Below are 55,370 nucleotides of genomic sequence, written 5' to 3'. Positions count from 1 at the left end.
CGCGAAGCAGTGGGGGTTCGCTCACGCCGGCCGGTTCTCCGCCGCCTACGCCGAACAGCACGGTGAGTATCCGCGCGACACCCTCCGCCGCGCCTGACAGAACGACGCACGATGAACGAGCACACCCCGAACGCCGACAGCAACGCGGACACGATCGTCCGTTCCCGACTCGTCACACGCACCCGCGAGGCCGCGGTCGCGCGGCACGCGCTTCTGCGCACCTCGCACGTTCGCGGCCTCGACGTCACCGGCAGCGCCGACTTCTCCTTCGAGGAAACCCTCACCGGCACCCCGCTCCTGGCGCTGGAGTCCACCAGTTCCACTGGCACGATCCGCGGCGAAGTCGATGCGAGCTCTGCGGTGATCATCGTGTGGCTGAAAGCCGGCCACGCGGTCGTCGGCGGCCAGCAGCTCCCCATCGGCCGCCCCGTGCTGTACGCCGGTCAGCAGCAGGTGCAGTGGGACCGGTTCCAGAAAGACGTCATGCGCATCGACCAAGCCATAGTCGAAGCGGTCGCGGCCGAGCGAGGCGGGTGGGAGCCCGGACCGCTGGAGTTCAAACCGAACCACGTTCCCGAGGGCGCGCCCCTCGCCGCGTGGTGGCTGATGGTCCGCACCATCGCGTCCGAGATCCTCACCATCACCGGAGAGGTCTCCCTCGACCGGGAACGAGAACTCGCTGCGATGGCCGCCGAGGGGCTCCTCACGGCAATCCCGCACTGGCCCGTCGGACGCCGATCCGAGCAGCCGCCCGAGTCGAACGTCGGGAAAGCCGAAGCGTTCATGCTCGACCACATCGCTACCCCGATCACGGTGGGCGATATCGCTAACGCGGCCGGGATGAGCGTCCGCGGACTACAGAGCGCGTTCCAACGCGTGCACCAGACCAGCCCGCTGGGCTACCTCCGTGCTGTCCGACTCCTGATGGCGCGGCAACAACTCGAGTCCGGGCACGCAGCCTCCGTCACCGCCGTCGCCCACGCCGTCGGCATTGTCCACCTCGGCCGATTCTCTGCCGCCTACCGCGAAGCGTTCGGGGAACTCCCCGGCGAGACGCTGCGCGCCGCGAAGGACACAAACTCCTAGCCGGCGGTGGTGCGAGGGCGCCCGCTGGTCCGTTGGGCAGGGAGCACGCTCTCGCTCCGACGCCGTCGGGTTCGACGCGTACGGTCAGTTAGTCCGAGAACGGAGCTCGGGATCCCGCGGCTCGGGTCCGCGGAGCAGCCCGGTCGACATGACGCACCACAACGTCCGACCTCACAGGATGAAAATTCGGGGTCCATCCCGTCTCGGATCGTGTCCGATTGCCAAGATCGGCTACCGGACGGCGCACCTGAGTTAGTCACGGTGTTGGCGTTCGTGGGGTGAGTGCGTGGCTGAGCGCGAGAATTCCGTCACGGACACGGGTGCCGGCGGTGCCACTGCTGATGCCCAGCTGCTGCGCTACTTCGGGGATGGTGCGTTCTCCGAGGTAGCGCAGGAGCACGGCTTCGCGTTGCTTGTCGGTGAGCCCTGCCAGTGCTGCGCTGAGCCGCGCACGGATGAAGAGTGCATCTCGATCATCGGACTCGGGTTGAGTTGACCGGAGCGCGGCTGCGGTCGGGCCCGGGTTGGCCTCGCTACAGATCGCCGCGTGCACCGCCGCGATGGTCTGTGGCCCGGGTGACTGCATGAGGACCAGCACGCGGCTGGAGGTGCCGCCGGATCGTGGGTCGAAGTTCGGGACGAACCGTCGCGAGCCGTCGGGTGCGGTGTGCCATGTCTCCGCGAGGGCGTTCAGGGATCGAATGTCCGCGAGTTCGTCGGTAGCGTTTACGCCGGCTGTGGTGGTGCGAGGAGTGTGCCGCGGATGACGGAGCCGTGGAAGGTGCGGACGGCGACGGTGATCCACGCGGCGACCAGGCCCGCGTAGTAGACGACTGCGATGACGGCGACGACGGTGAGTCCGGAGTGCAGGGCCAGGCCGTTCAGGCCGGTGACGCAGGTGCCGACGGGGAACGTGAACGACCACCAGGTCAGGCTGAACGGCAGATGCTCACGGGCGGTCCGGATGGTGATGGCGAGGGCGATGACGGTCCACAGCAGTGCGAACCCGAGCATCGCGAACCCGTACACCAGCGCCACGACGAGGAGCGCGTGGGCGGTCGACGCATCGACGACGGTGGGGGCGTTCGATGCGAGGAGGTTCACCGCGGTGATCGACTGCCCGACCGGTCCGAGGACGATCCACAAGGTCGGGACCATGCCGGCGGCTCCGACGTTGTGCTGCGCGAGTCGGTTCCAGATCAGCGTGATCACGACCAGGGACGTGATGAGGCTGAGGCCGAAGAGGCCGTAGCAGGACCACAGCAGCGTCTCCCGTGCCTGCCCGGCGGGGGCGTACGGCAGGAGGAGTGCGCCGGTGGAGGCGGACACCATCGGTGGGACGATCGGCATCAGCCAACCGCCGAACGCGGAGTCGGGTGTGTTCTCGTGGCGGGTGAACGCCAGGTACGGCACCAGGACCGCTGTGAGGAGCCCGCCGATGGTGCCGACGGTCCAAAGGACCCAGTCGACGGTGACGGCGGCGGGGAGGCCGATCCAGTCCTTCCCGAGCAGGATGGTTCCGGCGCCGACGGTGAGGAACGCCATCGGCGGTGCCCCGTAGAAGTGCGAGATCACCGGGTGGAGGTGGTGCCTCGCCGCGGTGCTCCGGTACCGCCTCCAGTGCAGGACCGTCGCGATGGTGAGGGCGACGAGCAGGACCGCGGCGATCGCCCACACCACCGTCGCCGCGAGCCGGAGTCCCGGGAACTGTAGCGGCAGTGCTGCTGCTGCGACGGCGACGATCCCGGTGCCCATGATCGACGCGAACCAGTTCGGGGTCAGGTTCGACACGATCAGACCGGGCCGCTCCAGCTCTCGGAACAGCCGCCGGTCGCGCGCATCGTGCTCGGACGTCGCGGGCGCGTGGGCGAGGTGAGCGGACATGAACCCATCGTGCGTGTGTTCCCCGTGGTTCGGGAACGGCGAACTCGTTGGCAGGGCACAATGGCTGCTTGTGGCACTACGGCGGCTGACGGACCGGACTCTGGACCTCGACACCCTCGAGGTCCTCGTCCGCATCGCGGAGACCGGATCGTTGACGCGCGCGGCCGAGGAGTTGGGGGTGACGCAGCAGGCGGTGTCTGCGCGTCTGCGTGCCGCGGAGCAGGCGATCGGTCAGCCGCTGGCGCACCGGACGGCATCCGGGACCGCGCTGACCGACGCCGGCCGGGTGGTGCTCGGTCTGGCCGTCCCGGTGTTTGAGGCATCCCGGCGGCTCGAAGCAGGAATCGCCGCGCTTCGAGAACCCGCGGGATCCCTCGTGGTCGCAGCGTCGCAGACGATCGCCGAACTCTTGCTGCCTGGATGGCTGCTCGCCCATCGGGCTGCTGCGCCGGATGCGGCGGTGCGCTTGATCGCGGGGAACTCGGCCGCTGTGATCGACCTCGTTCGCTCCGGCGCTGCCGACGTCGGGTTCACGGAGACTCCTGCTGCGCCAGCTGACCTCTCGTCGCTGGTGGTCGACGAGGACGAACTGGTGGTCGTCGTCGCGCCGCATCATCCGTGGGCAAGCGCTTCGGTCGTCACCGCGGATGACCTCGCGGAGACGCCGCTGCTGCTCCGTGAGGAAGGGTCCGGCACCCGTGCCACGGTCGAGGCGTGGCTCGACGATGCTGGGCTCCGCTTCGTGGCGCCAGCGGCGGTGCTGGAGACAACGGGCATCATCCGCGCCAACGCGCGGGCGGGCATCGCGCCCGCGGTCATGAGTCTCCGCACCGTCGGCAGCGACCTCGAAGACGGTGCCCTCGTCCGGGTGCCGCTGCTCGGCACGCCCCTGATCCGATCGCTGCGTGCGATCTGGACCGGCCACCCAAAGCCGGCCGCCGAGCTATTTCTCGACAGAGTTCAGCAGTCTCGATAGCCGATCGTCTATCGAGACGGCCCCGCACTCGTATCGTGCGCCCTGTGGGGAACGACGTTCGCCGGCTCGAACTCCGACATCAACGAAACCCAGCAGGCACAGTTCGACCAGGCCTTCGTACTGAAGCTCAACAACTTCCGTCTCTCGTAGGATCCCCCGGTCTCCGACTGCCGCGCATAGTAGAAGCATGCGTGACAGTCGGGGGCCCTACCGCCAGCCACGAACGCGGATCCTCACCGCAGTCGCTGCGGTTCTGCTCACTGTCGCTGTGGTGTTCGGTGGCTACCGCCTGTTGAACCCGCGAGGCGAGTTCGGGACCTGCTTCGTGCTGTCGGACACATGTCGCCACGTACCAATGACGACCATCGAACGCTACAGCGGACTGCAGTTCCCACAGGGGACTAGACAGCTGTCTTCCGCTTCGGACCCGGGCGGGTCGCTCGGGTACAAACCCTCATACGTGTCCGCAACACTCAAACTCTCCCAGCACGGGACGGTGAAGGTGGCAAGCCCCGGCTTGGGCGCCGACGCCAGCGCACCGGCAGACCCCGCTCAATTCAAGGCCGCGCTACGCGACGCCGGGGCGACGCACATCCGCATACTCACCAACGACGGGAGCACAATTGTGCTGACTGGGCAGCGAGGAACGGCTCGGTTGATGCTGGTCTACGTGGTCTTCCGAAACAACTGACTCGTATCGACCCTTCGCCCGATGCATGGTCATCACGCTCAAGCACAGAGTGGAGCGTGCCCTCCTGTAAATCGTCGCGCCTGCTGAGCTGGCCAGCCCACCCTCGGACTCCTTGCACTCGCGACGATGATGCGCTTGTTCGGGTGCGTCCGGTGCACGCTGGCGACGGTAGTGAAGATGGGCTGCCCTGACATCTCGACATCGAGGATGAGCGCGTCGGTGTCGGTGTGGTTGACCGCTTCGGCGCGTCCCGGTAGCCGATGGGCTACCGGACAGTAGGAGCTGACCACACGGCTCGATATCGCCAGAACAGTGAGCGTCGCATCCTGATCCCTGGCAGCACGCGGCTCGCGACCGTTTGAATCTCTCCGAACGTGAGCAGCGGCATGGTGGTCGGCGCCGTCATGCTTTCTGGCGGCGCCACTGCGCGGCGCGGGTGAAGGAGCACGCCGACGCCGGCGTTCAAGAGAACCGAGGCTATTGACCATGGGAGATCTCTCGGCGTTTCTCGGGCCAGGCCGACGATGACGAGCCGTCCGCCAGGCCGCAGCACCGAGCGTGCCGCTTCGAGGGCTGGCGTGAGCGGAAGATGGTGCAGCGACGCCACGAATGTCACGAGGTCGTAGCGCGGCTCTTCCTGAGCTGTGAGGTCGAAGGGTTCCTCTCGTACCGTAACGTTCGGGAGGCCGTTGACTCTTATACGTGCGTTCGCCGCGGTGCTGGCGTCTGGTTCGAGGCCGACGATCACTCTCCCGGACCGGGCAAGGCACCTGAGGAGCGTGCCGGTCCCGCACCCGACGTCGAGAACCGCGGCCTCTCTACCCATCCGCCGTGCATGCCAGAGCACGAACGGCGCGTAGGCGTCGTTGTGTGACCAGGGATGCTCGTCGCTGAACCGCCCCAACCTCGACAGCAAACGTGTCGCCGTCTTGCTCATGGTTCGCAGCGTATCCGCGACGGAGACCGCCAGGGCAGATGCGGCTGAGCCGGATGCTCCCCGCAGCCCGCCCGGCCACCGACCATCCGGGCAGGTCCTGCTCGTCGCGACGGGCAGCTAGCTTCGAGAGATGGCAACCGCTGGGAAGTACGACGTTCTGTGGGATGAAGCGCGCCGCTGCCTGCGCGAGGGCGACCTCCGCGTTGATCACACTCCCGTCGACGGCGACCCGCGCTGGGGTCTCAGCCTCGTCCTCCTCCCGCCGGCGCACGTCGCTGTATCGGTCAGCGCAGCCGCCGCTGCACTCGGCAGCCTCTACCGCGGAAGGCACCACGTCTACGGCGCCGCCGATCTGCACCTCACGGTCACGAGCCTGGAGCCCTATCGCGACCAGATCCCCAGGCGACGATCGAGCACTACGTCGACGCGGTCGAGCGTCATCGCGATCTGCTGCACGGGAACGTTCGGCTGGTCGGGCTTGGCGGATCGCCATCCGGCGTGTTCGTGCAGGGTTTCGACGACGACACGCTGGTCCCGATCCGGCGGAAGATGCGGGAAACCGCGGCGCACCTGCACGACGGCATCGCGCCGCCGATGGCGTTCGTCCGGGACACTGCCCACATCTCCATCAGCGTCCACCGACAAGCAGCCCCCGAACCCTCCGCGGCTGACTACGTGCAGCAACACAGGCACACTCAGTTCGGCGACATGGCGAAAGCCACAATCGCACTCGCGCGCTATCGGGCATCGAACAACTCGTTGAGTGTCGAAGTCCTTCACACCATCCGGTAGCCCATCTGCTACTGGATGGGACGAGGCGCTCAACTTCCGTGAGAGCATCGCTGGATGCACGACGATGTTGCGATAGATGTGCGGAGCGAACCGTTTCGTGCTGGTGAGTCCGTAGTACTCCGCAGTCTGCACACGTTCTGGTCCCGCGGTCGGGCGGTTTCGTTCGCGGTTGCCGGGCGAGTCCTCGTCGACAACGACGACGTCGCCGTGGTCGCAAGCCCGCTCGGTGCCGCGGTCCGCCGTCGAGCGGGTGTCGGGAGCGGACCGAACTCGAGGCTTGTGCTCCCCGTCGACTGGGATGGTTCCTACATCGAGGACAGCTGGTCGGGTGTGCCCGTGGTTCGCGTGCACCCGAAGGGGGCAGCGTGGTCGGTGTGGCGTTGGCACGACGGGACGCGGTGGCTCCCGGACTGGTACATCAACCTCGAGCTGCCATGGGTACGAACCCCGATGGGCTTCGACAGTCAGGACTGGACACTCGATGTCATCGCACGCCGGGACGCTGAGGGTCGCTGGTCGGTCCGCTACAAGGACGAAGACGAACTCGCCTTCTACGCTGACAAGGGCCTGGTCTCCGAAGCTCACCGCGCGATGATCCAACGCACCGGCGAGCAAGCCACCACCGCCGTGCACGACGGCTCGTTCCCATTCAATGCAGATTGGTCCGAGTGGACACCGCAACCGAACTGGTTGGCTCCGCAGATGCCTGCAGATTGGGATGCAGCCTGATAGAGCTCCTTAAGCGGTCGCTGTCCGATTCATCATGGAGGCGTGGTTGACGGGGCGTTAGCGTGGCCGGATGAGCGTGTTCACGTCGACTGCCGAGTTCTACGGGGCGTACCGCTCTGACGTTCCACCAGTGGTCGCGCAGCGTCTGGCAGAAGTGGCGCCACCGGCCGGACCCGACGGGGTGCGGCGGCTGCTGGATGTAGGGACCGGCACCGGCTTCGTCATCACCGCGCTGGACCCGTATTTCGATGATCTCATCGGCGTTGACCCGGACCGGGACCTGCTTTCCGTCGCATCGCAGTCGCTCACCGCGCAGATCGCGCAGCGCCGCGTAGCGCTCATCCACGCGACCGCTGAAGACTTCACGGTGCCGCCCGGGTGGCGGCCGCAGCTCGTGACGGTATGTCGCGCGTTCCACTGGTTAGATCGACAACGGTTCCTCGCACGCGCACGAGACGTCCTCGCCCCGGACGGCGTGCTCGCGATCTTTGGAGACCGCAGCGTATGGGCGGCGAACGCACCATGGAAGACCGTGACCCTCGACGTCATTCGCGCCTTCCTCGGAGAGGAACGTCGCGCGGGTACCAGCACATACCGGGCACCAACCCACGACTACGCCGACGACCTCGTCGACGCCGGCTACTTCGGGGTGCAGCGCGAATCAATTCCGGTGCGGCGAACCCGCACGGTGGAGAGCGTCATCGGGTATCTGCACTCGACCTCGTTCGCATCCCTAACTGTCCTTGGCGACCGCCGAAGTGCGTTCGACAGCGAACTCGCCGAACGGCTCGCACCGCTCGTCGACGCCGACGGACTCCTCGTCGACGACAACGAATTCACCATCCTCACCGCACACCGCTGACCGGATGACGGACCGGCGTTCGACGTATCAGTAGCCGATGAGCCTCCGGACGATTGCGTGCGCTCTGCGTCAGTCCACGGGGAACGGACGACGAGCGATCCACGCAATGAAACCGACGATGAGGAGCGCGGCGACAGCAAGGTAGCCCCATCCGTTTGCGGAGCGGGCTTCGAGCAATCCGACTCCGAGGACGACGGTCACTGCCGCGAACGGCAACGCGACAACGGGCAGGATCGGGCTCGGACCAGGTTGAGCGTGAAGAGCGAGCTGCGCGTCGTGAACCCATCGCTTGTTCCGAGCGCACCACACGATTCCTGCGGCGGTAGGCACGAGGACGGGCCGCCAATCACGAGACCGACGCGGCCAAAAACCCGATGGCGGCCATCAAAGCCCCACGGGCACAGCGCGGCTGCGCGACCTCAACCACATCGCGAGTGCCGTGGTTGCGAGCCCAGCCGCCGCGGCGACCAGCCAGGCCAGTTCGTATCCACGAACGCTTTGACCTGTGGTCGCCAAGGCGGTCACGAGCACCGCCACCCCGAGGCTCGAGCCGACCTGGCGGGCCGTGTTCAGTACGCCGGTTCCGGCACCGGACTGCGTCTGTGGCACCATCGACGCGCCTGTGGCGAGGAGGTTCCCCATCGCCAGTCCGACCCCGATCCCGCCGACGACCAGCTGCGGGAAGAGCACGGCGAAGTACGCGGGGTGGCCCGTTCGCATGAGGACGCCCCACAGCATGCCGGCCGCGAACACGGCACCACCCCAGGCCACCCAGGTGACCGGCCGGATGCGTGTGCCGACACGGCGCAGGACCGCGGTGGTGATCGGCACCATCAGCGGCCCGGGTGCCATGGCCATGCCGGTCAGCACCGGACCGTAGTGCCAGACGTCCTGCAACCACAGCGAGTTCGAGAGCAGCATGATGCCGAACGCGGCGGAGAACGCGAGCATCGCGACGTTCGCCAGCGGGAAGCCCTTCCGGGTCACGACGGACGGGTCGATAAGGGGGTTCCGGTGCACGCGTGACCGCCACACGAACGCTGCTGTCGCCAGTACGACGATCGCGCCGACGACGATCGTCGCAGCGGTCCACCCGACCGACGGGACCTCCACGATGAGACCGATGAGCGCGGCCACCGCGGCCGAGAGGAGCAGCGCGCTCAGCAGGTCCGGGTGCGGCGCTCCTTGCTGACCGGGCAGTCGTGGCACGCGTCGCGCGGTAATGAGGATCGCGGCGATGCCGATCGGCAGATTGATCAGGAACACCCAACGCCAGTCGAGCGTGACGAGGAGGCCACCGATGGTGGGTCCGGTTGCGGCGGCGAGCGCGCCGACCGCTGCCCAGTTGCGGACAGCGTGCGGTCGGCGGTCGGGTGCGGTCGTCCCAAGTAGGAGGCTCAGCGATGCGGTCGTGATCATCGCTCCGCCGACGCCCTGCGCCACACGCGCCGCGATCAGTATCGCGAGATCTGGTGCCGCCGCGCACAGCACGGATGCCGCGGTGAAGACGATGAGCCCCGCTTGGAAGATGCGGCGGACGCCGTAGCGGTCCGCGGAACGCCCGGAGACGATGAGGAGCGCTGCGATCGCGATGGCGTAGCCGTTGATCACCCAGGACAGCCCGTCGAGGGTGCTCCCGGGCAGGTCCTTACCGATCGCGGTCACCGCTACGTTGACGACCCAGAGGTCGAGGTTGCACATGAAGTTAGCGATGAGGACGACCGCGGTGGTCGCCGTCGCCTGGCGCTGCTCCTGGAGGGCGGTGTCACCCCTGCGAAGCATTGTGGACCCGGAGGCGGACGGTGGCGGCGGTGAGCAGGGGGGTCGCGACGCCGAGGTCGCCGGCGAGGCCGATGAGGTCGCCCAGGATCGGCTCGACCTCGGTTCCGCGTCCGGCAACGAAGTCCCGGTACATGGACGTCGTGAACGGGGAGCCCGGTGTCGTCAGCGTGGTGCGGGTCGACGCCACGGCGGTGTCGCGCGCGGGGTGCCCGGCTGCTTCGAACACCGCGATGCCCTCGGCGAGCACGTCCTGTACGGTCCTGGCTCCGTCCGGGACGGCCACGATGGCGCCGACCGGACCGCCGAGCAGGACCGTCGCGGCGCCGCCCGCGGCCATGAACAGCCACTTGTCCCACATGTCCTGCTCGATGTCGTCCGACACGGCGCTCGCGAAGTCCGCGCGGGCGAATGCGGCGGCGATCGCGTCTACCTGTTCGTCCAGGCCCTCGTGCAGTGGGCCGAAGGTGATGCTCCCGCCCGGCATAAGTTGGCGGATGGTCCCGTCGTCGTCTTGGGTGGTCGCGACGACGGCGACACCACCGAGCACCTGGTGGCCGAAGTGCTCCCGGAGCCGGGCGATGTGGTCGATGCCGTTGAGCAGTGGGAGGACCAGCGTGTGGTCGCCGACCGCCGGGCTGATGTCCGCGATCGCGGCGTCGAGGGCGGTGCCCTTGACTGCGAGCAGGACGAGGTCCCATGATCCGCTGAGCGTGTCGGCCGTGACGGCTCGGACTGCGAGCTCCTGCACCGGTCCACCTGCCCGCTGGACGCGGAGCCCGTGTTCGATGAGCCGCTCCCGACGTGCCGGCCGGACCAGGAACGACACCTCGGCGTCCGTCTCGGCCAGCAGCGCTCCGAAGTAGCCGCCGACGGCGCCTGCTCCGACGATGAGTACCCGCATGATGATCACCCTTCTCGATCCTGCGTCGAGTGTGACAGCGTTTACTATCTCGAAGCAAGCCAGAGGGGGCAACCTCCCTGTTCGTTCGGTCAGGTCAGGTCAGGTCAGGTCAGGTCAGGTCGTGCTGGCCACCTCCACCTGCAGCGCGTCGCCGAGTTCGACCTGCTGGCCGTCACGTGAACCGGCCCAGGTCCACCGCGTGTTCTGCGCATCGAGGACGGCGCTGCAGGAACGACAGGTGTCCGCGCTCTGCGCTCGCGCTCCACACGTCCGGCAGTTGATCCCCAACCGTCCGAGTCCGGCATTCGGGGCGTGCTGCTCCGCCCAGAGCGCGTAGGCGTGCAGGACCGGGACCGCGTCGGCCCCGGCCTGCGTGAGGCGGTACTCAGCGCGGGGCCGGACCCCGTCACCAATCGGGACGCGCTCGAGGAGCCCGTCGCCGATCATCGACTTGAGGCGCGCACTCAGCGCCTTGTCGGTGATGCCCGTCCACTCGGCGAACTGATCGAAGCGGGTGGCGCCACCGAGCGCCTCACGGAGGATGAGCAGCACCCACGGGTCACCGAGGACATTGATCCCCCTCGCGATGGTGCAGGGCCGGTCGGACCAATCAGAACGCAGCGGCATGGCGAACTCCTCTCCAGGTACCAGGCGACTGTACTCGGGCAAGTGGGAGGGTCAACCGGATGTCAGCCGGCGCTGCTGTCCGACGCGCTCCGCTTCCCGAAGCCGCCGAATCCGGTCCCCTCCGTGACCGCGCGGGCGGTGATCGAACCGGAACCGCCCCCGGTGCCGAGGACCGTCACGTACTCCCCCTTCGACAGTGCGCTCAGCGAGCTCTGCTGCGTGGTGCTCACCCGTGCGGTGGGCGGCACGATCACCTTCTCGGTGGAACCGGACGCCGTCGTCAGCGTCAGGGTGTCGCCGGAGACGCCCGTGATCGTGCCGACCATGGCATTGCCGGAGCGCGCGCCGCCGACCCCGGCGCGACCTCCCGACTGGGCCCCGTACTGGCGCGACGTGGCCGGTCCGGACGCCGTGACGTCCGACTGGTGCCGAGCGATCAGGACGCCGCTGATGAGGCCGACACCGAGTGCGACGAGGACCGCGAGTCCGGGGAGCAGGAGTGTCCAGAATCGGCGGAGAGGGCGGGGGCTGCGAATGGTGGCCATGGGGGTTCCTTCCTGGGGTTCAGACGCTCCGGAGCGCCTGAATGGGTCGCATGGTGGCCGCACGGAGCGCGGGGTACACGCCGAAGAACACGCCGATGGCGAGGGAGACGCCCAGCGCGAGGGGGATGCTCACGAGCACGAGGACGGGTCGTGTTCCGTCGATCGGGAATTGGGCTCCGATGACGGCGACGAACACGCCGAAGACGCCGCCGACGAGGGTCAGGGTCCCGGACTCCACGAGGAACTGCGCGGCGATGGACCGTCGCGTGGCGCCGATGGCCTTCCGGATCCCGATCTCCCGGGTCCGTTCCGTCACCGTCACCAGCATGACGTTCGTCACTCCGATGCCGCCGACCAGCAGGCTGATCGCCGCGACGGCTCCGAGGAGCACCGTGAAGCTCTCGGCGCTCTCCTGCCGCGTCTGCAGCAGCGATGCGGGGCTGGTGACGGTGAAGGGGCTGTCGGCCGCGCTGGCACCGACCAGTTGATCGAGCTCGACCTGCACCTCCCCCTCGGCGGCGGGGACGTCCGCGGCCGACCGGGCGGAGACCAGCAGACCCGACACGGCTCCGTAGCCCGTGAAGGACCGCTGGACGGTGGTGATCGGCAGCACCACCTCACTGTTCGGGTCGGCGAACCCGGTCGCGGTCTGTTCGGCGAGCACGCCGGTCACCGTGAACGGCACACCACCCACGGTGAGCTGTTGCCCCACAGCGCTGCGTCGGCCGAACAGCTCGGTGGCCAGGGTCGGTCCGACGACCGCGCCCTGCGTCGCCGACGCGCTCGAACCGAACGCCTGACCGGAGGAGATCCCCACTGAACCGACCGAGAACCACGCCGTGGTGGTCCCGATCACGTCGATCCCGGTCTCCGACGCCGAGTCGGCCGTGACGGTCTGCGTCGTCGTCACCTCCGGCACGACGCGTCCCACGTGGCCGAGGCCGGCGTCCTGCAGGGCCGTCGCGGTCGCGGTGGTGACCGGTTGTGTCGCCGACACCGCGGCGGCGTGGCCGCCACCGGAACCGGTCGCGCCGGTGCGGACCGTGAGCGTGTTCGTGCCGAGGGAGTCGATTGAATTGGACACCTGCTGCGCAGAGCCGTTGCCGACGGCGAGCAACAGGATGACCGCTGCGACCCCGATCATCACCCCGAGCAGGGTGAGCACGGAACGGAGCTTGTTTGCTGTGACGCCGCGGAGTGCAGCGAGCACTAGTTCGCCAGCCCTCACCGCCGCGCTCCCCGACTCGGTCGGTCATCGACCACGAGTCCGTCGGCGACGACGAGCACCCGCCCGGCGCGTTCGGCGACGTCCTGTTCGTGCGTGATCACGACGATGGTCCGGTGTTCCGCGGCGAGTGAGTCGAACACCGAGAGCACGTCCTCGGTCGACGCGCTGTCGAGGTTGCCGGTCGGTTCGTCCGCGAGGACGAGCGTCGGTTCCATGACCAGGGCGCGTGCGACCGCCACCCGCTGCTGCTGCCCGCCGGAGAGCTCGGCGGGGAGGTGGTCCGCCCGAGCCTCGAGCCCGACGCGCCGCAACGCAGCGGTGGCCCGCTCGCGCTGTTCCGGACGTCCGACCCCCGCGTAGGCCATCGGGAGCGCCACGTTCGCGAGCGCGGTCATCCGCGGGATCAGGTTGAACGACTGGAACACGAACCCCAGCGCGCGCCCCCTGATCCGAGCCAGCTCGTCCTCGGTCCGCGCCCCGACGTCCTGCCCGGCGAGGCGGTACACGCCCCGTTCAGGCACGTCGAGGCAACCGAGGATGTTCATGAGCGTCGACTTGCCCGACCCGGACGGCCCCATGATCGCGACGTACTCGCCGCGTTCGATCCGCAGGTCCACCCCGCGGAGCGCGTGCACCCGGTTCTCCCCCGACCCGTACCCCTGGTGCACGTCGACGAATTCGATCGCGGGCGCCGAACCGGTCTCCGGGCCGACCTCCGTCGGCTCGCGGTGCCGGGTCATCGTGTGCCACCCCCACCGGCACCACCGGTCCCGATGCCGCCTGCCGAGCCGCGGCCCGATCCGTACCCACCCGAGTCGTACCCACCTGAGCCGTACCCGCCCGTGTACCCGCCCGTACCGCGGCCGGTCCCGGCAGTGCCGGTCCCCGAACCGCCGGTCGACTGGGTGGTGGCGCTGATCGTGCCGATCGACACGGCGTCCCCGGCGTGCAGGTCCGGACTCGACACCTGTGTGCCGTCATCACCGACGATGCCGGTGGTCACCTGGACCGTCGTCGTGCGGCCGTCCTTCCCAACCACCGTCACCGTCGACTTGCCGTCCACGGTGTGCACGGCGGCGGACGGTACGGACAGGGCGTCTGCAGCGCTCGACTTCGTCGTCACGGCGACGTCAGCAGTCTCCCCGTAGCGGACGCCCTTCGGCACGGCGGTGAGCGTGAGGACGACGGGGAACTCGACGAGTGCGTCCGTGGTCGTGCCGGCGGGAGCGATCGACGTCACCTTCGCTGTCGCCGTCACCGACGGTGCGGCGGGGAAGGTCACGGTGGCCGTCTGGCCCGCCGTCAGGCTGGCGATGTCCGCTTCCGGGACGTCAGCGGTGACGGTGTCGGAGCCGGTCGCCGCGATCGTGACGAACCCCTGGTTTGCTGCGGAGCCTCCCGTCCCGACACTGGACGTGGCACTCCCTGCGTCACTGCCGGACCCGGTCGTCGCCCCCGACCCGCTGCCACTTCCCGTCGACGTGACCGTCCCGCCGGCCGAGACCTGCTGCCCGACCGAACCGGACACTTGGAGGACCTCGCCGGCGACCGGGGCGGTCAGGGTCGCGTCGCTCAGCGCAGTCTGCGCGGCGGTCAGCGCCGTCTCGTCGCTCGTCACCTTCGACTCGTCTGCGAGCAGTGCGGTCTGCGCCTGCGTCGAGGACGAACCGCCCGCCGAGCTCGCCGTCGTGGTGTCGGCGGCGGTGCGCTCGTCCCCCTCGGCGTCCTCGTCGTCGGTCAGGGCTGCCTGCGCGTTCATGACCGCCGCGCTCAGCGATCCGGTCTCGAGTGTCGCGAGAGTCGCTCCCGCCTGCACCACCTGGCCGGGGGCGACGTCGACCGCTGCCACCGTGCCTCCGACGGCGAAGTCGACCTGCGTCTCCTGCGCGGGCGCGAGCGTTCCGTCCGCCGTGACGGTACTGCTCACCGCGCCCCGCTTGACCGATGCCGTCAGTTGCGTCGCATCGGCTCCGTGCGCGGGCGCGAGCACCGCGACGACCCCACCGGCGACGACGAGCACGGCGACTCCGAGCGCTGTCGTCATCCACACGCGCTGTTTCTTCTCCATGGCGGGATCGTCGAGCGGCGGCATCGCAGCAATCTCGCAACCACTTGTCGAACTCCTGGCTGGCGCTGAGGGACGATCAAGGTGCGACCGCTAGCCCTCAGCTTGGTCGCGGCCTCCGGGCCGTTCGGCTGAGACCATCGACAACGACCACTTACGCCTCGGGCTTGGCGGCTGTCAGGAGCGTCGACGAGAACGGTACGGAGACCTCGCGCGCGCCGTCGTCTGTCAACCGCTCGACGATGCCGGACGCGACGAGGTCCGCGGTCGCAGGAGCACCGGCAGCGAGTGCGGCACCGAACGGCAGCGCCGTGAAGTGATCGCGTGCGAATGCCCGCAGATCCGGGAAGTGAACCGTCCGGATCAGCACGGATCCGGCGGCCTCCGCGAGTCCCGCTGCGGTCGCCGCCGCGACGAACGCCGACACCGTCAACGAGAACGCGGCCGCCGGACCGACAGGGCGGTCCGGAAACACGTCGGCGACGGCTTCGGCCTGCGCCTGGAGGTACGGGTTCGACGGACGATCGGTCCAGACGGTGGCGATGAGTCGGCCGCCCGGACGGAGGACACGCGCGATCTCGGACAGCGCGGCGTCCAAGTTCGGGAAGAACTGCAGACCCTGCTGGCTGAGCACGACGTCGAACGAACCGTCGGCGAAGGGCAGCGACGAAGCGTCAGCCTGCACCGTTGTGTACCGATCCCCTGCCCGCTGACGAGCGACGGCGAGCATGGCGGCGTTCACGTCGCTGGCGACGACATGCGCCCCGCTACCACGCCGTCGGGCAACGGCTTCCGCGACGTACCCCGTCCCACAGGCGAGGTCGAGGACCGCACCCTGATCCCCGGCCTCCGCCGCGAGGACGTCGACGAACGGCGACATGATCAGCTCCGACGTGACGTCGTAGCGGCGGGCGGTCTCTTGGTCAACCTGAAACTGCAGCATGCGTCGATCGTCGCTTCCGCTAGCCGGAAGCGAGCTGCGGAGGCGGCATCGCAGCGGAACGTCCGCGCAGGATGCTGAGCCGCGCGGTTACTGCAGAGCGCGCCGACGTGACACGGTCTCGCGGATCCGGTCGCCCTGGGCCACCACGGCGACGCCGACGATGACGATCAGCCCGCCGAGCAGCTCCTGGACGTTCGGGACCTCAGCCAGCCACACCCACGCAATCACGACGGCGACCGGCGGCACGAGGTACAGCAACGATGTCGACGCCGCAACCGGCATCCGCGCCACCGCGTACGCCCACAGCACGAAACCGAGCGCCGACGGCAGCACGCCGAGGTAGACGGCCGCGGCCCACACACCGGGAGTCGCCTCCGCGAAGGAACCCGCATCGACAGGCACGAACGGGACCGTCATGACAACCCCAGCGACCATGCAGTAGGTCGCGACCTCGAAACTCGAGTACCGCTTCAGGAGCGGCTTCTGCAACGGATGGTAGATACCCTGCACCACCATCGCGGCGACGACGATCCACACCGCACCACTCATGCTCACACCGCTCCGAGCGAGGCAGACGAAGACCACCCCACCGAGGGCGATCACCGACCCGACACCGACCAGGGGCGAGACCCGCTCTGCGAACAGCACGCGTGCGACTCCCACGGACACCAGGGGCGCCGCCGCGACGATGATGCTCGCGGTCCCGGCGGGAACGTGCAACTCACCCCAGTTCAGCAGCAGCTGGTACGAGGCCATTCCCGTGAACCCGCACGCAACGATCCATCCGACGTCACGGAGCCTCGGCAGGCGGATGCGGAGGACGACCCCTCCGATGAGCAGGACGAGTGCCGCGACCGCCAGGCGGACGAAGCTGAGGCCGACCGCACCGAGCCCCGGAGCGGCGACACGGATCGCCGGGAAGGCGCTGGCCCACAGCACCACGACTACGACTCCGGCGATGACAGCGGTTCGACGTTCGGACATGATCCGATCCTGGCTCCCCAGAAACGACAGCACCAGTTAGTGTTGTTGCACCATCACATCACTCACAGTGAGGTCACGATGATCGATCCCCGGCGCCTGCAGCTGCTCGCGCACCTCGAGCGACTCGGCACGATCGCGGCGGTCGCCGAGGAACTGCACCTGACTCCGTCGGGCGTCAGCATGCAACTCACAGCCCTCGAGCGAGAAGCCGGCGTAACCGTCACCGAACGTGCGGGGCGACGCCTCCGCCTGACACCGGCGGGGACCCTGCTCGCCCGGCATGGCCGGGAACTGGCGACCACGCTCACGATGGCCGAACTCGAGCTCGAGGGCATCCGCTCCGGTTCATCGGGACGCTACCGGATCGCGGCGTTCCCCACGGCGACGCAGGCGCTCGTCGCGCCCCTGGCACGTGCGATGGGCGGCCTGCCCGACCTCGAGCTCGACATCGACGTCCTCGAGCCCGACGACGCTGTCGCCGCACTCCTCGCCGGCAGTGCGGACCTGGCACTCGTGCACGGCTACTCCAACCTCCCCACGCGTCAGGCACCACGTCTGCATGCCGTGACACTCGGGTCGGAACCAGTCCTCCTCGCCACGAGCGAAGCCGGCACGGGAGCACTCGTCGACGTCGCCGACCACCCATTCATCACCGCACCCGAAGGCCTTGCGTGCGAGCGGATGGTCACGACCGCCTGTCGCAGCTCCGGGTTCGAGCCACGTGTGACCGTGCGCGCGGTCGACTACGCCGTACAACTCGCACTCGTCGCCGCTGGCGTCGGCGTCGCACTCGTGCCACGGATGGCGACGGCGGCGATGCCGGTCGGCGTCCAGACGGCGCCTGCCGAGCCCCAGATCCGACGCACGGTGTCCGTCGTGATCCGCAGGGGCCGAGAGGACGATGCCGGCCTGCGCGCCGTCATCGAGCGCCTCCTCGCCCTCGCACCCGCCGTCCTCGACAGTGATGTGAACGTCGACGCAGACAGGGCCGCGTCCGCCGTGAAGACCCTCTGAACCGCGCGCTTCGAACCCATCAGCAGAGCCGGCTACCCCTCCACTAGCCCGAAGAAAGAGCCTCCCCGCCGGATCTGAGCGCCGTCGCAGGCGCCGCGGGCTGGTCGTACGGTTCCCGCATGGTCGAACGAACTGTGCACCTCCGCCCCGAGATCGCCGCGATGGTCGGCTACGACGCCGGCCCACAGGACGCTCCCGGTGCGTTCCGCCTCGCCGGCAACGAGAACCCGTTCCCACCACTTCCCGGTGTCATCGAGGCCACGCTCGCGGCCGATCCTTCCCGCTACCCGGATGCGACGAGCAGCGCTCTCCGACGAGCCCTTGCCCGACGGCACGGCGTCGAGGAGTCGGCCGTGCACACGTCCGGCGGGAGCGTCGCGGTGATCTACCAGTTCCTCTCGGCCCTGACCGGCCCAGGAGACGAGGTCGTCCTCGCGGAGACGACGTTCGAGGCCTACCCGAAGGCGATCACGGTCGCCGGGTCGACCGCGGTGCGCGTCCCAAACCTGCCCGGCGGGTCACACGACCTCGACGGCATGATCGCCGCGATCGGCCCGGCCACCAGGGCGATCCTGGTGTGCTCACCGAACAACCCGACCAGCAACGCCATCCCGGCTTCGACGTTCGCGTCGTTCATCGACCAGGTCCCGAGCCACGTCCCCGTCCTCCTCGACGAAGCGTACGTCGAGTTCGTGACCGACGACGACCCGCTCGACGGCCCCGCGCTGCTCGCGGATCACACGAACCTGTTCGTCCTCCGCACGTTCTCGAAGGCGTACGGCCTCGCCGGCGTTCGCGTCGGGTACGCGCTCGGCGACCCCGGGGTCCTCGCCGCGATCCGCCGCGTCGCCGTGCCGTTCCTCGTCTCCTCCGCCGCCGAGGCCGCGGCGATCGCGAGCCTCGAACACGGGCGCGAACTCGCCGACCGTGTCCGGGCGGTCACCGACGCGCGCGACCGGATCAGCGGTGCGCTCCGCGCGCAGGGGTGGGATCTGCCCGACAGCGGCGGCAACTTCGTCTGGCTGCCGACCGGACCGGCGACGACGGACGTAGCAGCCGTGTTCCGTCGCCACGGGCTGCTCGTCCGCGCCTTCCCCGACGCCGGAATCCGTGTCACGATCGGGGAGGTCGAATCCCACGGCCTCGTCGTCGATGCTGCCGCGTCCGCGCGAGCGCTGGTCGCGCGGTGACCGGATCAGGGGAAGCCGCCGCGCTCAGGGACGCATTCCGTGCGGGGCGGAACGACGCCGTCCGCTCGGCGGCCGAGGCGATGCTCGAGCGCTCGAGACGCACCGGTGACGTCGCGATGGCGCACACGGCCCGCGCGGCACTCACCCGCCTCGCAATCCGGGAGGGAGACCTGGCCGGAGCGCTCGAGCACGTCGACGAGGCCCTCGCAGCAGCCCGTGGTGAGCCTGCCCGACAGGAGCTGCTCCACATCCGTGCCGCCTGCCTGCGACTGCTCGACCGGCTGGAGGAGGCTGCGAGGGCCTACCGTGACTGCATCGCGCTCGACCGGCAACTGCGCGATCCGCGTATGGCACTCGTCGACCAGCACAACCTCGCGTTCGTCGAGCTCCGCCTCGGCAACACCGCGGCGGCGGAGCGACTTTTTCGGGAGGTGCACGCCGCGGCGGATGGGACAGACGTACTCGGAGCAACCCCCGCGCTCGCCCGTGCCGCGGTTGCCCTGGCGCTCGGGGATCGCCACTCTGCGGCCGCTTGGCTCGCGGACTTCGAGCATCAGCACGCGATGCTATCCACAGTGCCGGACCCGGACGATGCTCGGGAGCTCGAACTGGTGCGAGCGAACCTGGCATCTGGAACCTGAGCGGCTGCCTGGTAGATCATTTGGTCGGCGGGGCGTTCGTCGAAGGCAGCGCCACAAACTGCAGCGGCACCGCGATGCTCAAACTCCACCGCACCGCCGGTCCCGTGCCCCACCACGACGACGGCCATCGTTCCGGAGGCACCTACCCGCCCATCTCGACCTGACTCGAGCGATGGGCGAGCACCGACCACTGCTCCGGGAACCACAACACAGCGTGACGGCGCCCGTCGACCGAGTCGCGTGGTCGGGGCGCGCTCCCCACGCCACGGTCATGAACTACCGCATCGACGGTGGCGGACAGAAGTGGCCCGGCGCGACGGCCATCAGCGGCCCCGGGACCACGAACGAGTCCATCTCGGCGACGTCGATTTTCTGGCGGTTCCTTGAAGATCACCCGAAGACCACTTCATGACTTGCTCCGCGCTAGCACTTGCGCAAAGATCGCCGCGGAGCCCGAAACCACCCGGCATGCCCGGCCGGGCCTCCACAGCCCGCCGCCCCAGATCGACGGAGTCGCCGGCGGGCTCCGGCCCGGACCCGCCGCCCCCTCGAGGTCCGGGCCGGCCCTCCCCCCGAAAGGACCCACCCTGTGACCGCAGTCATCACCGGCGCATCGTCCGGCATCGGATCAGCCTTCGCCGAACACCTCGCCTCGGAACAGCGCGACCTGGTGCTCGTGGCTCGGCGCCGTGACCGTCTCGACCAGCTCGCCGCCAGGCTCCGAGCGGAGCACGGAGTCAAAGTAGACGTCATCGCCGCCGACCTGTCAGAGCCAGGCATCTGGGACCGCATCGGCGACGAGCTCGACGAACTCGGTGTCGAAGTCGATCTCCTCGTGAACAACGCCGGGTTCGGTGTCCACGACGACGTGGTCGACTCGGCCGCCGCAGCGCTCGCCCAGCAGGTCCAGGTCAACTGCGCGGCGGTCGTCGGCCTCACCACACGGCTCCTTCCCACGATGGTCCGCAACGGTCGCGGCGCCGTCGTGAACATCGGGTCGACCGCGTCGTTCCAGCCGGTGCCGCACATGGCGGTCTACGGCGCGTCGAAGGCATTCGTGCTGTCGTTCACCGAGGCACTCGCCGTCGAACTCGAGGGCACTGGGGTGCGCGCGCTCGCAGTGTGCCCAGGTGCCACCGAGACCGAGTTCTTCGACGTCGCCGGCGAGTCCGCGAAGACGGGCCGCGCGCGCACCGCGGCGAACCTCGTCGCACACGCGATGCGCGCCCTCGAAGCCGGCAAGATCAGCACCGTCCACGGATTCGACAACGCGTTTGGCGGTCTGGTGCTGCCCAGACTCCTCCCCCGCAAGGCGATGGCACGCCTCGCCGGGCGCCTGACCGGCCGACCGAGCAGGACGGCACCCACTCCGGCTGCCTGACCAGAGCAGCGACGCACGGTCCGGTCGGCCAGGCCGTGCGTCGCCGTCACGAACAGACACGGGCGGGACGACGGTGGCGGTTTCGTCCTCCACCAGGATCGCGTCGCGAGGCACTCCGCGGCCACAGCATCTTTTTTTACTTGCTTCAGGCTATCGTCGTGGCCATGGCTGCTTCCTCGACACAAGCGCTGGTGCTGAGCCCGACATACTCAATTCGCGAGATCCGCATGGTGTTGATCGGTTTGATGGCCGCGATGTTCACCGTGCTCGTCAGCTCGAGCATCGTGGTGAACGCCTTGCCCACCATCGTGCCTGACCTCCACGGCTCGCAGACCGCCTACACGTGGATGGTCACCGCGAGCCTGCTCGCGAATGCGATCTCGACGCCCATCTGGGGGAAACTCTCGGACCTGTTCAACAAGAAGGTCCTCGTCCAGGCGGCGATCGTCGTCTTCATCGTCGGGACGATCGCGGGTGCGGTGGCGCCGAGCGCGGCGACGATGATCGCCGCGCGCGCCGTTCAGGGAATTGCCGCTGGCGGTGTCCTCGCACTGCTCCAAAGCATCCTCGGGGTGATGGTGCCCGTACGCGAGCGAGGCCGCTACGCGGGATACACGGGCGCGGTACTCGCGCTCGCAACCTCCGTGGGTCCCCTCACGGGTGGAGTCATCGTGGACAGCCCGCTCGGGTGGCGCTGGACGTTCTGGCTGTGCCTGCCGATCGCGATCGCTGCGCTCGTCATGCTGCAGCTGACCATGCACATCGCCCCTTCTTCCCGACGCGGGAAGGTCGACTGGGCCGGGATCACTCTCCTCGCTTCCGGCGTGAGCATCCTGCTCATCTGGGTCTCCTTCGTCGGGCGCCCTGGTGCGTTCGGGTGGCTGTCCGCGCCGAGCGTCGCCATGGTGGCTGTTGCCGTGCTCCTGCTCGTCGCGCTCGTCGTGGTCGAACGCCGTACCGCGTCCGCCATCCTGCCGATCGGGCTGATCAGACGCCGCACAGTCGCGCTGTCACTCATCGCGTCCTTGCCCGTCGGGTTCGGGCTCTTCGGAGCGACGACGCTGTTCTCCGAGTACCTGCAGATCGGTCGAGGCGACGGCGCGACGGCGGCGGGGCTCGCGCTTCTTCCGTTCATCCTGGGAACACTTGCGGGTTCGCTGGTGTCCGGACGGCTGATCACGGCGTACGGCCGTTGGCGTCCGTACTTGATCGGCGGCGCAGCATCCCTGACCGCTGGTTTCGCGGGGATGAGCGTGACCGGCGGCGCGACAGCGTTCTGGCAGTTCGCAGCAGCCACGACGCTCGCCGGCATCGGTGTCGGGATGCAGCAGCAGAACCTCGTCCTCGCGGTACAGAACAGCGTGGACGTCGCCGACGTCGGCGTCGCGAGCGGGACGGTCGCGTTCATCCGCGCTCTCGGCGGTGCGATCCTGCTGGCCGTCTTCGGCTCGGTCCTCGCGTCGAAGTCATCGGCAGCGATTACCGACGCGTTGCGATCCGCGCACCAGTCCGTCTCCGGATCCCTCGAACTCGATCACCTCGGGGTCCTCCCCCACACCGCGCAGGCCATCGTCCGTACCGCGTACGCGGACAGCTTCGGGCTGCCGTTCGTGGTCGCGGCATGCGTCGCAGCGGTCGGGCTCCTCGCGGCGATCGCAATCAAGCACAGCGAGTTGCGTGGGTCTTCGCACATCCCCACCTCGCGGTCGACACCCGTGTCGACGGTCGACGGTGCGGAGATCTGAGTTATCCCGTGCCCGCTCGGGTCCGAGCGGGCACGGGATCAATCGACGTGCGGCGCAGCCACACTGCCCGCGTCCCGCGCGGCGCGGACGTCAGAGCCGCTCGATCACCATCGCGTTCGCGAGGCCACCGGCCTCACAGATGGTTTGCAACCCGAAGCGACCGCCGGTTCGATCCAGAACCCCGAGCAGGGATCCGAGCAGACGTCCACCGCTTGCGCCGAGCGGGTGTCCGAAGGCGAGCGCGCCACCATCGACGTTGACCAGCTCCGGGTCGGCGTGGATCTCATCGAGCCACGCCAGGACGACACTTGAGAACGCTTCGTTCACTTCGAACGCGTCCATGTCGTGCACACCGAGCCCAGCTCGCTCGAGCACACGACGCGTCGCCGGAACGATGCCCGTCAGCATCAGCGTCGGGTCGTCGCCGACGACCGCCATCGCGTGAACGCGTGCACGTGGAGTGAGCCCGAACCGACGCACCGCGTCCTCGGACGCCAGCAACACGGCGGCAGCGCCGTCGTTGACTGGGCTCGAGTTCCCCGCTGTCACCGTCCACTCCAGGTCAGGGAACCGTGCAGCCCACTGGTCGGTCCGGAACGCTGGCTGCAGCGCGGCAAGCGCATCCGGCGTCGTGCCCGGGCGTACGGATTCATCGACGAGGAGCGGCTTCTCCCCTGGCAGGGGAACAAGCTGCGACGCCAGGCGCCCGTCTCCGAATGCGGCGGCGGCTCGTGTATGGCTGCGGACAGCGAATGCGTCGGACCGCTCGCGGCTGATGCCCCATCGGTTCGCGATGAGGTCGGCGCTGATGCCTTGCGGAACGAGTGGGTACTTCGCCGGTGCCGTTGTCCCGAACGGGTTCCGGCCCGCCAGCTGCGAACCGATCGGCACGCTGCTCATCGATTCGACACCCGATGCGATGACCAGATCGTATGCGCCCGCCTGAATACCCTGCGCACCGAAGTGCACCGCCTGCTGGCCGGACCCGCACTGCCGGTCGATGGTGACCGCGGGAACCGACGGCGGCAGTCCAGCCGCGAGCGCAGCCCACCGGGCGCTGTTAGCGCTCTGCTCACCGATCTGACCGACCACCCCTGAGATGACATCGTCGACCGCCTCGGGATCCACACCGGTGCGCGCGATCAGCGACCGGAGGACGTGGGCGTGCAACTCGACCGGGTGTGCGTCGGAGTAGGCGCCGCCGACCTTCCCCTTCGCGAACGGCGTCCGCACGGCGTCGATGATGAATGCATCCATGTGTTCCTCTCTGCGGCGTCGGCTGCGACGCCGCTTCAGGAGCACCGTACGAGCGGAACCCCCACCGAGGACCGCTCCAGGTGGAAAGCAACAAGCTATGCTCGGGATAGCCGCCTATGACTTGGCGATGGTCGCTAAGGCCCGCCGCTCAGCGAAGAAGGGGACGTGGATGCACGCCGACTCGGAGGCCGTACGACTGGCTGTGTACCAGCAGCTCGCAGAGCGCGGGACCGCCCCCTCCACCGTGACCCTCGCGGAACAGTTCAACGTGGCAGTGCCGGATGTCGCTGCAGCACTGCGCGACCTCGAGCATGAACGACATCTCGTGCTCGGCGGCGACGGGGCGGTGGAGCTCGCGCATCCCTTCGCGACCAGGGACTTCGGCTTCGCAGTGAAGAGTGACCGAACGCTGTGGTGGGGCGGGTGCGCGTGGGACGCCTTCGCTATCCCGCACCTCGTTCCCGGCATCTCGTCCGCGCTCGTCGCCACCACGTGTCCTGCATGCAGCACCGCCCATGCATGGAACGTGCACGTCGATGTCCCACCACCTGGCGAGCAGGTAGCGCATTTCCTGATGCCGATGGCACACGTGTGGGACGACGTCGTCCACGCCTGCGAACATCAACGCATCTTCTGCGACGAGGCATGCGTGTACGACTGGCTCGCTCGGACGGGCAACGAGCGCGGTGCCGTGTTCTCGCTCGAACAGCTTTGGCGCCTCGCCTCCGGGTGGTACGAAGGCCGCCTCGATCGGGGATACGAGCGACGCGAGCCCGCGCAAGCGGCCGCCTACTTCGCCTCCGCTGGCCTGGTCGGCCCGTTCTGGGGGAACGAGGACTTGCAGTCGACCTGAACGCCGTTGCAGTCTGAGCATCGCTGGGGAGGGCCGCTACCGCTACAATTTCCTTTCTTGAAGAAAGTCAAGCGTGGAGCGTGTCGAAAGGAGTCACGATGAGTGACCACACCACAACCCAGCTTCTCGACCACGCGATGCAGCGCATCAGTATCCACACCGGCATCCCGTTCTCGACGTTCCGGGAACGGTACGAGCGGGCGGTGCCGCAGTTCGACCAGCAGCGCATCCTCGACCTGGCCGCGGCCGACGCAACCTGGGACGACGTACTCGAAGCGCTCCGACACAACGCTCCTCATGACTTCGTCATCTTCAGCTCGGTCGACGCCGGTCCCCTCATGCGACTCGCTGGTCACCGGCGGGAAGCCGTCGAGTACCTCATGGGCAATCACACGATCGCAGAACGCATGTTCCGGTACGACCCCCACACCCTGCTCTACGCGCCGTTGCGGGTCCTGCTGTTCGAGGACGAGGCCGGCGCCGCCGTCTTCGCACTCGACCGGCCGTCGACTGCATTCGGCAGTCTCGGGCGGTCCGAGATCGACGAGGTCGGAGTGCAGCTCGATCGGAAGGTCGCTGCACTGCTCGAAGCGATCGGCGTCGCGGCACCAAAGACGCTGATGGCCTCAACTCCGGCCGACGCGAGCGCACGCTCGCGCATCATCGCCTGACCGTTCGACCGGGCTGCCCGGTCCCTCATCGGGCATGCAGCCTGCGCAGCAGCCTCAGCTGGTCGGCGTCGGCGGTGTCGGCGTCAGCGCGATCTTGTCGGTTCAGCATGCGGCCACCGTCACCGGTGAGGCGCAGGTAGTAGTCCGCATCGCGCTTCCGCGCCTCATCAGTTGTAGCGTCGATTGCTCAATATTCTTTCGGAGGACGCCGCAGTCGCGCCGTAGACGCCCGTCGCACAAGGGTCGAGGTGATAAGGCTCTCCGTCGGCTCTTGTTCGGATAGTGCTCTCAACGACCGGTCGACGAGCTCGACCGCCACGGAACTCAGTGACGTGATCCCGGGCGCGACCATGTCGACGAGCGTGGTGCCGTCGAAGCTCGCGATCGCGATGTCGTGCGGCACTCGGTACCCGTCGTGTTGGAGAGCGGTGAGGACCCCGACGGCGATCGTGTCGGCGGTACACAGCACTGCGTCAGCGTCGGGGTACTCGCTCCGGATGTGGGCTGCAGCGTCGATACCGCTTGAGAAGGCGAACGCTGGCATCTGCAGTACGTGGTCCCTTGGGCGGGCGACCGTGCGGAAGGCCGCGACGCGTTCGCGGCTGGCGGAGGAGGCAGCCTGAGCGTCGACGAGCACGATGCTTCGTCGGCCGCCGGCGCGCAGGTGCTCGGTCAGCAGGCGCATGCCAGCCGCATCGTCCCGGCGGACCACGGCACCGTCGAACCCGTCCGCCACGCGGTCGATCTGGACGACGCGGTGGCGTCTGGCCACGGTGGCGAGGGCTGGTCCACTCTCAGCGGCGGAGACCGGCACCACCAGCACGGCGTCAACGAGGGCTCGGTCGATCGTGGCGAGCTGTCGTCGTTCGGTTTCGACGGACTCGTTCGTGTCGATCGTCACCAGCCGCCGTCCCACAGCATCGAGGCGGCGCGAGTACGCGGCGACGAGTTCGGCGAAGTACGGGTTCTCGATCGCCGGGACGACGAGGGCAACCGCCTCGGTGGACTGAGTGCGGAGCGCCCGCGCTGCCGCGTTCACTCGGTACCCGAGATCCGACTGCGCTTGACGGACCCGCTCGGCGAGCCGGTCGTCGACGTTCCGGTCGACGCCCGACAGCACTCGGCTCGCGGTCGTGACGGAAACCCCCGCGGCTGCGGCGACGTCCTTAAGGCTCACGCGCGTCGCCATCGGACCTCCCATCGGTCCCTCTGACCATACCGACGCCGTGGCCGTCGCTCGGTCTTGACGTGTCGAGCAGGTCGTGCGATCCTCGGGAAATGCATTTCCGAGAAGCCTCGGACGTCGTCGTCGTGGGCTCCGTGAACCTGGACTCGTCGTTCACCGTGGACCGCCTCCCCGCTGAAGGTGAGACACTCGCCGGCACGTCCGCGCCCACGACCGGTGGGGGCAAGGGCGCCAACCAGGCTCATGCCGCCGCGGCGGCCGGTGCCCGTACCGCTCTCGTCGCGGCCGTCGGACCTGACGCCGGACCTGCGCTCGAGGACCTCGCTGCCGTCGGTGTCGAACTGGGGGGCGTGGTCTCCACCGCCGTACCCACCGGACGCGCCGTGCTCCTCGTCACCCCGGGCGACAACGCCATCGTGGTCGCTCCGGGTGCCAACGCACGGCTCGACGCTGCCGCCGTCGAGGCCTGGGTGACCACGCACCCCACGCCGCGCGTCGCTGTCATCGGGAACGAGGTCCCGGAGTCTGCCGTGCTCGCCACCGTCGAGGCTTTCGGGGCAGTGAGCCGCCTGGTCTACAACCCGTCGCCATGGCGCCCCGCCTCCGCCGCGGTCCTGCCCCGGGTCGGTGTCGTCGTCGTGAACTCCGTCGAACTCGGTCAGGTCCTCGGCGATGACGTCCCGGCGAGCGTCGATGCCGTCACCGCCCGCATCGTCGACGTTCCGGGCGACACGGTCGTCGTCACCATCGGTGCCGACGGCTCCGTTGTGCGGCACGATGGAGACGTCGTGTACGTGCCGGCCGTCCCCGCGGAAGCTATCAGCACCGTCGGCGCCGGCGATGCGTTCCTCGGGACCCTCGCGGCTGGACTCGCGCAGGGCGCAGCCGTCGTCGAGGCCGTCCGGGTAGCTGCCGCAGCAGCAGCCCGCACCGTCGGGAGCGCGGGCGCCCGCGTCCCGTCCCCCGCCCCTGTGTCCTGACCCCGATACGCACGAAGTACCACCCGAACCGAAAGGCTCCCCCATGAGCAACGACGCTCCTGCCTCGACCGCCCCCAGCGGTGTCGAGACGAACGGTGTCAACCCCGTCCCCGACGCCGAACGCCGCGGCACCCCGCGCGGGCTGTTCGCGATCTGGTTCGCCTGGAACATCTCGATCCTGGGCATCAGCTACGGCATCTACGTGTTCGGGCTCGGCCTGAGCGTCTGGCAGGCGATCATCGCTGGCACGCTCGGCTACCTGGTGTCCTCGGCGCTCGTCGGGATCCTCGCCGTCGGGGGCCCGCGCACCGGGCTACCGACGCTCGTGCAGACTCGGATGGCGTTCGGTGTACGCGGCAACTCGGTGCCGGCGTTCTTCGCATACCTGTCCAATATGGGCTGGAAGGTCACCATCATCACGCTCGCGTCCACGACCGGAGCGAACCTGTTCTCGACGCTCTGGCCCGGTGTCTTCGGCAACGGCACGGGCGGCTCCGCCTGGTACACGATCGCGCTCTGGTTCGTCGTCGTGCTCGCCGTCACGATGACCGTGTCCGTGATGGGGCACGCATTCATCATGAAGATCGAGGTCTGGATTTCGTGGGTCACGGGTCTGATGACCTTGGCGTTCCTCGGGTTCATCGTTCCGCAGATCCGCTGGGACCACCTCGGTGACGCTGCGAGCGGCAGCCCCATCACGTTCCTCGGCGGCATCATCATGGCGATGACCCTGGTCGGCATCGGCTTCCTCAACTACGGCGGCGATTTCGCTCGCTACCTGCCCAGCAGCACGTCTGCCCGGGGGGTCATCGGTTGGACGACCGCTGGCCTCTCGGTCCCTGTCGTGCTGCTCCTCGTCGTCGGCGTGCTGCTGGTGGGCGGCGACCCGAAGCTCGGCTCGGCCGCAGCGAACGACCCCATCGGCGCGCTCACGGCCCTGCTGCCGCTGTGGTTCTTCATCCCGTTCTCCATCGTGGTCGTGGTGTCGCTCGTGTCCGCGGCGATCACCGGCATCTACAGCTCCGGTCTTGCGCTCATGGCCGTCGGCGTGCCGCTGCGCCGCGCGGTGACCACCGCGATCAACGCCCTGATCATCGCCGCCGGCGCGTTCTACCTGCTGTTCGTGTCCACGTCGTTCCTCGCCACGTTCCAGTCCTTCCTGTCACTCATCGCTGTCATGATGGGCACCCTCGGCGGTATCCAGCTCATCGACTTCATCCGACAGCGTCGGCGCGGCTGGGACCCGGCACTCGCGCGACCCCGCGGGCTGGGTGGCCGCAACGGCCGTTGGACCGCGCTCCTCAGCCTGGCCATCGGCACGGTGGTGGGACTTGGCCTGGTCACGAGCGCCGACCCGAACTTCGCACACGTCACCGGCTTCCTGCTCACCGAGGGCGCCCGCACCGGCGTGATCGGTGCGAGCAACATCGGCGTCGTCGTGGCGCTGCTGCTCGGCGGCGGCTCCTACGCCTTCCTGACCTTCGTGCTGAAGGCCGACCCGGCCCCGGACGCCTCCGCACTGCGCTCCGGCGCGGACGGTGTGCGGGTCGTCGCATGACCGATCGTTCGTTCCGCGACCCCGACGCGTGGCACCGTCCAGCCGCGTACTGGTTCTGGCACCGGCCACCGACGGACGACGAGGTCCGCACACAGGTGCGCGGCATGCACGACGCGGGGTTCCACTCCTTCCAGGTGCAGGCACGACTCTCCTACCCGATGACGGGGTACCTGGACGACCACTTCCTGCGCTCGTACCGACTCGCTGCCGACGAAGCTGCTGCCCGAGGCATGGTGATGGGCATCTACGACGACTACAACTGGCAGTCCGGGCACGCGGGCGGCCGGGCCGTCGCCGGACACGACGAGTACCGGGAGCGGCTGCTGTTCTGGACTCGGCTCGACGACAGGGGCCGGGGCCGCGTCTCCGGCATCGTGTCGGCGACCGAGAACCTGGGCCCCGCGGCCATGCACTGGCACTACGAAACCGGAGTCCCGACCTGGACGGATTGGCGCGTCGAGCACGCGCTCATCGTGGAAGACGACGGCTCAGTGATCGACCGCGCCGCCGATGCCCGTGTCGACGGCACGGCGGACGGGGCGCTCATCGCACTCGCGGAGGCGGACACCGGCACCCTCGTGCTGGTATCCGCGCGGAGTGCCACGTCCCGCATGGCCAACCCGCTCAACGTCGAGGCGGTCGAGCGGTTCGTCGAGGTCGGCTACGAACCCATCAGACGCGCGCTCGGCGAGCACGTCGGCACCACCGTTCGCTACCTCTTCTTCGACCAACCGCACGCCATCTCGTACGACTGGGCGGAACGCGACGGGGACGTCAGTGGCTCGGTGCCGTGGCACGCGGACCTGAGCGCCGCCCTGCGCGACGCGTTCGGCCCCGACCTGCCGGCGACGCTCGCCGCCGCGTTCGGTGCTCCCGCAGCGTCCACTACCGACGCGGCACTCGCCCGTCGGTCGCGGTTCTGGGCGATCTTTAGCGGATTCGCGATCGAGACGTGGATCGGCACCGTCACCGCCTGGTCGCATCGACGCGGACTGCTGCAGTCCGGGCACGAGGTCCTCAGCCACGTCGGCTCGTGGGAGCCCGGTACGGCGTTCGTGAACTGGGACCTGCGGGCGAATTTTGGACTCGACCACTTCGGTGTAGACCGGTACCGGGACCTCACCGCCGTCGACGCGCAGGACGCCGTCGGGCAGCTCTCCCCGGCACTCGGCGACGGGGTCGCGCGCGCGTCCGGACGCTCCGGCACCATCGTCGAGCAGTACTTCATGACGCCACCCCCGGGCGGCGCGCCGTTCTCCGGGCACTGGGGGCTGACGCTCGACGAGCTCCGGTCGACCGCGGTGCGGCACCACTTCGCGGGCATGCGGCAGATGCTCTTCCACGGGTACACGCAGACGGACGGGCACGATCGTGACCACGAGTCGCTCGTGAACCCGCGATTCGACTTCCCACCGGGCATCAACCACGAACCGTGGTTCACCGAGCACCACCACCGGTACGCCGAGGAGTCCGCACGGCTCAGTACCTTCCTGGACACGTTCACGCCCGACGTACGCGTGCTGCTCCTCTGGCCGCTCCGGACGATCTGGACCGACGGCCCGTCGGGGATGCACGCTGAACACCTCGGCGCATGGGCGCGCCTGCTCTCCGAGGCGAACGTGCCATTCCGGATCATCGACGAGCGGGAGCTGACCGACGTCGACGACCCGCCCACCGCAGAGGTGCTCATCCTGCCCGCCGTCCGGACCCTGCGTGACGACACGTCCGTGGCGGTCCTCCGGGCGGCACGGGAGCGCGGCGTCCGCGTCGTTGCGAGCGGACGACTGCCGTCAGTGCTGGAGTCGGGCCTCCCCGGTTCGCCTGTCGACGTCGGGGCGGACCTCGTACCCGAACCAGCCCTCGAAGCTCTCGGCCGGGTGCGGGCATTCCCGCCGGGTGTCGCGGTGCGGACCGGCACGGACCCTGACGGTCTCCGTCGGTCCGCGCTCCACAATGACGGGCCGGGTAACTGGCGTCCCACCACCGACGTGGCACCCCCGTGGGCGGTCGAGTGGAACGCCGGCACCGGCAGCACGAACGCGGACCTCACGCATCACCGACCCGACCCCGCGCGCCTCCTGCGCCCCGGCGAGCTCCGGCTCCTGACATGGACAGACGAGAACGACCGAGCCGCTGGCACCGGCGAGGCCGCACTCGACGACCAGGCCCCGCGCTCCCCGCTCGATGCCACCTGGACGCTCGCGCTCGGCGACGCCCACCCGATGCCGACGGACGTCACCGGCGGCTGGCAACTCGTCGACCCGACATTCTCAGGCACCGGTGTCTACCGCACGACGATCACGCTGGAACGACCGACGGCGTTCACCATCGAGCTCCCGCACGTCCGCGGCGCCGCGACGGTGTCGGTCGGAGGCGAGCGGATCTGCGACCTCGGCTGGCGCCCCTTCCGCGCCGAGGTCTCGGCCGACCGCACCCGCGCCGGCGAGAACACCATCGAGATCACCGTGTCGGGAACGGCGGCGAACCGCTACTACGCGGGCACGGGCCTCCGCTCTGAACCCGAGCCCGACGGCCTGCTCGCCGCCCCGGCCTTGACCATCCAAGAGGACCGCACATGCTGAAGGGCATTCACCCCGCGGTCTCCCCCGATCTGCTCGGAGTGCTCGCACGGATGGGACACGGCGACACCATCGCTGTCGTCGACCGGAACTACCCCGCGTACTCGACCAACGACACGGTCCTCCGACTCGACATGCTCGACACGACGACTGCCGCGGAGATCGTGCTCGGGCTCCTGCCGCTCGACACGTTCGTCGAGCGACCCGTGGAACGCATGGTGCCGGACGTCGGCCCCGACGACGTCCTCCCCGCGCATGCCGCGCTGCTCGCCGTCGCTGAGACCGCCGAGGGTCGGACGGTGCGCTCCCGCGCCGTCGCGCGCACCGATTTCTACGCGCGCGCTCGAGCGGCGGCCGCGTGCGTCGTGACGAGCGACGACCGACCGTTCGCCTGTTTCCTGCTCACGAAAGGTGTGCTCAGGTGATAAGGCACCCCGGATGATCGCCGGGATCGTCCACGCATGGAAAGCATGGGGTGTTGGAGACCGGCGTTGTGCCGCCGGCGTTGTGCCGCTCCAGTTCGGCGTACTCAATCGGGTGCGAGCCGGTCATGTGTCACAATGCCGCAATACGGTCTCATCAGCGGCTATTGGTGTAGGTCCCGCTCGTCGCAAGGGCCGTTAGCCTCAGGGGATAACGGACGGCGGAAAGTACGACGTTCTATGGGACGAAGCGCGCCGCTTCCTGTACGAGGGCACCCTCCGCGTTGATCATGCTCCGGTCACCGGTGACCCGCGCTGGGGTCTCAGGCTCGTCCTGTTCCCACCGGCGCACGTCGCTGCATCGTGAGCGCAGCCTCCGCTGAACTCGGCAGCCTCTACAACGGGGCGCACCTCGTCTTCGACGTCGCCGACCTGCGCCTGACGGTCACGAACATGTAGCCCTACCGCGACGAAATCGAGCAGACGACAATCGAACACTAGGTCGACGCTGTCGAGCGCGCTCGCGATCTGCTGGACGTGCTCGGCGGATCGCCTTCCGGCGTGTTCGTGCAGGGCTTCGACGACGACACGCTGGCACCGATCCTCCGGCAAATGCATCGAACCACGGCGGCACTGCACGACGGCGTCACGCCAGCCATAGCGTTCGTCCGCGACACCGCGCACATCTCCATCGTCCACCGGCACGCGGTGCCCGACCCGTGCGCGGCCGACTACGTCCAGCGGTGCTGCGCACTCAGTCCACGACATCACAGGAGCTGCTTTCGCGCTCGCGCGGTATCGGGCGGCCGAGAACTCGAGGAGTGTCGAACGCACTCGTGAAGCGAACTGTCTACCCAATTCAGCGCAACGTTGGGCGTCGGCGGACTGGCCCCAGCCACGCCGTCAGCACTGCCGCGACGACGGCACCAGCGCCGATGATCGCGGCGAGGACCACTATTTGAAATCGCCCCGCCTCGACGGGTGAAACGCCGCCGAAGATCGCGCCGACAAAGGCCCCCGGCAGCGTGACCAGCCCTGTCGTCCGCGTCTGGTCAACGGTGGGCACCATCGCGGCCCCGATTGCACGACGAACCAGATCCGCCGTTGACCGACGCGGGGTCGCGCCGAGGGCGAGCCACCCTTCGACCTCTTCCCAGCGGTCATCGACCAGCTCGACGAACCGCCGACCAGACAGCGTCGCGATCGTCATCGTGTTCCCGATGATGATTCCCCCAATCGCCAGGATGTACCGCGGACTGAAGGTGATCGCACCGACGCCGAAGACGACCCCAAGCGCGATGAATATCCCGGCTCCCATAGCGACAGCAACCGGCACATAGCGCTCTCGCAATGATCCGAGCCGACGCGCGGCGGTCCAGGACGCGACGCCGAACATCAGTGCGAGTGCGAGCGCAATCCAGGCCGGGCTGCGGATCACGCCGGTGAGGACGAAACTGATTGCCGCCAGCTGAAGTGTCCCGCGGAGTACGGCCAGCGATGGAGCCCATGGGTTTGGAGCGCGCACAGCCAGGAGCACGATGGTGGCGACGGCCACGAGAGCGACCACGCCAACGAGCGTTGCGACGATCATCGAAGGTGTCACCACGGCACATCAACCTAGGACACGCCTGCCTGCAGCCCGCTGGGAGCCGTCACCAGCGGCGGGGCCGGGGCGGGGCTCGTTTCGGCATCAGCGTGCACCATCGGGCGCCGCACGGCGCGCAGCCGGGACGCGCTAGCGTGGGCTGCGGGTCGCTCGACCGAATACAGAACGTGGTTCGCTGCGCTGAGACCACCGACGGTGCTCTCGCCGTCCGCGCGCTCCTTCCGCGCGTTCCTTCGACCACCGCGGGTGCTTATGAGCAGTCTCACGATGCCGAGGGAAGGGAAGTCGCGCGGTACCGATTGCTATCGCCGCACTTCATCCGGCGATGCACCGGATTGGCGCTTGGTGCACGAACGATACGGCTGGTCGATGCCGTGCATCGCGCAGGGCCTCTAAAACGAGAGACGCCCGCGCCCGCTCATTGCGGTCGAGATATTTCATTCCCAGGCAGCGGTGTCGGGGTCAATGCCGTGCGCACGCGCGCTTGCGTCGATGCTGCGCCGCAGCCACGAGGCAAGCCCAATGCGGACACCGTCGTAATGCGCGGCGTACGCTGCGTTGGCCTCATACATGCGGCCAAGGATGACCTGCATCGCCCGGGTGATCGGGAAGTAGGCGGAGAACACCTCGCGATGCTGTTCCACGAGGGCGTCCGAGGCGGGGGTGCCGGGTTCGACACCGGCGCCCATGGCGCCGGCAAGGGCACGATCAAGTGCCGCCGCCGTATCGGCGATGGTTTGCCAGTCGTCGGCAGTGCGTGACGCGGAGCGTTCGGCGTATTGCCGCCACTGCGGCGAATCGCCGTAAAGTTGCCGCGCCTCAGCCGGCCACTGCGGATTCCATCCGGATCCAAACATCGCGGTCTGCTCTTCAGCGCTCATCAGCAACCCGTGTTCGTGGGCGTCAACCATCCGAGCGAGGTCATCACCGAGCGCGCTGAGACGCTTGATCCGCGCCGCAAGCTGGTCCTGCTGGGCGCGCAACGCAGCGACAACAGCCACGCTCGGATCGTCGAGGACGCTCCGAATGGATCCCAGGTCGAGTCCCAGTTCTCGGTAGACGACGATGCGCCGCAGTCGCTCGAGATCGTCTTCGGCATAGAGCCGATATCCGGCAGCGGACCGTGCTGACGGCCTCGCGAGCGCGATCTCGTCCCAGTGGTGCAACGTCCGTACCGTCACGCCGACGCGCGCCGCGGCCTGACCAACGGTCAGGTCTACAGCATCGCTAGCATCAGGCACGCGCACCATTCTTCTCGCGATCGGTGTCCGGTGCGGTGATGCCGATTGCTTCCAGGTTCTTGGCGGCCTGGCTAGCAGGATCAAACGGCTTCGCGGCGGTGAAGACGACACGTGCGTTCTCCGGCGTGATCACCTCGACATCGAGGGTGCCCCATGGCGTGTCCCGCGGCTCGCTCACCACGCCCATGTTGCAGGCTCGGCACGCAGCTACGACGGCGTCGATCTGGCTCATGACGCACGCGAAGCTGACGGACACCACCGGCACCTGATCCGGAACCGATACAGCCGGGACCAGCAGGACGTCCTGGAAGGCCCACCGGCGCAGGTGCACAAGCTGGTCCGGCACGCTGAACAGCTCGAAGAAGTCCAGGCCACGTGTCCAGAATTCGACAGAAGCGGCGAGATCAGTCGTCGGGATCGTCACAAACGACGGCATCCCGTAGATCCCGCGGAATGGCTCGGGCGCGACCGCGTCGGGGCCGGGCGCGGGGACGGGGCTCACCTCAAAGGCGTTGTAGTAATTGCTCATGCACCCCACGTTCTGCCCTAACGCGGCGTGAGGGTCAAGTCGAGGAGGCCAGGGACCAGTAAGTTGACTCGGTTCACATAGTCGCGCAGCACCAACGGGTGATGGCATGTCGATTCGGGCGTTTCACGTCGTGATTCAGGGTCCGCCCGGTCATCTCGATGCCTCGCCTGCTGGAAAACGCCGCGGCGGCGGTGTTCCGCTGGTTGCCGACCACGCTGGTGACTGGATGCACCACGCTCAACGTGTCGGGTCTTCGCAGGTAGCGGACTGTTCACCCCTAGTTGATGCACGGCACGTCGGCGTACGCCGTGCCCGCTGCCGGGGTCGGCGTGGCTGTCGGAGTCGGCTGCCCAGGATTTGTTCCTTGGGTTGAGGCTGGTGCGCGCGACCTCGTCGGCGCGGCGGTGGAGGAGGATGCGCCGGTCGTACCGGGTGTGTGCGATGGTGTGCCGGCGGCGGACGACGCCGTCATCGATGCGATGAACGTGGGGATCGCGGTGGTGTCGAGCTGGACGATGGACAGCGGTTCCCCGCCGACCTGGATCGTCGGAGTGCCCGCGACTGGCAGCGTCCCACTCCGTATCGCCGTCGGGTTCAGGTGTTGCAGTTGGGTCGCGAGCGTGAGCAGGTTGAATCCAGAGTCGGTCTCGATGGAGGAACTGACGGTGTCAATCAGGCCGCTGAGCCTGATCGGGTTGAGGAGCACCCCGGCAGACGCCATGCGCTTCGCCTCAACAGTGAGGAAGTACTGCTGGCGAGCCTCTCGGTCCAGGTCGCCGCCGGTGAGACCGTGTCGCTGTCGGACGAACGCGAGCGCCTGAGCGGGGTCGAGCGTGGATGTTCCAGCGGGGAGGTCGACTCCCGAGTACGGGTCGTCCACCGCGTGGTTGAGGCAGACGGTTACGGGACCAAGCTCCTTGACGATCTCGTAGAACCCCACCAAAGACACCCGAACGAAGTGGCTGATCGTGAGGCCGGTGATCTGCTGCACCGTCGTGATGAGGAGCTGCGCTCCTCCCGCGTCGCCTCCCGTCGCCTGGCCGATCGCGAATGCAGCATTGAGCTTGTCCATGCCGTGTCCGGGGATATTGACGTACGAGTCCCTTGGCAGCGAGATCAACGATGCGGCCCGGCCGCCGGCGGCGATGTGCAGGATGATCATCGTGTCCGTGTTGGTCCCCCCGCCGTCCTCCTGCGTACCGAGCTGTTGCAGCAGAGCTTCCGACGCACCGGCCGGGCGATGGTCGTCGCCGACGAGCAGGATGTTCTGCTCCGCTGCGCTCGACACCGGCACGGCCGAAGCCGATGCGGACGCGTGCGGGATGGCGTCAACGCGGGTGATTCCGCTGTCGAACCGGCTGTAGGCGTACGCACCGTAGGCGATCGGGATGACGAGCAGCACGGCCAGGACGCCCGCGGCGGCACCGACGAGGACGCGCCACCGGTCACGAAGCGAACGACGCGCATGGCGCGGCGGCGTGCGCTCCTGGGTTCCGCGGTGTTTCGTCATCGCACTCACGCGTGTCCTGCTCTCCCACGAACCCGCACGGTGCGGGTCTCTGCGGGCACCGTAGCGACTACGGACGGTGGCTGGCTTGCTTCGTGCTGTCCGCGCTGAGAGCTTCCTCCGCAGCTAGAACTCACTTCAGGGTTAGTTGCGGTGCGCGCTCACGGTCGGCCACCCTTGCCATAACCTAGCCTGGGGCAAGGGCGGACAGACGCCTCCCAAGCACAGGTGAATGGGAGGGACGCTGATGGAGCCTGAACTCGTCCACGCGGAGGACGCTCTCGATGATGCAACCCGTGCGTCATTGACCGGCACACATGCCGCGCTTGCTCTACGCCGCGGTCGCGCAGTGCGGTTCCTTCCAGACGTGTCTCCGTTCGCAGCCGTACCGAAAGACGTCACCGACGAAGACTGGGACAACCTACGGGCACTGGCCCGCACCAGTCCCGTGGTCCTCATGGACGGCTCACCGGGCGTCGAAACTGTCGCAAGCAACCAGATTGTCGGCCTGCAAATGGTTGCCGGCCCCCTCTTCGGCAGGCGCCAACGTGCAGCCCACAAACCTTCCAATTCGTTCGAGATCGTGCGACTCGGGCCCAACGACGCCGATGACATGCTCGCGCTAGCCAACCGAACCCGCCCGGGGCCGTTCGCTCGACGAACTGGGGAACTCGGCGTTTACTTCGGAGCCCGTCATGACGGGACACTCGTCGCTATGGCCGGCGAACGACTCCGACCACAAGGCTGGTCGGAGATCAGCGGCGTGTGCACGGACGAAGCCTTCCGCGGCCGAGGCTTGGCGCGTCGATTGATGTCCCACGTGGCGGACTCCGCCCTCGACCGCGGTGCGCGGCCCTTCCTGCACGTCGTGGCAGCCAACACCGGCGCGATCCGGCTCTACGAATCGATGGGGTACGTGCGACGACGTACCGCGATCCTCAGCATCGTCGGTTCACCGTTCAGTTGACAAGCGGCCGGCACAACAACCCGCCGAAGCGGCAAAACAAGTCGGATGTACGCCCCCGTTGTGAGTGAGGCAGTAGTAGACCGATCCGTGTCAGCCCCGCCAGCGTGCGCCACGACAGCGTTTCGCCGCAGGCACCCGCTGGCGTGGGTGCCTATAACACCTAGGTCGTAGCGCAGCGCTCAAGCGGCTCTGGTGAACCTCCGAAGGACCAACGCACCCACTATTGCCGCGCAGACGCACGCTCCTGCCCCCACGCTCAAACCAGTCCGGGCGCCGCCATCCTGGATGAGTAGCCCGAGCAGTGTCGCCCCAATTGGGGTGCTCCCGGTGAACGCCGTTGTCCACAGCGCAGTCAGCCTCCCCCGCATCTGCGGCGGGGCATTGAGCTGGATCGTGGAATTGCCAGTTGTTAGGAAGGCGATGCTGCAAGCACCTGTGACCGCCATGGCAGCGATGGCCGCAGCGAGATCGGGACTCAACGCGACCCACGCCATCGCTCCCGCATAGACGATTGCGACGATGATGAGATTACGCAAGCCGCGGATCGGGTGGCGAACGAGGACGACACCCGTGATCACCGCGCCTCCTCCGAATGCTGCTGTCAGCCACCCGTACGCTGCCGCGGGCGCGTCGAGTGAGCTTGCCGTGAAGACGGGGATGGTGACTTCGAACTCATAGGTGAACGTCCCAACGAATGCCATCATCAAGAGAGGCCCGATCAGATCAGCGTCACTGAGGGCGTAGCGAAGTCCCTCCCGCATCTGGCTGCGTGAACGCCGGACGCTCCGGGCAGGATGAAGCTGGTCGGAACGCAGCGAGAGCAGGCCGACGACCACGAGCAGGAAGCTCGCCGCATTAACCGTGAAGCACCACCCCACTCCGACAGTGCTGACGAGAACTGCAGCGACGACGGGTCCGATCGCACGTCCGACGTTCGCGAAAATACTGTTCAAGGTCACTGCGCTACGAAGAAGATCCGCCCCAACCAATTCTGGGATGAGCGCCATGCGTGCCGGATTATCAAGCGCGGTGAGCACACCGAACGCGAGTGCAGCGGCCACGATCTGCCATACGGCGATTGTGTGCAGCAGCACCGATACTCCGACGGCAAGCGAGACCGCAGCGAGGAGGATCTGCGTTGCCATCAGTGTTCGACGTTTGTCGTGGCGGTCGACAATCAGCCCCGCGTACGGGGTGAACAGCAGCACGGGTAAGAAGCGCGCGGCGGTGGTCACTCCTAGGACGAGCGGTGATCTCGTGAGCGACAGGACCAGAACGGCCTGTGCGATCGTCTCCGTCCACGAGCCCACCAAGCTCAGCGCCTGCCCGCTGGTGAATCGGCGGTAGTTGGGGACACGGAAGGCTGCCATCGCCCCGGGGCCGTCGCGATCGATCCTGGCTGTAGTCACGAACAGTTCCCTCCGCCGAAAGCGCCTGAGGCTGGTCGGCGCTGCTGACTCTGCAAAGCGCGCGGACCGCGAGAAGTGGCCACCCGCCACGCCGTGAAGTCGAGCAAACGCCGACGAGGTGAGATTTAGCTTGCTTAACGCGTGCTCTCCTGAGCGTTCGCACCATCATTCATCTCGCGCGCCCGCCAAGAGCCCAGGAGCATCAGCGCTGGGACTCGACACCGCTGACTGCCGCCCCGCAAGCGCGATGCCATCGCGGCATGTGCGAGGGCAGAGCCGCTGGACGCAGCGGCAACTGAGCATGCGCCAGGACCCGGGACCATGCGTCACGCCGAAGCTTGCTCCCTTCGCCGGCACATCGGGAGGGCCCGTGACGACATGTGCGCTGTCCGAGCATGAACTTCGATCTACTTCAGGAACCCCCGTCTTGGCTTGCCTGAGGCGAGTAGAGGTGCATGATTCAGATCATCTGATCTAGGAAGGTTTGTCATGACCACGCACTCCCATCACCCACGCACTGAAATCACCGCAGCCCTGCTCTGGTTCCTGAGCCTGCTGTGGTTCCTCGCGCAGTTCGCCGCGCAAGCTGCGTGGCGAACTCCGTACTCGTTGGCCCACAACTACGTCAGCGATCTCGGCGCAACGGCCTGCGGCCATTTCCCCGCGGGGTCGGCGATGTACGTCTGCTCGCCGCTGCACGCGGTCATGAACTTCTCGTTCGTGACCTGGGGGGCGGTGTGGGCGATCGGCTCGGTGCTGTTCGCGATCGGCCCTTCCCTGCGCCGAAGCACTCGGGCGGCGTACCTTCTCGTCGGTCTCGGCGGCGTTGGGACCGCGCTTGTCGGTGTAGTCCCGGAGAACGTCAACTTCACTGTGCACAGCCTCGCGGCGGCGCTGCAGACGTTTGCGATGACGGCGGGGCTGGCGATTCTCGGAGTCAAGGCGCTCCGCCAGGGGCGTCACACAGTGGGGGTGTTGACCCTTGGCGTCGCGTTTGCTGCAATCGTCGGGATCGTTGCGACAGCATTCGCGGAAGACAGCGGCGCGTTCATCGGAGTTCCCCTCGGTATCTGGGAGCGGATCTCTCTCTGGCCATTGCCGATCTGGCTGGCGGCAACCGGTGTCGGGCGGCTCGTCGCCCTCGTCACGGCCGCAACTGCGCCAGCGCCGCTGACGACGGCGGTTCGCGTCTCCGTGTCTCCGTCCGGACGCTGAGAGGCGGTCCCAATGCCAAGGACAGTGGATCGGCAGCAGCGCCGAGCCGAGATCAGCACCGCGACGTGGCGCGTAATCGCGCGGGGCGGCCTGGAATCCGTCACGTTGCGTTCGGTGGCGGCTGAAGCCGACATCTCGCTCGGAGTTCTCGCGCACTACTTCAGCAGCAAGGAAGATCTGATTCGTGATGCTCACCGCGCAGCGTATGACCGGGCACTAGAGCGGGTCATCCGTCACACGCGCGGGATGAGCGGTCTCGTGGCTCTCCGCACCGCGCTTCTCGAAGCGCTTCCCCTCGATGAGGAGCGTGTTCTCGAGGCGAAGGTGGACCTCGCGTTCATCGGAGTCATCGCGACGAATTCCAGCCTTCGGCGAACACGAGCGGAATCGGCAGCGACCCTGCGCCGCCTCATCCTGGGGTGCCTCTCCGAAGCAAGATCCCGAGGTGAGCTTCGACGAGGCACTCGGGACGAACTCGTGGCCGACGATTGTGCAGCACTGATCGATGGCGGTTCGGTTCTCGGCGTGCTCGAGCAGAACCATCCGGACGTGATCGGGCGGCTCACTGCCCTCGTAGACGGGCTGATCCGCCGCATCGAACAGGACCGAACGTGAAGCGCGGGCGCGTGGCCGCCGCGGGACTAGCCGTCGCTGTAGTGATCGCGGTCGCTGGCTGTGCCAGTCCCAGCAACCGGCTGCCTTCAACGCCGACCTCCGGGCAAGCCCAGCACGCTGAGACACACGCCAACGGGTGCACAACGAGCGCTTCAGCTCCGGAGAGCACCAGCGTTCTGCACCTCGTTGTCGGCCACCGTGATCGCACATACCGACTTTCGGCACCGAAGGTGACGACGCGTCCGGCCCCGTTGATCGTCGCCTTCCATGGCCGCGGTCAGAACGGCGCGGAACTCCAGCGCTACTCGGGTTTGTCGGGTCTCGCCGCGTGGGTCGCCTACCCCGACGGCGTCGAGAACGACGGCCAGCGCGCGTGGGAGGGCGCGCCATACGCGAGTGACGCGAACGACATCTCGTTCACGCAGCAGCTGATCAGCGCGGTCGAGCAACGTGCATGTATTGACACACGACGTATCGACGCGGTGGGCATCAGCAACGGAGGGGGGTTCGTAGCACTCCTGGCATGCCGCGACCCGTCCATGTTCGGAGCCTTCGCCATGGTCGACGGCGCCTTCTATTCGGGAACAGACTCAGGGTGTACCCGCGCACCGGCATCAATCCTCGAGTTCCACGGCACCGCCGACCCAGTCATTCACTACAACGGTGGATCGGGAGCAGGCGGCGCCTACCCTCCCATCACAACCTGGCTTCGCGGATGGGCAGCCACGGACCGCTGCCAGACAAGCTCGACGCGACACATCACGTCCTCGGTGACGCGACTCACCTGGTCGGATTGCGCCGAACGAACCACAGTCGTTCACTACCGGATCAACGCCGGCGGTCACACGTGGCCCGGAGCGCACGCGCACAGCGGCCCCGGGCCAACTAACGACTCCATCTCTGCGACCGCACTCATCTGGAAGTTCTTTCGGGACCACTCAGACCCGCGAACGCGGGTTGCTTTACGCAAGTAAACACGCGACTATTGGGTAGCAATCCGGCTCCAGCCGTCCCGAGACGGATTGCACCTCACCGCCCCAGGTCGAGCGGCTGGTGAGAACGGCCCGAACTCGGTCCCCCCATCGAGTTCGGGCCATCTTCGCGTTCGGACAGTGACGACGCCGACATCAGCCCCTCAGCACCTCGCAGTGAAGGTCACCTCAGATCAGCAAACTCAAATCAACACTTGATCACGGCATGAGGCGATACGACGTGATCAACACACAGGCATCTTCATGGACGAGAACTGATACTCAGAAGAAAGCTATCAGTCATGTTCCTAATGCTTCCCTCGTGTCCAAAGGCGCGCGGGGCTCGGCGAGGGAAAGTTCTTCTTCGGACGATGGCGACGCACCGTCGAAGTTTGTGCCACCGTGAGAGGACAACTGCTTGTCAAGGAGCCGCGCATGGCACAGAAAGTCACCACCTAACTCGTCGACGATTTGGCGGGCGATATCATCGAAGGTAGTAAGGGGCGTACCGTCCAATTCGCTTTTGACGGAAATAGCTACGAGATCGACCTTACCGATGGCAACGCATCTCTCTTGTTCCGGCTACGCTGTTGTGGATCGAGAACATGGGGGACGAGATGATCACCTTTACTGATTTCCTGCCAGTGCCTGACCCATCGCGGACGAAGGTGAAGTTCAACATGCGGGCCGGAGTTGGAGGTTCGGCTGCGTGGGACCTCTTGCTGGATGACGAGGAGGGCTGGCTCGACCTCAACCGGTACCGCGATCGTGGGCCCAGCAACACCTATGGCGACGCAAGATACGTCCTCAGTTTCGCGCAGCTTCCCTCGCATGGTCCGCAGTACTTCGTGTTCGGCGGCTTCTACGGAGTGACCGCGCTGGAGCCGGCCGTCTATGACGGGACGGGCTACGCGCTACGCCCATTGCCGCAATACGCGGAGTACATCAAGCGGCTTGTGATCCGCCTTGCGAAGCCGATTGGCCGAGACGTCTATCTGAGGCGGTACGAGTCGCTGCAGGACGGTCCGCTGAACCCGGAAGTGTTCGAGCTCTCGCCCCAAGTGAAGCTCGGCGGTTTCCCCGGGTACCAGTACGTGCTCCTCTCGCATGCCAGCATGCAGCGCATCATCGCCTACGGAGAGCCGAGCTGGCGGGAGGCGCTGTCGAGCGTGAAGGGTGTCTACGTCATCACCGACACCGCGACGGGCAAGCTCTACATCGGGTCGGCGTCAGCGGAAAGCGACGGCCTATGGGGGCGGTGGTCTGCCTACGCGAACGTTCGGAACCTGACCGGCGGCAACAAGGAGTTCGAAGCGCTTCGACAGACGCTTGGCGACGATTACATCGTCGCGAACTTCCAATACACGATCCTGGAAGTGTTCGACCCGAAGACCCGGCCGGAACTGGTGGTGCAGCGGGAGAAGTTCTGGAAGAACGCGCTTGCGAGTCGTCGCCATGGGATGAACCACAACTGACTATCCTCGTCCTCGCGCAGCTGCGCCTTGACCGGCTCAGGCAACGCCGACGCGACGACGATCGACCCGCGCAAGTTCTCGCGAGGACTTCAGCAGCCCGGCGCAGTGAGCCTGCGCAATCGCCCGTGGCTGTGTATCGGTCGCAGCGGACGGCACGGACGAGATCAGTGGCTCCATCCAGCGAACGCCGGAGCCGCGCACGGCTCGTCTGATGACGGCTGCCTGCTCGTCGATGCGCCACTGCTGGAGCCGTCGCATCGTGTGTGAGTGGTGGCCGCTGTCGACCAGGGTGGAAATGCGGAGCGTCATCTTCCTCGGTCCCGTGGTGAGCGGCATGGCGCAGACCGCGTCGATTCGCCGTTGCAGCATCGGCGGCCGCGGGTGATGCAGGACTAGGAAGTGAACGATGATGCTGCGCACCGCCACGTGCGGGGAGTTGTCGATTCCGCCGTCAGCGCGCCACCGCATCACGACCGAGCCCGAACGTGAAGCATCGGGGTATGCTCTTTTTTATGAGCGCTCGCGAGCTGCGCGGAGCGAGCCAGGAGTTCTGGCACGTTCAGACGCTGCCCTGCGTCACCTGGCCGACAGCGGTGACGATGCCTGCGGGTGCCATCCTGACAGTCCGAGAGGATCTGCACTGGCTCACGCTCACGGCCCAGAGCCGGAACGCGTCGGCCCAGTTGATCGTCGATCTTCGAACCTGGGAGCAGGTCTCCCACGTCCACGGTGATCTCGCTGAGCGCGCGCAGCTCGCCGTCGGCCTAGAGGCGCTGGTCACGGACCGGGCTCTGCACGACCGGAGCCGTGGCATCGCTGTTGAACCGCTGCCTCGGATGATCGCGTCCGATCCGACCACGTGGTCCGCGATGCAGGTTCTCGCAGCGGCGACCGCTGCACGATGGTCACTGCCGGAAGCCCTCGGCGGAACGCCGGAGGAAATCACTCGTGTGAACGGCGCATTCCTGACCGTCGTCTGGGGGCTTTAATGGCTGGTCCGCCTCGGCCACAGCTCGGCATCAAGGCCGGCTTCCAGCCGTGCAATGGTTGCAAGGTCCGGCCAGGCTTTGCCAGCCAAGATGGTAAGCAGCGTCACGTTGCCCATGCCGACGTCAGCAGCCACGGAACGAACACTTCGCCCGCCCATAGCGTCACGAACATTGACCACGAACTGGCGGGCAACCTCCGCGAGCGGATCGTCGGCAGGCACGTCTGGCCACGGTTGCCCGGCGAGTTCAGCCGGCGATTGCCGCATCGGACGTCCCATACCGCCAGCGTATTCGGCGGCGCGAGCGCGCACGCCCAATCCCCCCTTCGCCACGCCACATCTGCACACTTCGTCGAACGGCCCCTGCGATGAACAGCAAGCCACCTACGTATCGCCCGCAGCTTCCCGCGGAGGACTGGGCCGCCATCGAAGACTATGTGCATGGCGTCATCGACCGCGTCGAGCCGCTCGTGACATATTCAGCGAAGGAGCTGTACCCAGCGGTCACACGGCTGGTGCACTTCACCCGCTCGTCGTACGCCCCAGTTGAAGATCGCGTCGTTTTCGACCCCATCCACATCGGTCGATTTGTGAACCACCACCTGGCGACCTACAACCGGGCAAGCCGCAACACCATCCGAGCGCGACTACGCCGTGTCTCCGAGGCCCTGCTCGGCGAGGAAGCAGCCGGCCAGTTCAAAGCGCTCGGGAAAGCTGAAGCATCACGGCCGTACACGCCGGCTGAGCTCGCAGTGCTCGATGCATGGGCCTGGCAGCAGCGAACCCTGGAACGGCGCACCTCAGCCGGAGCGCTCCTCGCACTCGGACTCGGAGCGGGGCTCACCGGCGCGGAGATCATCGCGGCGCGGAGCGCCGATGTCAACGACCTCGGACCGTCCATCACGGTCAGGGGCACCTCAGGTCGCGTTGTGCCGGTGATACCGGACTGGGCTCACCGCATTCAGGCGCGACGGAACTTACTCGCGGGCGACGGGTGGATGTTCCGCACCCAGCAACGTGGCAGCAACATCAACCTCATCACCGATTTCGTCTCGCACAGCGGTCCCGCCGTGCAACTACAGGCGCGCCGCATGCGAGCAACCTGGCTCAAGCATCACCTCGAGACCGGCACTCCGCTGAAAGGCTTGCTGCGCATCGCCGGGCTCCAGTCCGCGGAGGCGCTGGACCGGGTACTGCCCTTCGTCGAAGAGTGAACGGAATCGGTGCGCCCCACAAGTACCTCGAGCGCGCCATGCCTGGCGGTCCGGTGGGACACGAGGTTGTCCCACCCGGCGCCTCAAGCAGGACCGACTTTCGACCATGCTAATCACCCACACGACACGCCCGGGATGACATACCCTCAAACGATCCCTGATCTGGGATTTCATGCTTCTGATCCCGGCTGATCGCCGGTACCGCGCATACGACAGGCATGACCGCCGATCGCAAGCACCACGACACCCGCACTTCCGCAGCGCTGCATTCTGTAGCACACTCTGCTCTAAGAAACGAGCACGACACGCGGGTGCGGGAGGCTCTGATGCGCTATCGCCCAGTGCACGTCGCGCCCACGGATTGGCGAGCTGTGCAGCAGTTCGTCGTCGACGCGGTCCTCACATACGGTCCCGCCAACGCTCGCGTCGGCGTCGAACTGGTCTCGACCGTCGGGCAATACGTGCTTTGGGCGACCAACGAACAGCATGCACCGCTGGACAGGGACGACCTGTTCTACCCGTCGATGATGAACCGCTTCATCCGAAGCCACACCGGGGCGGAAAGCACTCGCACGATGATGCGTTCCCGGCTCTACCGTGTCGCGAACGCCGTCGCCGGGGTCGAACGGCATCGCGGCGGGGTCGGGGGCCGTCCCACGATGCACCTCGCCCCCTATTCACGTCGGGAGCTCGCCGAATTGGAGTCCTGGGCGCGCACCGTACGGAACGGTCAGAAGCGGCGCGCAGCCCACATTGCCCTCGCTTTCGCCGGCGGCGCCGGACTGACCACCGGTGAGCTCCTCAACCTTCGCGGGGCGGACGTCCTCCTGACAGCGGACGGCATCTCCGTCCGCGTCGCCAGTGACCTCAGCCGACGCACGGTCCCGGTCCGGGCAGACTGGACGCACTACCTCGACGAGTACGTCCACGGGTTCCCCGACGACGAACTTTTGTTGTACCCGACCAACACCGGCAGAGGCCGCCCCACCGCATTCAGAACCGTCTACATGGGCGGACATCCCGCACCGAACCTCCAGCGGCTCCGCGACTCGTGGCTGATGGACATCATCAGCCGGTTTCCTCTCCCCGTGGTTCTGGCGGTCGCCGGGGGCGGTCTCAGTTCGTTGCAGCGCTACCTCGACGCAGTGTCCCTCGACGACGTCGGCGAGTACGAGACGGCGCTCCGCACACCGCCTGGAGGCCCCTCCACCCGCACATCCGAAACGAACACGTCACCTGGCCGCTGGCGCACCGACACCACGCTGTCGGCCATCAACAGCGCAGGTGACCTCCGATGAGCACCTACGAATCCGGGAACGCTTGGGACGCGCAGGTCGCAGCGAGCCTGCCGCCGCAGCGGCGCGTGCCTACCGGTGACTCGGTCACAGACCGGGAAGTGCAGGCTGGCGCTGGCGCGCAGTCCCTCATCGATGCGGACCTGGTCCTGACCTGGCTCAGCCGGGTACACATGTCCAAGGTCGTAACGCGCATCCAGGGATGGCGGGCCGAGGACCGTGCCGCCTCCGGGGCCGCCCCCGGGGGACGCAAAGCACACATCGACGACACCGTCATCCTCGTCATCGCCCTCATCCTCGTCATCGAAAACTCCACAGTCCGCGTCCGCGACATGGGCCGCGTGCTTGAAGCGCGTCTCACCCCAGAAGCACGCGAAGTACTCGGTATCAGCCACCTCTACGACGGCAAGTACCGCGACTGGTACTTCTTGGCGTTCCGCGCCTTGCACCGGCTCATCGACACGTTTGATGGGTGGAACCGGAAGCGCTGGGCGTCGATGACGTACGCCGAGCGCACCGAGTGGGAGAAGAACCTCGACCTGGACCACGTCGACAAGATGCGTGCCCGCGGCGAGTGGTTCACCAATGCGCTCATCGAGATGACGCTCATGCAGCAGTCTCGGAAGTGGCGTCGGAAGCGGACCGCGCTCTCCGTTGACCAGACGACCATGCGGGCCGGCAGCCAGCAGTCCCGTTGGGCTCGCGACCGCTATACCAAGCAAGAACTGCCGATGCAGAACGAGTACACCGGCAAGGAAGTCGACAAGCCGGTCCTCGAACTGGAAGCAGACCTCTTCCCTCGGAAGAAGAGCCGCAAGAACCGCGACCCCGCAGCAGAAGGAGGCACCATCAAAGCCTCCGACTGGGAGATGGTGTTCATGGCGAACATCATCATCGACGTCCGGGAAGACCCCGACGCGGACAAGGAAGGCGCTCCGCCGCAGCTCATCCGCGCCGCGAGCCTCGGCACCCCGAACAAGCGCACCGGCGAGCACACCATCGCCCTCGTCGACTCACTCCTCGACCGTGGATACGACATCACCCGGCTCGTCTTCGACCGTGGTTACAGCCAGCTCACAACAGAGAACTTCCACCAGCCCCTCGCCGACCGCAACATCGACGTCGTCAAGGACTACAAGGGCGGCAAGCACGGCTCGCAACTCGGCATCAGCAACGGCGTCGGCGGCGCCCCGTTCGCTGACGACCGTTTCTTCTGCGCCGGCACACCGAAGCATCTTCTCGAGACCGGGAAGAACTTCGACGACGGCACCATCACCGAAGAACAGCACCGGAAAGAGCTCCTCCAGCGCGAAGACTACGAGCTGCACCTGCACGACCGCGCGAAAGACGGTTCGAAGATGCGGTTCGCCTGCCCCGCGCTCGGACCGTCACCGACGGTCGACTGCCCGCTACGGGAACTGCACTTCAAAGCGAAGCCGTCCGAAGAAGCCGACCGGCCCCAAATCTACGAGCGGGACATGCCGCAACTCGCGGACGAGAACCGGGTCTGCTGCCAGAACACCATCACGGTGAAGGCGAGCGACAACGTCAAGAACCGGCAGAAGCTTCGCTGGCACAGCAAGGAGTGGTGGCGCACGTACCGTGTCGGCCGGAACGCCATGGAGAGCCTCAACGACACCGTCAAAGACGACATCGAGCTCGACAAGTCCTCCCACCGCCCCATGCGTGGCATGGCCGCGCAGCAGTTCGCCTTCGCGCTGCTCATGGTCGCCACGAACATGAAACGCATCATCGAGTTCGAGCACCAGCTCTACATCCTCGACAAGCGCACCCAAGAAGGACGACCACCACAGCGCCGTAAGCAGAAGCACGAACTCCTGCAGCGACGACGTGACCGGCTCGGCCGCTCCAACTACAAGGCCAACCCTGACCCCGTGAAGCTCGTCCCCCTGCAGCGCACGTAAACCGGCCCGCCGTTCCCGAACTCAACAAACACCACCAGCACCCCGGACGCATCACCGCGCCCAGAAACGCTCCATGAGCGTCCAGGGTGCTTCAGCGCGCCCGAAAACTCGAGCGCGGAGCCCTCCGGCGGCAACACATGACCCAGACCGCCCCTCCGATGTCCCCGATCGTTCGCCAGAAGACCCTCAGAACAAGAAGAACCCCCGGCCGGAGCCGGGGGTTCTTCTTTTGGGCCGAGTTTCGCAAACCGTTGAGGTCAGAAACACAAACGGCCCGTTGGCGGTACCGGTGGGATTTGAACCCACGGTGGAGTTGCCCCCACACATGTTTTCGAGACATGATCCTTCGGCCGCTCGGACACGGTACCGGGAGACAGTTTACACGATCCGAGAGGCGCCTCGCACCACAGCCGTCCGACCGACGTTCCCCAGGCGGCCGTCCCGAGCCCTTTCATCCACACCTCAGCGGCACGTGACCTGGCGCCGATGAAGCCCGCGTAACCTCCCTCGCATGAGATCCCGCACGCTCATCGCACTCCTCTCGTCGATCATCGGTGGCCTGTCGGTCCTGGGTGGCGCGGCGGTCGGTGCGCGCGCCGGCGTCCGGGGTCAGCGTGCCGCCGCACGACGGGTGGTAGACATGCTCCCCGTGCACGCCGACTGGTGGCGTGAGCGCTTGCAACACGAGGGGCAGATCACCTACCTCGCGATCGGCGACTCGGCCGCGCAGGGCGTCGGAGCGACGGAGCCCCATCGCGGGTACGTCGGACTGCTCGCGCGGCGCATCCGACACCGCTCCCGCACGTCGGTGCGGGTGGTGAACCTCAGCGTGTCGGGCGCGACGACGTGGGGCGCCCGGAAGGAGCAGCTGCCGAAGCTCCGGAACTACTCCCCCGACATCTGCACCGTGTCGATCGGGGCGAACGACATCGCCGACTTCCATCCGGACAAGTTCGAGCGCAACATCCGTGAGATCTACGCGGCGGTGCCGTCGCACGCCATCGTCGCTGAGCTGCCGTGCATGTTCGTGCCGGACCGGGAGCGCAAGGTCGCCGTCGCGAACGAGATCGTGCACCGCGTGGCCGATGAGTACGGGCTGACGGTGGCGCCGCTGCACACGATCACGAAACGGGTCGGCCTCCGACGAACGTTCTTCAACAGCTACGGGGACCTGTTCCACCCGAACGACCGGGGGTACGAGATCTGGGCGAGTGCCTTCGAGCCGGCGATCGACGCCCGGGTGGACGTCGTCGAGGCGATACGGCACTACCTGTCCGCGCGCGAGGCGGAGGACCTCGGTGCCGGTGCTGCGGCGGTCGCCACAGCACGCGCCGAGCAGGACACCGGCGGCGCCGAGGCGCTCGATCACCTGGACCGTCCTGGGCGGATCGACCGTCTGCGCCAGAGAATGACCGGCTCCGTCACGCTGCCCGAGGCACTCGCCGCTCCCGACCGAACCGACCCCGAGCCCGGCCCAGACCCGGACACCGATACCGCCCCCAACACCGACCCCGACGTTGCCGACCACAGTCACGGAGACCGCGAACCAGCCGAGCGCGACCGCGACGGCGATGTCGGCGGCACGGCCTAGCCTGACGTCCATGGCACGCCCCCAGTCCCTCTACCGCTGCACCGAGTGCGGTTGGACCACCATCAAGTGGGTGGGTCGCTGCGGCGAGTGCCAGTCCTGGGGCACCGTGGAAGACTCGTCCGCCGCGTCGGCCAGCACGCGCGGGACAGCGCCGGTCGCCGTCGCCGGCACCCGCGTCGCCCGCCCGATCACCGAGGCCCGCGGCACAGCGGTCCGACGCTGGCAGACCGGCATCGGCGAGTTCGACCGCGTGCTCGGCGGCGGTGTCGTCCCGGGGGCCGCCGTACTGCTGTCCGGCGAACCCGGGGTGGGCAAGTCGACGTTGTTGCTCGAGGTCGCGTCCCGTGCGGCTGCATCCGGCAAGCGGGTCCTGTACGTCAGCGCTGAAGAGTCCGTCGACCAGGTCCGGCTCCGCGCCGAGCGCACCGGCGCCATGCACGACGACCTCTACCTGGCGAGCGAGGTCGACCTCGGCGTCATCCTCGGGCAGATCGACCAGGTGCAGCCCGACCTCCTCATCGCCGACTCCGTGCAGACGATCTCGTCGAGTTCCGTCGACGGCATCGCGGGCGGCACGTCCCAGGTGCGCGAGGTCGCGTCGACCCTCATCCGTGTCGCGAAGGACCGGGCGCTCCCGGTGCTCATCGTCGGACACGTGACGAAGGACGGCACGATCGCCGGCCCCCGGTTGCTCGAGCACCTGGTCGACGTCGTGTGCCACTTCGAGGGGGACCGCCAGACGGCGCTCCGGTTCGTCCGGGCGCTGAAGAACCGCTTCGGTCCGACGGACGAGGTCGGGTGCTTCGACATGGCCGGCGACGGCATCCACGAAGTCCCCGATCCGAGCGGCCTGTTCATGTCGAAGAACGGCGCTCCGGTGTCGGGCACTTGCGTGACGGTGGCGCTCGAGGGGCGGCGTGCGCTCCCGGTCGAGGTGCAGGCGCTCGTCGTCCCGAGTTCAGCGCCGCAGCCGCGCCGGGTCGTCAACGGAGTCGATTCGTCACGGGTGGCCATGCTGCTCGCGGTGCTCGAACGGCGCGCGGGCCTGAAGTTGTCCGACGCCGACGTGTACGTCTCGACGGTCGGTGGCATGAAGCTGACCGAGCCCGGCGCGGACCTCGCGATCGCGCTCGCACTCGCGAGTGCCGCCCGCGACCGCCCCTACCCGCACACGTTGGCGGCGGTGGGCGAGATCAGCCTCGCGGGCGAGATCCGGCCGGCGACGGGCGCGAAGCAGCGGGCGAGCGAGGCAGCCCGGCTCGGCTTCACGACGGTGCTCGGGGCCGATGCGGAGCACCTCCGCGAAGCCCTCCGCGTCGCCTTCTCGCTCGCGGCCGACGAGCGCGAGCGGGAACTCGACCGCGCCTTCTGACGCGGGATGCAGCGGGTCAGGACCCGAGGCCGACCGGTCGGGTCCGGCGATCAGGCGCGCAGTGCGGCGAGCAGGTCCTCCGGCGTCGCCTGCATGGTGTGCGGACCGGCGATGTCGAAGAACACGCCCTCGAGCGAATCGAGGTGCGCGGCGAGGAACTCCTCGAGCCGGGGACCGTCGTAGACCATGACCTGGCGGATCTTCTCGTCGGGCACCATCGCCGTGTAGGCGTCCGCCGACGAGAACAGCAGCAGGATGCGCTTGTCCGTGCCTTCCCGCCCGAACACCCGCACCTGCATGTCCTTCTTGCCGGTGACGAGCCGCGGGACGATCACGATGTCGTTGCGCAGCGCGAACGCCACCGCCGCGACGTCCTGCTTCGCGAGGGCTTCCTCGAGCTGCTCGCTCCGGAAGCGCTGTTCCTTGTCTGCCATCGCCCCTAGTCCACCAGATTCACGGCCGTTCGGCGACTTCGGCACTTCCCTTGTCGCCGTGACGCGCTAGATTGGTACCAACCGCTCCGGCGGGAGTCCATCGTTCTTCCGGTGCCCAGCACCTCGAGCGCCATCGGTCACTGGCCTTCTCCGGCCGCCTGGCCCCGAACCCGTTCCGCCGGTCCATGCCCGCGGGACGCATCGATCTGACGACATCCGTTGCTGGATCGGCGGCAGCGAATGCCGCTTCGCAAGGCAGTCGACAGCACTCGTCGACTGGCAAGAAAGTTAAGGAACGCCATCATGGCAACTGGAACCGTCAAGTGGTTCAACAACGAAAAGGGCTTCGGCTTCATCGCGCCGGACGACGGCAGCGCTGACGTCTTCGCCCACTTCTCGGCGATCGGTGGCAGCGGCTACAAGTCGCTCGAGGAGAACCAGAAGGTGGAGTTCGAGATCACCGAGGGCCGCAAGGGCCCGCAGGCGGAGAACATCACCGTCATCGGCTGATCTCCCGCAGCTCGAACGGGCCCGTCGTCCTCTGGACGGCGGGCCCGTTCTGCATCCCACCGACGACACAAGCCGGCACCGCACGACCCGACGAAGCCCGGCAGCCCGGCAGCCCGACACGCTCACTCGAGGATGAACTGCACCGAGTCCTTCGACTGAATGTTCCCCACGGCGACCTGCAGGTGGTAGCTCGCTCCCCCTCCGGTCACCGACGGCCGCGACGAGTCGCACGTCGACGTCGACGAACGCGTCCGGTCCCACGCGATCGCCGGCGTGGTGAGGGTCTGCCCGGCCTTGATCGTGACGTCCTGGTTCGTCCCGCCGGTCTGGCAGTCCTTCGAGGACCAGTACTGCTCCTGGCCGGAGCTGATCGTGAGGACCTGCTGCGACGAGCCGAGGTCCATGTGGCACGAGTTCGCGCCGGTGTTCTTGATGGACATCGCGATCTTCGGGTCCTCGGTGGGCCCGTAGGAGGTCTTGTCGATGACCGGTGTCAGCTGGATCTGACCCTTCGCGCACGTGGATCCGTCGGCGGCCGTGGACGACGCGGACGCCGTCGACGAGGGCGACGGGGTCGACGATGCCCGGGATCCGCCAGCGGCAGACCCGCCAGCACCTGCCCCCGCAGCACCAGACGAGCCAGCAGTGGACGACGACGCCGACGCCGAGGGCGACGCGCCCGCCCCCTTCGGGTCCGCCGACGCCCCGCCGCGACCGACGACGATCAGCACGATGACGACGACGATGAGCAACAGCACCCCGATGACGGTCGCACGCCGCCGCCAGTAGACACTCGGCTTCTCGGGGCCGACGGGGTGACGGAACGACGACATGCGCACAGGGTAGACAACGGCGGTCGCACGACGAGGGAACCCCGCCGCACGCCTGGCGAAAGCGTCAGAGGATCTTCAGCATGCGGGTGTTGCCGAGCGTGTTCGGCTTCACCCGGGCGAGGTCGAGGAACTCCGCGACGCCTTCGTCGGACGAGCGGACGAGTTCGGCGTACACCTCGGGCGAGACGACGCTCTCGCCGATCTCGAGGTAGCCGTGCTTGGCGAAGAACTCGACCTCGAACGTCAGGCAGAAGATCCGCGCGACGCCGAGCGCTCGGGCGTCGTGCTCGAGCGCTTCGAGCATGCGGTGCCCGACCCGCTTGTGGATCCAGTCGGCGTCGAGCGCGAGGGTCCGGACCTCGGCGATGTCGTCCCAGAACACGGCGAGGGCGCCGCAGCCGATCGGGACGCCGTCGGGGCCTTCGGCGATCCGGAACTGCTGGATCGAGCCGTAGAGCGCGACGTTCTCCTTGCCGAGCAGGATGCGGCGGTCGACGTACGGCGCGATGAGTCGCTGGATGTGCGGGACGTCCGAGGCGCGAGCGGGGCGCACGAGGATGCCGTGCTCGTCCCGTTCGTGGAACGCGTGCTTCCCGTGCTCAGTCATCCTCATCACCCTAGTGCGCCCGGGGGACACCGCCCTGGACGGCACCCAGGCGCATCCGCCTACCGTCCGGTGCATGCCTCAGATCATCGAAACCGTCGACGTCAACGTCCCCGTCCGCCAGGCCTACGACCAGTGGACCCGATTCGAGGAGTTCCCGCAGTTCCTCGACGAGGTCGAGAAGATCGTCCAGGTGGACGACAAGACCACCGACTGGACCGTCAAGGTCGCCGGTCAGGAGCGCGACTTCCGCGCCGTCATCACGGAGCAGCACCCCGACGAGCGGGTCGCCTGGGCCGTCAAGGACGGCGAGACCGAGCACGCCGGTGTCGTCACCTTCCACAAGCTGTCCGACACCGAGACGCGCGTCACCGCGCAGATCGACTGGGAGCCGACCGGGCTCCTCGAGAAGCTCGGCTCCGCGGTCGGCGTCGGTGGCCACGCCGTCAAGAAGGACCTGCAGAACTTCAAGGAGCGCGTCGAGAACGCGCCCACCGAGCCCGGCTGGCGCGGAGACGTCCAGGCCTGAGTCGCGACCACGGAACGGACGGGAGGCGCGG

The 55,370-nt window shown here is 67.7% G+C and carries 57 protein-coding genes and 1 tRNA gene (1 of these 58 cut by a window edge); 31 read left to right on the top strand and 27 right to left on the bottom strand.

The window, feature by feature from the left end; translation table 11 throughout:
* Both ACTJKO_RS00415 and ACTJKO_RS00410 read left to right on the top strand, forming a co-directional pair.
* Window positions 1-97: the final stretch of a helix-turn-helix domain-containing protein gene (locus ACTJKO_RS00415; RefSeq protein ID WP_440684533.1), read on the top strand. 857 nt of this gene lie to the left of the window's left edge; only the last 97 of its 954 coding nucleotides appear in the window; its start codon lies off the left edge, out of view; it ends in the stop codon at window positions 95-97.
* Window positions 98-111: 14 nt separating this feature from the next.
* Window positions 112-1,086: a helix-turn-helix transcriptional regulator gene (locus ACTJKO_RS00410; RefSeq protein ID WP_440684531.1), complete on the top strand. Its 975-nt coding sequence runs from the start codon at window positions 112-114 to the stop codon at window positions 1,084-1,086.
* A gap of 256 nt (window positions 1,087-1,342) precedes the next feature.
* Here ACTJKO_RS00410 and ACTJKO_RS00405 read toward each other — a convergent pair whose 3' ends face one another.
* Both ACTJKO_RS00405 and ACTJKO_RS00400 read right to left on the bottom strand, forming a co-directional pair.
* The gene (locus ACTJKO_RS00405; RefSeq protein WP_440684529.1) at window positions 1,343-1,891 is read right to left on the bottom strand and encodes a sigma-70 family RNA polymerase sigma factor; all 549 of its coding nucleotides are present in this window, start codon (window positions 1,889-1,891) and stop codon (window positions 1,343-1,345) included.
* Window positions 1,813-2,970, bottom strand: a complete 1,158-nt coding sequence (locus ACTJKO_RS00400) for a TDT family transporter (protein ID WP_440684527.1) — start codon at window positions 2,968-2,970, stop codon at window positions 1,813-1,815. Before ACTJKO_RS00400 ends, ACTJKO_RS00405 begins: the two co-directional genes overlap by 79 nt.
* On the opposite strand from ACTJKO_RS00400, the gene ACTJKO_RS00395 reads away from it, so the two are divergent.
* Entirely contained in the window at window positions 2,969-3,946 is a 978-nt protein-coding gene (locus ACTJKO_RS00395) for a LysR family transcriptional regulator (RefSeq protein ID WP_440684525.1), read from the top strand. The genes ACTJKO_RS00400 and ACTJKO_RS00395 overlap by 2 nt on opposite strands.
* Window positions 3,947-4,133: 187 nt before the next feature.
* Window positions 4,134-4,637 carry a hypothetical protein gene (locus ACTJKO_RS00390; RefSeq protein ID WP_440684523.1) on the top strand — a complete coding sequence of 168 codons (504 nt, stop codon included), beginning with the start codon at window positions 4,134-4,136 and terminating at the stop codon, window positions 4,635-4,637.
* A gap of 265 nt (window positions 4,638-4,902) precedes the next feature.
* Here the strand turns inward: ACTJKO_RS00390 and ACTJKO_RS00385 are convergent, their stop codons facing one another.
* Both ACTJKO_RS00385 and ACTJKO_RS00380 read right to left on the bottom strand, forming a co-directional pair.
* Window positions 4,903-5,574, bottom strand: a complete 672-nt coding sequence (locus tag ACTJKO_RS00385) for a class I SAM-dependent methyltransferase (RefSeq protein WP_440684521.1) — start codon at window positions 5,572-5,574, stop codon at window positions 4,903-4,905.
* A 381-nt stretch (window positions 5,575-5,955) separates the two neighbouring features.
* Complete coding sequence (locus ACTJKO_RS00380; protein ID WP_440684519.1) at window positions 5,956-6,354, bottom strand: hypothetical protein; 399 nt, start codon at window positions 6,352-6,354, stop codon at window positions 5,956-5,958.
* A gap of 66 nt (window positions 6,355-6,420) precedes the next feature.
* Between ACTJKO_RS00380 and ACTJKO_RS00375 the strand changes: the two genes are divergently transcribed.
* Both ACTJKO_RS00375 and ACTJKO_RS00370 read left to right on the top strand, forming a co-directional pair.
* The gene (locus ACTJKO_RS00375; protein ID WP_440684517.1) at window positions 6,421-7,095 is read left to right on the top strand and encodes a DUF402 domain-containing protein; all 675 of its coding nucleotides are present in this window, start codon (window positions 6,421-6,423) and stop codon (window positions 7,093-7,095) included.
* 70 nt (window positions 7,096-7,165) lie between these two features.
* Window positions 7,166-7,957: a class I SAM-dependent methyltransferase gene (locus tag ACTJKO_RS00370; protein ID WP_440684515.1), complete on the top strand. Its 792-nt coding sequence runs from the start codon at window positions 7,166-7,168 to the stop codon at window positions 7,955-7,957.
* Between the two features lie 384 nt (window positions 7,958-8,341).
* Here ACTJKO_RS00370 and ACTJKO_RS00365 read toward each other — a convergent pair whose 3' ends face one another.
* From ACTJKO_RS00365 to ACTJKO_RS00325, 9 genes are all read right to left on the bottom strand, one after another.
* The gene (locus ACTJKO_RS00365) at window positions 8,342-9,739 is read right to left on the bottom strand and encodes an MFS transporter (RefSeq protein ID WP_440684513.1); all 1,398 of its coding nucleotides are present in this window, start codon (window positions 9,737-9,739) and stop codon (window positions 8,342-8,344) included.
* Complete coding sequence (locus ACTJKO_RS00360; protein ID WP_440684511.1) at window positions 9,723-10,640, bottom strand: ketopantoate reductase family protein; 918 nt, start codon at window positions 10,638-10,640, stop codon at window positions 9,723-9,725. Before ACTJKO_RS00360 ends, ACTJKO_RS00365 begins: the two co-directional genes overlap by 17 nt.
* Before the next feature lie 114 nt (window positions 10,641-10,754).
* Window positions 10,755-11,267 carry a winged helix-turn-helix transcriptional regulator gene (locus tag ACTJKO_RS00355; RefSeq protein WP_440684509.1) on the bottom strand — a complete coding sequence of 171 codons (513 nt, stop codon included), beginning with the start codon at window positions 11,265-11,267 and terminating at the stop codon, window positions 10,755-10,757.
* A gap of 62 nt (window positions 11,268-11,329) precedes the next feature.
* Entirely contained in the window at window positions 11,330-11,812 is a 483-nt protein-coding gene (locus ACTJKO_RS00350) for a hypothetical protein (RefSeq protein ID WP_440684507.1), read from the bottom strand.
* 19 nt (window positions 11,813-11,831) lie between these two features.
* The gene (locus ACTJKO_RS00345; protein WP_440684505.1) at window positions 11,832-12,977 is read right to left on the bottom strand and encodes an ABC transporter permease; all 1,146 of its coding nucleotides are present in this window, start codon (window positions 12,975-12,977) and stop codon (window positions 11,832-11,834) included.
* 59 nt (window positions 12,978-13,036) lie between these two features.
* Window positions 13,037-13,780, bottom strand: coding sequence for an ABC transporter ATP-binding protein (locus ACTJKO_RS00340; RefSeq protein WP_440684503.1), 744 nt, complete (start codon window positions 13,778-13,780; stop codon window positions 13,037-13,039).
* The gene (locus ACTJKO_RS00335) at window positions 13,777-15,108 is read right to left on the bottom strand and encodes an efflux RND transporter periplasmic adaptor subunit (RefSeq protein WP_440684501.1); all 1,332 of its coding nucleotides are present in this window, start codon (window positions 15,106-15,108) and stop codon (window positions 13,777-13,779) included. The genes ACTJKO_RS00340 and ACTJKO_RS00335 overlap by 4 nt, the downstream gene beginning before the upstream one ends.
* A 151-nt stretch (window positions 15,109-15,259) precedes the next feature.
* Window positions 15,260-16,048 carry a class I SAM-dependent methyltransferase gene (locus tag ACTJKO_RS00330; RefSeq protein WP_440684499.1) on the bottom strand — a complete coding sequence of 263 codons (789 nt, stop codon included), beginning with the start codon at window positions 16,046-16,048 and terminating at the stop codon, window positions 15,260-15,262.
* An 87-nt stretch (window positions 16,049-16,135) separates the two neighbouring features.
* On the bottom strand, window positions 16,136-17,032 hold the full coding sequence (locus ACTJKO_RS00325) for a DMT family transporter (RefSeq protein ID WP_440684497.1): 897 nt from the start codon (window positions 17,030-17,032) through the stop codon (window positions 16,136-16,138).
* 78 nt (window positions 17,033-17,110) lie between these two features.
* Between ACTJKO_RS00325 and ACTJKO_RS00320 the strand changes: the two genes are divergently transcribed.
* Both ACTJKO_RS00320 and ACTJKO_RS00315 read left to right on the top strand, forming a co-directional pair.
* Window positions 17,111-18,046 (top strand): LysR family transcriptional regulator, encoded by a 936-nt coding sequence (locus ACTJKO_RS00320; protein ID WP_440684495.1) that lies wholly within the window; start codon window positions 17,111-17,113, stop codon window positions 18,044-18,046.
* Window positions 18,047-18,165: 119 nt separating this feature from the next.
* Window positions 18,166-19,236 (top strand): histidinol-phosphate transaminase, encoded by a 1,071-nt coding sequence (locus ACTJKO_RS00315; protein WP_440684493.1) that lies wholly within the window; start codon window positions 18,166-18,168, stop codon window positions 19,234-19,236.
* Window positions 19,237-19,241: 5 nt separating this feature from the next.
* Here ACTJKO_RS00315 and ACTJKO_RS00310 read toward each other — a convergent pair whose 3' ends face one another.
* Window positions 19,242-19,790 (bottom strand): hypothetical protein, encoded by a 549-nt coding sequence (locus ACTJKO_RS00310; RefSeq protein ID WP_440684491.1) that lies wholly within the window; start codon window positions 19,788-19,790, stop codon window positions 19,242-19,244.
* A gap of 358 nt (window positions 19,791-20,148) precedes the next feature.
* On the opposite strand from ACTJKO_RS00310, the gene ACTJKO_RS00305 reads away from it, so the two are divergent.
* The 3 genes from ACTJKO_RS00305 to ACTJKO_RS00295 all read left to right on the top strand — a co-directional run bounded on the left by ACTJKO_RS00305 (window position 20,149) and on the right by ACTJKO_RS00295 (window position 23,003).
* Window positions 20,149-20,289 (top strand): hypothetical protein, encoded by a 141-nt coding sequence (locus ACTJKO_RS00305; RefSeq protein ID WP_440684489.1) that lies wholly within the window; start codon window positions 20,149-20,151, stop codon window positions 20,287-20,289.
* 177 nt (window positions 20,290-20,466) lie between these two features.
* On the top strand, window positions 20,467-21,258 hold the full coding sequence (locus ACTJKO_RS00300; protein WP_440684487.1) for an SDR family NAD(P)-dependent oxidoreductase: 792 nt from the start codon (window positions 20,467-20,469) through the stop codon (window positions 21,256-21,258).
* Between the two features lie 245 nt (window positions 21,259-21,503).
* Window positions 21,504-23,003 (top strand): MFS transporter, encoded by a 1,500-nt coding sequence (locus ACTJKO_RS00295; RefSeq protein WP_440684485.1) that lies wholly within the window; start codon window positions 21,504-21,506, stop codon window positions 23,001-23,003.
* A 90-nt stretch (window positions 23,004-23,093) separates the two neighbouring features.
* Here the strand turns inward: ACTJKO_RS00295 and ACTJKO_RS00290 are convergent, their stop codons facing one another.
* Window positions 23,094-24,260, bottom strand: coding sequence for a thiolase family protein (locus ACTJKO_RS00290; RefSeq protein ID WP_440684483.1), 1,167 nt, complete (start codon window positions 24,258-24,260; stop codon window positions 23,094-23,096).
* Between the two features lie 97 nt (window positions 24,261-24,357).
* On the opposite strand from ACTJKO_RS00290, the gene merB reads away from it, so the two are divergent.
* Together merB and ACTJKO_RS00280 are read left to right on the top strand one after the other, a co-directional pair.
* Window positions 24,358-25,113 carry an organomercurial lyase gene (gene merB, locus ACTJKO_RS00285; protein WP_440684481.1) on the top strand — a complete coding sequence of 252 codons (756 nt, stop codon included), beginning with the start codon at window positions 24,358-24,360 and terminating at the stop codon, window positions 25,111-25,113.
* Between the two features lie 98 nt (window positions 25,114-25,211).
* Window positions 25,212-25,784 carry a DUF302 domain-containing protein gene (locus ACTJKO_RS00280; RefSeq protein WP_440684479.1) on the top strand — a complete coding sequence of 191 codons (573 nt, stop codon included), beginning with the start codon at window positions 25,212-25,214 and terminating at the stop codon, window positions 25,782-25,784.
* A gap of 187 nt (window positions 25,785-25,971) precedes the next feature.
* Here ACTJKO_RS00280 and ACTJKO_RS00275 read toward each other — a convergent pair whose 3' ends face one another.
* Entirely contained in the window at window positions 25,972-26,973 is a 1,002-nt protein-coding gene (locus ACTJKO_RS00275; RefSeq protein ID WP_440684477.1) for a LacI family DNA-binding transcriptional regulator, read from the bottom strand.
* A gap of 89 nt (window positions 26,974-27,062) precedes the next feature.
* Here ACTJKO_RS00275 and ACTJKO_RS00270 point away from each other — a divergent pair, with 89 nt between their 5' ends.
* Genes ACTJKO_RS00270 through ACTJKO_RS00255 form a run of 4 tightly spaced genes read left to right on the top strand, consistent with a single transcriptional unit; the run spans window position 27,063 to window position 32,512 of the window.
* On the top strand, window positions 27,063-27,950 hold the full coding sequence (locus tag ACTJKO_RS00270) for a PfkB family carbohydrate kinase (RefSeq protein WP_440684475.1): 888 nt from the start codon (window positions 27,063-27,065) through the stop codon (window positions 27,948-27,950).
* 43 nt (window positions 27,951-27,993) lie between these two features.
* Entirely contained in the window at window positions 27,994-29,508 is a 1,515-nt protein-coding gene (locus ACTJKO_RS00265; RefSeq protein WP_440684473.1) for a purine-cytosine permease family protein, read from the top strand.
* Window positions 29,505-32,090: a hypothetical protein gene (locus ACTJKO_RS00260; RefSeq protein WP_440684471.1), complete on the top strand. Its 2,586-nt coding sequence runs from the start codon at window positions 29,505-29,507 to the stop codon at window positions 32,088-32,090. The genes ACTJKO_RS00265 and ACTJKO_RS00260 overlap by 4 nt, the downstream gene beginning before the upstream one ends.
* Window positions 32,084-32,512, top strand: coding sequence for an RbsD/FucU family protein (locus ACTJKO_RS00255; protein WP_440684469.1), 429 nt, complete (start codon window positions 32,084-32,086; stop codon window positions 32,510-32,512). The genes ACTJKO_RS00260 and ACTJKO_RS00255 overlap by 7 nt, the downstream gene beginning before the upstream one ends.
* A gap of 856 nt (window positions 32,513-33,368) precedes the next feature.
* On the opposite strand, the gene ACTJKO_RS00250 is transcribed toward ACTJKO_RS00255, so the two are convergent.
* The 4 genes from ACTJKO_RS00250 to ACTJKO_RS00235 all read right to left on the bottom strand — a co-directional run bounded on the left by ACTJKO_RS00250 (window position 33,369) and on the right by ACTJKO_RS00235 (window position 37,287).
* Entirely contained in the window at window positions 33,369-34,115 is a 747-nt protein-coding gene (locus ACTJKO_RS00250; protein WP_440684467.1) for an ABC transporter permease, read from the bottom strand.
* A 437-nt stretch (window positions 34,116-34,552) separates the two neighbouring features.
* A complete protein-coding gene (locus ACTJKO_RS00245; RefSeq protein ID WP_440684465.1) occupies window positions 34,553-35,365 on the bottom strand; it encodes a MerR family transcriptional regulator in 813 nt (270 codons plus the stop codon).
* Window positions 35,349-35,885 carry a VOC family protein gene (locus tag ACTJKO_RS00240; RefSeq protein ID WP_440684463.1) on the bottom strand — a complete coding sequence of 179 codons (537 nt, stop codon included), beginning with the start codon at window positions 35,883-35,885 and terminating at the stop codon, window positions 35,349-35,351. The genes ACTJKO_RS00245 and ACTJKO_RS00240 overlap by 17 nt, the downstream gene beginning before the upstream one ends.
* A gap of 277 nt (window positions 35,886-36,162) precedes the next feature.
* Entirely contained in the window at window positions 36,163-37,287 is a 1,125-nt protein-coding gene (locus tag ACTJKO_RS00235) for an LCP family protein (protein ID WP_440684461.1), read from the bottom strand.
* A gap of 352 nt (window positions 37,288-37,639) precedes the next feature.
* Between ACTJKO_RS00235 and ACTJKO_RS00230 the strand changes: the two genes are divergently transcribed.
* Entirely contained in the window at window positions 37,640-38,359 is a 720-nt protein-coding gene (locus ACTJKO_RS00230; RefSeq protein ID WP_440684459.1) for a GNAT family N-acetyltransferase, read from the top strand.
* Between the two features lie 179 nt (window positions 38,360-38,538).
* On the opposite strand, the gene ACTJKO_RS00225 is transcribed toward ACTJKO_RS00230, so the two are convergent.
* Window positions 38,539-39,768, bottom strand: a complete 1,230-nt coding sequence (locus ACTJKO_RS00225) for an MFS transporter (protein ID WP_440684457.1) — start codon at window positions 39,766-39,768, stop codon at window positions 38,539-38,541.
* 489 nt (window positions 39,769-40,257) lie between these two features.
* Here ACTJKO_RS00225 and ACTJKO_RS00220 point away from each other — a divergent pair, with 489 nt between their 5' ends.
* From ACTJKO_RS00220 to ACTJKO_RS00200, 5 genes are all read left to right on the top strand, one after another.
* On the top strand, window positions 40,258-40,983 hold the full coding sequence (locus ACTJKO_RS00220; RefSeq protein ID WP_440684455.1) for a DUF998 domain-containing protein: 726 nt from the start codon (window positions 40,258-40,260) through the stop codon (window positions 40,981-40,983).
* Window positions 40,984-40,995: 12 nt separating this feature from the next.
* Window positions 40,996-41,598: a TetR/AcrR family transcriptional regulator gene (locus ACTJKO_RS00215; protein WP_440684453.1), complete on the top strand. Its 603-nt coding sequence runs from the start codon at window positions 40,996-40,998 to the stop codon at window positions 41,596-41,598.
* Entirely contained in the window at window positions 41,595-42,572 is a 978-nt protein-coding gene (locus ACTJKO_RS00210; RefSeq protein ID WP_440684451.1) for an alpha/beta hydrolase family esterase, read from the top strand. The genes ACTJKO_RS00215 and ACTJKO_RS00210 overlap by 4 nt, the downstream gene beginning before the upstream one ends.
* Before the next feature lie 468 nt (window positions 42,573-43,040).
* Window positions 43,041-43,190, top strand: coding sequence for an Lsr2 dimerization domain-containing protein (locus ACTJKO_RS00205; protein WP_440684449.1), 150 nt, complete (start codon window positions 43,041-43,043; stop codon window positions 43,188-43,190).
* On the top strand, window positions 43,175-44,044 hold the full coding sequence (locus tag ACTJKO_RS00200; protein ID WP_440684447.1) for a GIY-YIG nuclease family protein: 870 nt from the start codon (window positions 43,175-43,177) through the stop codon (window positions 44,042-44,044). The genes ACTJKO_RS00205 and ACTJKO_RS00200 overlap by 16 nt, the downstream gene beginning before the upstream one ends.
* Window positions 44,045-44,080: 36 nt before the next feature.
* On the opposite strand, the gene ACTJKO_RS00195 is transcribed toward ACTJKO_RS00200, so the two are convergent.
* On the bottom strand, window positions 44,081-44,464 hold the full coding sequence (locus ACTJKO_RS00195) for a hypothetical protein (RefSeq protein WP_440684445.1): 384 nt from the start codon (window positions 44,462-44,464) through the stop codon (window positions 44,081-44,083).
* 92 nt (window positions 44,465-44,556) lie between these two features.
* On the opposite strand from ACTJKO_RS00195, the gene ACTJKO_RS00190 reads away from it, so the two are divergent.
* Window positions 44,557-45,033, top strand: coding sequence for a hypothetical protein (locus ACTJKO_RS00190; RefSeq protein ID WP_440684443.1), 477 nt, complete (start codon window positions 44,557-44,559; stop codon window positions 45,031-45,033).
* Here ACTJKO_RS00190 and ACTJKO_RS00185 read toward each other — a convergent pair.
* On the bottom strand, window positions 45,030-45,311 hold the full coding sequence (locus ACTJKO_RS00185; protein ID WP_440684441.1) for a hypothetical protein: 282 nt from the start codon (window positions 45,309-45,311) through the stop codon (window positions 45,030-45,032). The two genes, ACTJKO_RS00190 and ACTJKO_RS00185, sit on opposite strands and share 4 nt — an antisense overlap.
* 89 nt (window positions 45,312-45,400) lie before the next feature.
* On the opposite strand from ACTJKO_RS00185, the gene ACTJKO_RS00180 reads away from it, so the two are divergent.
* From ACTJKO_RS00180 to ACTJKO_RS00170, 3 genes are all read left to right on the top strand, one after another.
* Window positions 45,401-46,246 carry a hypothetical protein gene (locus ACTJKO_RS00180; RefSeq protein ID WP_440684440.1) on the top strand — a complete coding sequence of 282 codons (846 nt, stop codon included), beginning with the start codon at window positions 45,401-45,403 and terminating at the stop codon, window positions 46,244-46,246.
* Between the two features lie 371 nt (window positions 46,247-46,617).
* Window positions 46,618-47,544: a hypothetical protein gene (locus ACTJKO_RS00175; protein WP_440684438.1), complete on the top strand. Its 927-nt coding sequence runs from the start codon at window positions 46,618-46,620 to the stop codon at window positions 47,542-47,544.
* Window positions 47,541-49,466, top strand: coding sequence for a hypothetical protein (locus ACTJKO_RS00170; RefSeq protein ID WP_440684436.1), 1,926 nt, complete (start codon window positions 47,541-47,543; stop codon window positions 49,464-49,466). Before ACTJKO_RS00175 ends, ACTJKO_RS00170 begins: the two co-directional genes overlap by 4 nt.
* 278 nt (window positions 49,467-49,744) lie before the next feature.
* On the opposite strand, the gene ACTJKO_RS00165 is transcribed toward ACTJKO_RS00170, so the two are convergent.
* A tRNA-Ser gene (locus ACTJKO_RS00165) sits at window positions 49,745-49,834 on the bottom strand.
* A gap of 143 nt (window positions 49,835-49,977) precedes the next feature.
* Between ACTJKO_RS00165 and ACTJKO_RS00160 the strand changes: the two genes are divergently transcribed.
* Together ACTJKO_RS00160 and radA are read left to right on the top strand one after the other, a co-directional pair.
* A complete protein-coding gene (locus tag ACTJKO_RS00160; RefSeq protein ID WP_440684434.1) occupies window positions 49,978-51,057 on the top strand; it encodes an SGNH/GDSL hydrolase family protein in 1,080 nt (359 codons plus the stop codon).
* Window positions 51,058-51,067: 10 nt separating this feature from the next.
* Window positions 51,068-52,429 (top strand): DNA repair protein RadA, encoded by a 1,362-nt coding sequence (gene radA / locus ACTJKO_RS00155; protein WP_440684432.1) that lies wholly within the window; start codon window positions 51,068-51,070, stop codon window positions 52,427-52,429.
* A 50-nt stretch (window positions 52,430-52,479) separates the two neighbouring features.
* On the opposite strand, the gene ACTJKO_RS00150 is transcribed toward radA, so the two are convergent.
* A complete protein-coding gene (locus ACTJKO_RS00150) occupies window positions 52,480-52,863 on the bottom strand; it encodes an SseB family protein (protein WP_440684430.1) in 384 nt (127 codons plus the stop codon).
* Window positions 52,864-53,166: 303 nt separating this feature from the next.
* Here ACTJKO_RS00150 and ACTJKO_RS00145 point away from each other — a divergent pair, with 303 nt between their 5' ends.
* Window positions 53,167-53,373, top strand: a complete 207-nt coding sequence (locus tag ACTJKO_RS00145; protein ID WP_213141932.1) for a cold-shock protein — start codon at window positions 53,167-53,169, stop codon at window positions 53,371-53,373.
* Between the two features lie 122 nt (window positions 53,374-53,495).
* On the opposite strand, the gene ACTJKO_RS00140 is transcribed toward ACTJKO_RS00145, so the two are convergent.
* Both ACTJKO_RS00140 and ACTJKO_RS00135 read right to left on the bottom strand, forming a co-directional pair.
* Window positions 53,496-54,206, bottom strand: coding sequence for a hypothetical protein (locus tag ACTJKO_RS00140; protein ID WP_440684427.1), 711 nt, complete (start codon window positions 54,204-54,206; stop codon window positions 53,496-53,498).
* Window positions 54,207-54,270: 64 nt separating this feature from the next.
* Window positions 54,271-54,813 carry an amino-acid N-acetyltransferase gene (locus ACTJKO_RS00135; protein ID WP_440684425.1) on the bottom strand — a complete coding sequence of 181 codons (543 nt, stop codon included), beginning with the start codon at window positions 54,811-54,813 and terminating at the stop codon, window positions 54,271-54,273.
* 73 nt (window positions 54,814-54,886) lie between these two features.
* Here ACTJKO_RS00135 and ACTJKO_RS00130 point away from each other — a divergent pair, with 73 nt between their 5' ends.
* Window positions 54,887-55,339, top strand: a complete 453-nt coding sequence (locus ACTJKO_RS00130) for an SRPBCC family protein (RefSeq protein ID WP_440684423.1) — start codon at window positions 54,887-54,889, stop codon at window positions 55,337-55,339.
* Window positions 55,340-55,370 lie beyond the last annotated feature (31 nt).

Origin of the sequence: Curtobacterium sp. 22159 (assembly GCF_052045775.1) — a bacterium.
Taxonomy (GTDB): Bacteria; Actinomycetota; Actinomycetes; order Actinomycetales; family Microbacteriaceae; genus Curtobacterium.
The sequence above is the reverse complement of the archived record's forward strand: the minus strand, read 5'-3'. Positions and strand labels throughout refer to the sequence as shown.

Coding starts and splice junctions, on each gene's coding strand:
- ACTJKO_RS00410 (WP_440684531.1), top strand. CDS start 112: ATGAACGAGCACACCCCGAACGCCGACAGCAACGCGGACACGATCGTC.
- ACTJKO_RS00395 (WP_440684525.1), top strand. CDS start 2,969: ATGAACCCATCGTGCGTGTGTTCCCCGTGGTTCGGGAACGGCGAACTC.
- ACTJKO_RS00400 (WP_440684527.1), bottom strand. CDS start 2,970: ATGTCCGCTCACCTCGCCCACGCGCCCGCGACGTCCGAGCACGATGCG.
- ACTJKO_RS00390 (WP_440684523.1), top strand. CDS start 4,134: ATGCGTGACAGTCGGGGGCCCTACCGCCAGCCACGAACGCGGATCCTC.
- ACTJKO_RS00385 (WP_440684521.1), bottom strand. CDS start 5,574: ATGAGCAAGACGGCGACACGTTTGCTGTCGAGGTTGGGGCGGTTCAGC.
- ACTJKO_RS00375 (WP_440684517.1), top strand. CDS start 6,421: ATGCACGACGATGTTGCGATAGATGTGCGGAGCGAACCGTTTCGTGCT.
- ACTJKO_RS00370 (WP_440684515.1), top strand. CDS start 7,166: ATGAGCGTGTTCACGTCGACTGCCGAGTTCTACGGGGCGTACCGCTCT.
- ACTJKO_RS00365 (WP_440684513.1), bottom strand. CDS start 9,739: ATGCTTCGCAGGGGTGACACCGCCCTCCAGGAGCAGCGCCAGGCGACG.
- ACTJKO_RS00360 (WP_440684511.1), bottom strand. CDS start 10,640: ATGCGGGTACTCATCGTCGGAGCAGGCGCCGTCGGCGGCTACTTCGGA.
- ACTJKO_RS00355 (WP_440684509.1), bottom strand. CDS start 11,267: ATGCCGCTGCGTTCTGATTGGTCCGACCGGCCCTGCACCATCGCGAGG.
- ACTJKO_RS00350 (WP_440684507.1), bottom strand. CDS start 11,812: ATGGCCACCATTCGCAGCCCCCGCCCTCTCCGCCGATTCTGGACACTC.
- ACTJKO_RS00340 (WP_440684503.1), bottom strand. CDS start 13,780: ATGACCCGGCACCGCGAGCCGACGGAGGTCGGCCCGGAGACCGGTTCG.
- ACTJKO_RS00335 (WP_440684501.1), bottom strand. CDS start 15,108: ATGGAGAAGAAACAGCGCGTGTGGATGACGACAGCGCTCGGAGTCGCC.
- ACTJKO_RS00330 (WP_440684499.1), bottom strand. CDS start 16,048: ATGCTGCAGTTTCAGGTTGACCAAGAGACCGCCCGCCGCTACGACGTC.
- ACTJKO_RS00325 (WP_440684497.1), bottom strand. CDS start 17,032: ATGTCCGAACGTCGAACCGCTGTCATCGCCGGAGTCGTAGTCGTGGTG.
- ACTJKO_RS00320 (WP_440684495.1), top strand. CDS start 17,111: ATGATCGATCCCCGGCGCCTGCAGCTGCTCGCGCACCTCGAGCGACTC.
- ACTJKO_RS00315 (WP_440684493.1), top strand. CDS start 18,166: ATGGTCGAACGAACTGTGCACCTCCGCCCCGAGATCGCCGCGATGGTC.
- ACTJKO_RS00310 (WP_440684491.1), bottom strand. CDS start 19,790: ATGCTCGAAGTCCGCGAGCCAAGCGGCCGCAGAGTGGCGATCCCCGAG.
- ACTJKO_RS00305 (WP_440684489.1), top strand. CDS start 20,149: ATGAACTACCGCATCGACGGTGGCGGACAGAAGTGGCCCGGCGCGACG.
- ACTJKO_RS00295 (WP_440684485.1), top strand. CDS start 21,504: ATGGCCGCGATGTTCACCGTGCTCGTCAGCTCGAGCATCGTGGTGAAC.
- ACTJKO_RS00290 (WP_440684483.1), bottom strand. CDS start 24,260: ATGGATGCATTCATCATCGACGCCGTGCGGACGCCGTTCGCGAAGGGG.
- merB (WP_440684481.1), top strand. CDS start 24,358: ATGCTCGGGATAGCCGCCTATGACTTGGCGATGGTCGCTAAGGCCCGC.
- ACTJKO_RS00280 (WP_440684479.1), top strand. CDS start 25,212: ATGAGTGACCACACCACAACCCAGCTTCTCGACCACGCGATGCAGCGC.
- ACTJKO_RS00275 (WP_440684477.1), bottom strand. CDS start 26,973: ATGGCGACGCGCGTGAGCCTTAAGGACGTCGCCGCAGCCGCGGGGGTT.
- ACTJKO_RS00270 (WP_440684475.1), top strand. CDS start 27,063: ATGCATTTCCGAGAAGCCTCGGACGTCGTCGTCGTGGGCTCCGTGAAC.
- ACTJKO_RS00265 (WP_440684473.1), top strand. CDS start 27,994: ATGAGCAACGACGCTCCTGCCTCGACCGCCCCCAGCGGTGTCGAGACG.
- ACTJKO_RS00260 (WP_440684471.1), top strand. CDS start 29,505: ATGACCGATCGTTCGTTCCGCGACCCCGACGCGTGGCACCGTCCAGCC.
- ACTJKO_RS00255 (WP_440684469.1), top strand. CDS start 32,084: ATGCTGAAGGGCATTCACCCCGCGGTCTCCCCCGATCTGCTCGGAGTG.
- ACTJKO_RS00245 (WP_440684465.1), bottom strand. CDS start 35,365: ATGGTGCGCGTGCCTGATGCTAGCGATGCTGTAGACCTGACCGTTGGT.
- ACTJKO_RS00240 (WP_440684463.1), bottom strand. CDS start 35,885: ATGAGCAATTACTACAACGCCTTTGAGGTGAGCCCCGTCCCCGCGCCC.
- ACTJKO_RS00230 (WP_440684459.1), top strand. CDS start 37,640: ATGGAGCCTGAACTCGTCCACGCGGAGGACGCTCTCGATGATGCAACC.
- ACTJKO_RS00220 (WP_440684455.1), top strand. CDS start 40,258: ATGACCACGCACTCCCATCACCCACGCACTGAAATCACCGCAGCCCTG.
- ACTJKO_RS00215 (WP_440684453.1), top strand. CDS start 40,996: ATGCCAAGGACAGTGGATCGGCAGCAGCGCCGAGCCGAGATCAGCACC.
- ACTJKO_RS00200 (WP_440684447.1), top strand. CDS start 43,175: ATGGGGGACGAGATGATCACCTTTACTGATTTCCTGCCAGTGCCTGAC.
- ACTJKO_RS00190 (WP_440684443.1), top strand. CDS start 44,557: ATGAGCGCTCGCGAGCTGCGCGGAGCGAGCCAGGAGTTCTGGCACGTT.
- ACTJKO_RS00185 (WP_440684441.1), bottom strand. CDS start 45,311: ATGGGACGTCCGATGCGGCAATCGCCGGCTGAACTCGCCGGGCAACCG.
- ACTJKO_RS00180 (WP_440684440.1), top strand. CDS start 45,401: ATGAACAGCAAGCCACCTACGTATCGCCCGCAGCTTCCCGCGGAGGAC.
- ACTJKO_RS00170 (WP_440684436.1), top strand. CDS start 47,541: ATGAGCACCTACGAATCCGGGAACGCTTGGGACGCGCAGGTCGCAGCG.
- ACTJKO_RS00160 (WP_440684434.1), top strand. CDS start 49,978: ATGAGATCCCGCACGCTCATCGCACTCCTCTCGTCGATCATCGGTGGC.
- radA (WP_440684432.1), top strand. CDS start 51,068: ATGGCACGCCCCCAGTCCCTCTACCGCTGCACCGAGTGCGGTTGGACC.
- ACTJKO_RS00150 (WP_440684430.1), bottom strand. CDS start 52,863: ATGGCAGACAAGGAACAGCGCTTCCGGAGCGAGCAGCTCGAGGAAGCC.
- ACTJKO_RS00145 (WP_213141932.1), top strand. CDS start 53,167: ATGGCAACTGGAACCGTCAAGTGGTTCAACAACGAAAAGGGCTTCGGC.
- ACTJKO_RS00140 (WP_440684427.1), bottom strand. CDS start 54,206: ATGTCGTCGTTCCGTCACCCCGTCGGCCCCGAGAAGCCGAGTGTCTAC.
- ACTJKO_RS00135 (WP_440684425.1), bottom strand. CDS start 54,813: ATGACTGAGCACGGGAAGCACGCGTTCCACGAACGGGACGAGCACGGC.
- ACTJKO_RS00130 (WP_440684423.1), top strand. CDS start 54,887: ATGCCTCAGATCATCGAAACCGTCGACGTCAACGTCCCCGTCCGCCAG.